The 56,170-nt window shown below is 62.6% G+C and carries 53 protein-coding genes, 1 tRNA gene and 1 pseudogene (2 of these 55 only partly in view); 22 read left to right on the top strand and 33 right to left on the bottom strand.

Annotated features, from left to right (window positions below; translation table 11 throughout):
* From JYG32_RS13305 to JYG32_RS13315, 3 genes are all read left to right on the top strand, one after another.
* Nucleotides 1-505 carry the final stretch of a DUF2957 domain-containing protein gene (locus JYG32_RS13305; RefSeq protein ID WP_174382537.1) on the top strand. Its footprint begins 917 nt before the window's first position, so 505 of the gene's 1,422 nt are visible here — the last part of the coding sequence; the start codon falls outside the window, past its left edge; its stop codon occupies nt 503-505.
* Between the two features lie 140 nt (nt 506-645).
* Entirely contained in the window at nt 646-1,887 is a 1,242-nt protein-coding gene (locus tag JYG32_RS13310; RefSeq protein WP_213263778.1) for a DUF2957 domain-containing protein, read from the top strand.
* A gap of 16 nt (nt 1,888-1,903) precedes the next feature.
* Nucleotides 1,904-2,737 carry an OmpW/AlkL family protein gene (locus JYG32_RS13315; protein ID WP_072443188.1) on the top strand — a complete coding sequence of 278 codons (834 nt, stop codon included), beginning with the start codon at nt 1,904-1,906 and terminating at the stop codon, nt 2,735-2,737.
* Nucleotides 2,738-2,921: 184 nt separating this feature from the next.
* On the opposite strand, the pseudogene JYG32_RS13320 reads toward JYG32_RS13315, so the two are convergent.
* Nucleotides 2,922-3,158 (bottom strand): annotated as a pseudogene (locus tag JYG32_RS13320) (LysR family transcriptional regulator); the annotation flags it as partial.
* On the opposite strand from JYG32_RS13320, the gene JYG32_RS13325 reads away from it, so the two are divergent.
* Nucleotides 3,099-3,350, top strand: coding sequence for a hypothetical protein (locus JYG32_RS13325; protein ID WP_283842718.1), 252 nt, complete (start codon nt 3,099-3,101; stop codon nt 3,348-3,350). The pseudogene JYG32_RS13320 and the gene JYG32_RS13325 sit on opposite strands and share 60 nt — an antisense overlap.
* Nucleotides 3,351-3,425: 75 nt before the next feature.
* On the opposite strand, the gene JYG32_RS13330 is transcribed toward JYG32_RS13325, so the two are convergent.
* Both JYG32_RS13330 and JYG32_RS13335 read right to left on the bottom strand, forming a co-directional pair.
* Nucleotides 3,426-4,067, bottom strand: coding sequence for a LysE family translocator (locus JYG32_RS13330; RefSeq protein WP_213263779.1), 642 nt, complete (start codon nt 4,065-4,067; stop codon nt 3,426-3,428).
* 79 nt (nt 4,068-4,146) lie between these two features.
* Nucleotides 4,147-5,016: an NAD(P)-dependent oxidoreductase gene (locus JYG32_RS13335; RefSeq protein WP_213263780.1), complete on the bottom strand. Its 870-nt coding sequence runs from the start codon at nt 5,014-5,016 to the stop codon at nt 4,147-4,149.
* Nucleotides 5,017-5,112: 96 nt separating this feature from the next.
* Between JYG32_RS13335 and JYG32_RS13340 the strand changes: the two genes are divergently transcribed.
* Nucleotides 5,113-5,871: a Mut7-C RNAse domain-containing protein gene (locus JYG32_RS13340; RefSeq protein WP_213263781.1), complete on the top strand. Its 759-nt coding sequence runs from the start codon at nt 5,113-5,115 to the stop codon at nt 5,869-5,871.
* Between the two features lie 78 nt (nt 5,872-5,949).
* Here JYG32_RS13340 and JYG32_RS13345 read toward each other — a convergent pair whose 3' ends face one another.
* On the bottom strand, nt 5,950-6,189 hold the full coding sequence (locus JYG32_RS13345) for a hypothetical protein (RefSeq protein ID WP_174384249.1): 240 nt from the start codon (nt 6,187-6,189) through the stop codon (nt 5,950-5,952).
* Between the two features lie 402 nt (nt 6,190-6,591).
* Here JYG32_RS13345 and JYG32_RS13350 point away from each other — a divergent pair, with 402 nt between their 5' ends.
* From JYG32_RS13350 to JYG32_RS13365, 4 genes are read left to right on the top strand one after another with little or no spacing between them, the layout of a single operon-like run.
* A complete protein-coding gene (locus tag JYG32_RS13350) occupies nt 6,592-7,797 on the top strand; it encodes an efflux RND transporter periplasmic adaptor subunit (protein ID WP_213263782.1) in 1,206 nt (401 codons plus the stop codon).
* 8 nt (nt 7,798-7,805) lie between these two features.
* On the top strand, nt 7,806-8,504 hold the full coding sequence (locus JYG32_RS13355) for an ABC transporter ATP-binding protein (protein ID WP_174384247.1): 699 nt from the start codon (nt 7,806-7,808) through the stop codon (nt 8,502-8,504).
* 21 nt (nt 8,505-8,525) lie between these two features.
* Complete coding sequence (locus JYG32_RS13360) at nt 8,526-9,680, top strand: ABC transporter permease (protein ID WP_213263783.1); 1,155 nt, start codon at nt 8,526-8,528, stop codon at nt 9,678-9,680.
* A gap of 4 nt (nt 9,681-9,684) precedes the next feature.
* Nucleotides 9,685-10,851 (top strand): ABC transporter permease, encoded by a 1,167-nt coding sequence (locus JYG32_RS13365; RefSeq protein ID WP_174384245.1) that lies wholly within the window; start codon nt 9,685-9,687, stop codon nt 10,849-10,851.
* 13 nt (nt 10,852-10,864) lie between these two features.
* On the opposite strand, the gene JYG32_RS13370 is transcribed toward JYG32_RS13365, so the two are convergent.
* The 3 genes from JYG32_RS13370 to JYG32_RS13380 all read right to left on the bottom strand — a co-directional run bounded on the left by JYG32_RS13370 (nt 10,865) and on the right by JYG32_RS13380 (nt 13,690).
* Entirely contained in the window at nt 10,865-12,196 is a 1,332-nt protein-coding gene (locus JYG32_RS13370) for a carotenoid oxygenase family protein (protein ID WP_174384244.1), read from the bottom strand.
* 16 nt (nt 12,197-12,212) lie between these two features.
* The gene (locus tag JYG32_RS13375; RefSeq protein WP_213263784.1) at nt 12,213-12,836 is read right to left on the bottom strand and encodes a DUF2239 family protein; all 624 of its coding nucleotides are present in this window, start codon (nt 12,834-12,836) and stop codon (nt 12,213-12,215) included.
* 122 nt (nt 12,837-12,958) lie between these two features.
* Complete coding sequence (locus JYG32_RS13380; RefSeq protein ID WP_213263785.1) at nt 12,959-13,690, bottom strand: glutathione S-transferase family protein; 732 nt, start codon at nt 13,688-13,690, stop codon at nt 12,959-12,961.
* Nucleotides 13,691-13,796: 106 nt separating this feature from the next.
* On the opposite strand from JYG32_RS13380, the gene JYG32_RS13385 reads away from it, so the two are divergent.
* The 3 genes from JYG32_RS13385 (at nt 13,797) to JYG32_RS13395 (ending at nt 17,719) form a co-directional block, all read left to right on the top strand.
* Nucleotides 13,797-14,717: a LysR family transcriptional regulator gene (locus tag JYG32_RS13385; protein ID WP_249744540.1), complete on the top strand. Its 921-nt coding sequence runs from the start codon at nt 13,797-13,799 to the stop codon at nt 14,715-14,717.
* 201 nt (nt 14,718-14,918) lie between these two features.
* Nucleotides 14,919-16,259: an MFS transporter gene (locus JYG32_RS13390; protein WP_213263786.1), complete on the top strand. Its 1,341-nt coding sequence runs from the start codon at nt 14,919-14,921 to the stop codon at nt 16,257-16,259.
* A gap of 62 nt (nt 16,260-16,321) precedes the next feature.
* Nucleotides 16,322-17,719, top strand: a complete 1,398-nt coding sequence (locus tag JYG32_RS13395; protein ID WP_213263787.1) for an enolase C-terminal domain-like protein — start codon at nt 16,322-16,324, stop codon at nt 17,717-17,719.
* Between the two features lie 134 nt (nt 17,720-17,853).
* On the opposite strand, the gene JYG32_RS13400 is transcribed toward JYG32_RS13395, so the two are convergent.
* The 6 genes from JYG32_RS13400 to JYG32_RS13425 all read right to left on the bottom strand — a co-directional run bounded on the left by JYG32_RS13400 (nt 17,854) and on the right by JYG32_RS13425 (nt 23,333).
* The gene (locus JYG32_RS13400; protein ID WP_174383402.1) at nt 17,854-18,195 is read right to left on the bottom strand and encodes a cytochrome C oxidase subunit IV family protein; all 342 of its coding nucleotides are present in this window, start codon (nt 18,193-18,195) and stop codon (nt 17,854-17,856) included.
* A gap of 8 nt (nt 18,196-18,203) precedes the next feature.
* The gene (locus tag JYG32_RS13405; RefSeq protein WP_213263788.1) at nt 18,204-18,911 is read right to left on the bottom strand and encodes a heme-copper oxidase subunit III family protein; all 708 of its coding nucleotides are present in this window, start codon (nt 18,909-18,911) and stop codon (nt 18,204-18,206) included.
* A complete protein-coding gene (locus JYG32_RS13410) occupies nt 18,908-19,519 on the bottom strand; it encodes a cytochrome c oxidase subunit 3 (RefSeq protein ID WP_213263789.1) in 612 nt (203 codons plus the stop codon). Before JYG32_RS13410 ends, JYG32_RS13405 begins: the two co-directional genes overlap by 4 nt.
* Entirely contained in the window at nt 19,516-21,270 is a 1,755-nt protein-coding gene (gene ctaD / locus JYG32_RS13415) for a cytochrome c oxidase subunit I (RefSeq protein ID WP_213263790.1), read from the bottom strand. Before ctaD ends, JYG32_RS13410 begins: the two co-directional genes overlap by 4 nt.
* A 13-nt stretch (nt 21,271-21,283) precedes the next feature.
* A complete protein-coding gene (locus JYG32_RS13420) occupies nt 21,284-22,438 on the bottom strand; it encodes a c-type cytochrome (RefSeq protein ID WP_213263791.1) in 1,155 nt (384 codons plus the stop codon).
* 379 nt (nt 22,439-22,817) lie between these two features.
* A complete protein-coding gene (locus tag JYG32_RS13425) occupies nt 22,818-23,333 on the bottom strand; it encodes a hypothetical protein (protein WP_174383407.1) in 516 nt (171 codons plus the stop codon).
* Between the two features lie 660 nt (nt 23,334-23,993).
* On the opposite strand from JYG32_RS13425, the gene JYG32_RS13430 reads away from it, so the two are divergent.
* Complete coding sequence (locus tag JYG32_RS13430; RefSeq protein ID WP_213263792.1) at nt 23,994-25,052, top strand: tyrosine-type recombinase/integrase; 1,059 nt, start codon at nt 23,994-23,996, stop codon at nt 25,050-25,052.
* Nucleotides 25,053-25,431: 379 nt separating this feature from the next.
* On the opposite strand, the gene JYG32_RS13435 is transcribed toward JYG32_RS13430, so the two are convergent.
* The 7 genes from JYG32_RS13435 to JYG32_RS13465 form a co-directional block, all read right to left on the bottom strand.
* The gene (locus JYG32_RS13435; RefSeq protein WP_006761785.1) at nt 25,432-25,713 is read right to left on the bottom strand and encodes a PAAR domain-containing protein; all 282 of its coding nucleotides are present in this window, start codon (nt 25,711-25,713) and stop codon (nt 25,432-25,434) included.
* Between the two features lie 10 nt (nt 25,714-25,723).
* Entirely contained in the window at nt 25,724-26,611 is an 888-nt protein-coding gene (locus JYG32_RS13440) for a DUF4123 domain-containing protein (protein WP_213263793.1), read from the bottom strand.
* Between the two features lie 32 nt (nt 26,612-26,643).
* Nucleotides 26,644-28,824 carry a T6SS phospholipase effector Tle1-like catalytic domain-containing protein gene (locus JYG32_RS13445; protein ID WP_213263794.1) on the bottom strand — a complete coding sequence of 727 codons (2,181 nt, stop codon included), beginning with the start codon at nt 28,822-28,824 and terminating at the stop codon, nt 26,644-26,646.
* Nucleotides 28,821-29,444: a DUF3304 domain-containing protein gene (locus JYG32_RS13450; RefSeq protein WP_213263795.1), complete on the bottom strand. Its 624-nt coding sequence runs from the start codon at nt 29,442-29,444 to the stop codon at nt 28,821-28,823. The genes JYG32_RS13445 and JYG32_RS13450 overlap by 4 nt, the downstream gene beginning before the upstream one ends.
* Before the next feature lie 18 nt (nt 29,445-29,462).
* On the bottom strand, nt 29,463-31,985 hold the full coding sequence (locus tag JYG32_RS13455; RefSeq protein ID WP_249744541.1) for a type VI secretion system Vgr family protein: 2,523 nt from the start codon (nt 31,983-31,985) through the stop codon (nt 29,463-29,465).
* A gap of 261 nt (nt 31,986-32,246) precedes the next feature.
* Nucleotides 32,247-33,212 (bottom strand): tyrosine-type recombinase/integrase, encoded by a 966-nt coding sequence (locus JYG32_RS13460; protein ID WP_213263797.1) that lies wholly within the window; start codon nt 33,210-33,212, stop codon nt 32,247-32,249.
* A complete protein-coding gene (locus JYG32_RS13465; RefSeq protein WP_213263798.1) occupies nt 33,209-33,790 on the bottom strand; it encodes a hypothetical protein in 582 nt (193 codons plus the stop codon). Before JYG32_RS13465 ends, JYG32_RS13460 begins: the two co-directional genes overlap by 4 nt.
* A 379-nt stretch (nt 33,791-34,169) precedes the next feature.
* On the opposite strand from JYG32_RS13465, the gene JYG32_RS13470 reads away from it, so the two are divergent.
* Nucleotides 34,170-34,517, top strand: a complete 348-nt coding sequence (locus JYG32_RS13470; RefSeq protein WP_213263799.1) for a hypothetical protein — start codon at nt 34,170-34,172, stop codon at nt 34,515-34,517.
* A gap of 114 nt (nt 34,518-34,631) precedes the next feature.
* The gene (locus JYG32_RS13475; RefSeq protein ID WP_213265434.1) at nt 34,632-34,814 is read left to right on the top strand and encodes a ribbon-helix-helix protein, CopG family; all 183 of its coding nucleotides are present in this window, start codon (nt 34,632-34,634) and stop codon (nt 34,812-34,814) included.
* 278 nt (nt 34,815-35,092) lie between these two features.
* Here JYG32_RS13475 and JYG32_RS13480 read toward each other — a convergent pair whose 3' ends face one another.
* From JYG32_RS13480 to JYG32_RS13490, 3 genes are all read right to left on the bottom strand, one after another.
* Nucleotides 35,093-36,268 carry a hypothetical protein gene (locus JYG32_RS13480; RefSeq protein WP_213263800.1) on the bottom strand — a complete coding sequence of 392 codons (1,176 nt, stop codon included), beginning with the start codon at nt 36,266-36,268 and terminating at the stop codon, nt 35,093-35,095.
* 70 nt (nt 36,269-36,338) lie between these two features.
* Nucleotides 36,339-36,866 (bottom strand): DUF4411 family protein, encoded by a 528-nt coding sequence (locus JYG32_RS13485; protein ID WP_213263801.1) that lies wholly within the window; start codon nt 36,864-36,866, stop codon nt 36,339-36,341.
* The gene (locus JYG32_RS13490) at nt 36,838-37,983 is read right to left on the bottom strand and encodes an ImmA/IrrE family metallo-endopeptidase (RefSeq protein WP_213263802.1); all 1,146 of its coding nucleotides are present in this window, start codon (nt 37,981-37,983) and stop codon (nt 36,838-36,840) included. Before JYG32_RS13490 ends, JYG32_RS13485 begins: the two co-directional genes overlap by 29 nt.
* 678 nt (nt 37,984-38,661) lie before the next feature.
* Here JYG32_RS13490 and JYG32_RS13495 point away from each other — a divergent pair.
* The 6 genes from JYG32_RS13495 (at nt 38,662) to JYG32_RS13520 (ending at nt 44,590) form a co-directional block, all read left to right on the top strand.
* A complete protein-coding gene (locus tag JYG32_RS13495; protein ID WP_249744542.1) occupies nt 38,662-39,621 on the top strand; it encodes a site-specific integrase in 960 nt (319 codons plus the stop codon).
* A gap of 357 nt (nt 39,622-39,978) precedes the next feature.
* The gene (locus tag JYG32_RS13500) at nt 39,979-40,191 is read left to right on the top strand and encodes a hypothetical protein (protein WP_213263803.1); all 213 of its coding nucleotides are present in this window, start codon (nt 39,979-39,981) and stop codon (nt 40,189-40,191) included.
* A gap of 55 nt (nt 40,192-40,246) precedes the next feature.
* A complete protein-coding gene (locus tag JYG32_RS13505; RefSeq protein WP_175794791.1) occupies nt 40,247-40,471 on the top strand; it encodes a hypothetical protein in 225 nt (74 codons plus the stop codon).
* 3 nt (nt 40,472-40,474) lie between these two features.
* A complete protein-coding gene (locus JYG32_RS13510) occupies nt 40,475-41,974 on the top strand; it encodes a hypothetical protein (protein ID WP_213263804.1) in 1,500 nt (499 codons plus the stop codon).
* A 10-nt stretch (nt 41,975-41,984) separates the two neighbouring features.
* Nucleotides 41,985-42,302 (top strand): hypothetical protein, encoded by a 318-nt coding sequence (locus JYG32_RS13515; protein ID WP_213263805.1) that lies wholly within the window; start codon nt 41,985-41,987, stop codon nt 42,300-42,302.
* On the top strand, nt 42,299-44,590 hold the full coding sequence (locus JYG32_RS13520) for a DotA/TraY family protein (protein WP_249744543.1): 2,292 nt from the start codon (nt 42,299-42,301) through the stop codon (nt 44,588-44,590). The genes JYG32_RS13515 and JYG32_RS13520 overlap by 4 nt, the downstream gene beginning before the upstream one ends.
* A gap of 35 nt (nt 44,591-44,625) precedes the next feature.
* Here JYG32_RS13520 and JYG32_RS13525 read toward each other — a convergent pair whose 3' ends face one another.
* The 4 genes from JYG32_RS13525 to JYG32_RS13540 form a co-directional block, all read right to left on the bottom strand.
* Nucleotides 44,626-44,889, bottom strand: coding sequence for a hypothetical protein (locus tag JYG32_RS13525; protein ID WP_213263807.1), 264 nt, complete (start codon nt 44,887-44,889; stop codon nt 44,626-44,628).
* The gene (locus JYG32_RS13530) at nt 44,886-45,125 is read right to left on the bottom strand and encodes a hypothetical protein (protein ID WP_213265451.1); all 240 of its coding nucleotides are present in this window, start codon (nt 45,123-45,125) and stop codon (nt 44,886-44,888) included. The genes JYG32_RS13525 and JYG32_RS13530 overlap by 4 nt, the downstream gene beginning before the upstream one ends.
* Before the next feature lie 616 nt (nt 45,126-45,741).
* The gene (locus tag JYG32_RS13535) at nt 45,742-49,083 is read right to left on the bottom strand and encodes a UvrD-helicase domain-containing protein (protein WP_213263808.1); all 3,342 of its coding nucleotides are present in this window, start codon (nt 49,081-49,083) and stop codon (nt 45,742-45,744) included.
* Between the two features lie 4 nt (nt 49,084-49,087).
* On the bottom strand, nt 49,088-50,128 hold the full coding sequence (locus JYG32_RS13540) for a hypothetical protein (RefSeq protein WP_213263809.1): 1,041 nt from the start codon (nt 50,126-50,128) through the stop codon (nt 49,088-49,090).
* A gap of 90 nt (nt 50,129-50,218) precedes the next feature.
* Between JYG32_RS13540 and JYG32_RS13545 the strand changes: the two genes are divergently transcribed.
* A complete protein-coding gene (locus JYG32_RS13545; protein ID WP_213263810.1) occupies nt 50,219-51,253 on the top strand; it encodes a TauD/TfdA family dioxygenase in 1,035 nt (344 codons plus the stop codon).
* Nucleotides 51,254-52,426: 1,173 nt separating this feature from the next.
* Here JYG32_RS13545 and JYG32_RS13550 read toward each other — a convergent pair.
* The 6 genes from JYG32_RS13550 to JYG32_RS13575 all read right to left on the bottom strand — a co-directional run.
* Nucleotides 52,427-53,464, bottom strand: a complete 1,038-nt coding sequence (locus tag JYG32_RS13550; RefSeq protein WP_249744544.1) for a replication initiator protein A — start codon at nt 53,462-53,464, stop codon at nt 52,427-52,429.
* Nucleotides 53,461-53,811 (bottom strand): DNA-binding protein, encoded by a 351-nt coding sequence (locus JYG32_RS13555; protein WP_213263811.1) that lies wholly within the window; start codon nt 53,809-53,811, stop codon nt 53,461-53,463. Before JYG32_RS13555 ends, JYG32_RS13550 begins: the two co-directional genes overlap by 4 nt.
* Before the next feature lie 477 nt (nt 53,812-54,288).
* Nucleotides 54,289-54,364, bottom strand: a tRNA-Ala gene (locus tag JYG32_RS13560).
* A gap of 66 nt (nt 54,365-54,430) precedes the next feature.
* Nucleotides 54,431-54,778, bottom strand: coding sequence for a c-type cytochrome (locus tag JYG32_RS13565; RefSeq protein ID WP_407062124.1), 348 nt, complete (start codon nt 54,776-54,778; stop codon nt 54,431-54,433).
* 11 nt (nt 54,779-54,789) lie between these two features.
* On the bottom strand, nt 54,790-55,590 hold the full coding sequence (locus JYG32_RS13570) for a BON domain-containing protein (protein ID WP_174383409.1): 801 nt from the start codon (nt 55,588-55,590) through the stop codon (nt 54,790-54,792).
* A 17-nt stretch (nt 55,591-55,607) separates the two neighbouring features.
* Nucleotides 55,608-56,170: the 3' portion of an SIS domain-containing protein gene (locus JYG32_RS13575; protein ID WP_174383410.1), read on the bottom strand. Its footprint extends 22 nt past the window's final position; the window shows 563 of its 585 coding nt (coding positions 23-585); the start codon falls outside the window, past its right edge — the gene reads right to left on this strand; the stop codon is at nt 55,608-55,610.

Genomic DNA, 56,170 nt, shown 5'->3' on the forward strand with positions numbered 1-56,170 from the left:
GGCGACCGCGCACATGGTGATCGGCCAGCTCAACGGCGCGACGGTGCCGGTGATCGTGCGCACGGGCAACGTGAACCTCGGTACGCCGCCGCTGCACACCGACGCGCAGGTCGACGACGAATCGGGCATCGCAGTGCTCGGCGCGGCGACGGCGATCACGTCGGGCGCGATCGACGGCGGCTACGCAGGCGCGGACTCGAACTTCAAGTACACGGCCGCCCTGATCCGCGGCAGCAACGCGTCGTTCATCAACCCGACCACGCAGGCCGAGGAAGACGGCTTCACGCTCGACTACGGCCAGGCGACGCCGGGCCTGCTGAACGCGAAGACGACGCCGCCGAGCGGCGCGACCTACCCGTCCGCTTCGGGCGTGGTGATCGCGACGGGCGGGCTGTACGCGGCGCTCGTGCAGGGCACGGTGAACGGCGGCGTCACGTCGACGTCGGCGAACTCGACGACTTCGTCGACACCGTACTTCGGCGTGGGCGCGCAGATCAGCAAGTAGCGATCCGGGACGCGGCGACGGCCCGCCCGCCGCCGCGTGACGCACGAAGCGCGCGGCACCGCGCACGCAGGACGAGCACAAGCAACAGAAGCGGCCGACAGGGAGCTGGCCGCCACACAAGACAAATCTGGAGGAGCAACATGAAGCGCAACCTCATTCTGGCGGCGGCCCTTGCCGCCCCCCTTCTTTCCGCCTGCGGCGGCGGCAGCGACAACCCGCCCCCGCTCGTCGAAGACCGGCTCTGTCCTGCGTCGCTCGACTACAGCACCGTGTTTACGGGCGGCGCGGGCAGCGGCGAACTCGCCAAGGTCCAGCTCGACACGACCAAGATGACCTGGCAGGTGACGTACGTCGAATCGCCGGTTCCGCAAACGACCGGCACCGTCGTGCCGACCCGCGCGGGCACCGTCGACAGCGGCACGCTCACGCAGGAAACGCTGCTGCCGACCAACAAGCTGAACCAGTGCGCGTTCCGCCTGAACGGCGCAAGCCTCGACGCGACGCGCCCGGCACGGATCTTCGTCGGCTTCGGCGTCGCCGGCGGCACGATTCCCGGCAAGGAAATCCAGTTCAACGGCGTGCTCGGCCAGGCCGCGGTGCCCGACACGAAATTCCCGTACTACCCGTTCATCGGCTTCTCGTCGATCGAGACCAACATCGCGAACGTTGCGGGCACATACAGCCATGTCGGCTTCGGCGAAGTACCGTCGCAGAACTTCGCGCCCGCGTCGATCGACGCGAAGGTGACGATCAACGCGGACGGCTCGTGGACCAAGTGCGACACGACCGGCCAGTTCGCCGGCGGCGCGTGCTTGCAGCAGGGCACGAACTTCGTGCAGTCCGCGGACGGCAGCGGCGCGTTCCAGTCGAACAACTACAGCAGCCAGTTGAAGCCGACGCTGTCGGCAACGCCGCAGGGCAAGGGCTTCATGATCGTCGGCAAGCTGCGCAACCAGCTCGTGCCGATCCTCGTGCGCACCGGCGTCGCGAACCCGAACCCGACGCCCGACAGCAACGGCGTGCCGGGCCTCACCGCCGACGACGAATCGAGCATCTCGATCCTCGCGCCGCAGACGGCGATCGCCGCCGGCTCGCAGAACGGCGAGTACATCGGCGTCGACAGCGAGTTCAACTACCGGACCACCGCGCTGATCAACACCCAGGCGACGCTGCTCGATCCGTTCCAGCCGTCTCAGGCGTCGCTCACGAGAGTGCTCGACCTCGACTACACGCAGAAGGTGCCGGGCACGGTCACGACGATCCACACAGGTTCGGGCAGCACGTCGCCGACCGGCAAGTTCATCTTCTCGGGTGGCGTGTTCGGTTTCCTCGATAACGCGGGATCGACGCCGTATTTCACGATCGGCGCGTTCGTCCAGTAAGCGGAGGGAAGCCGTGATGAAGAAAACCCTTCTCTGCGCGGCGGCGGGCGCCGCCGCACTGGCGCCGCTCGCGGCGCACGCGCAGAGCGCCGGCAGCAACGTCGTCACGCTGGGCTGGTTCCACGTGATGCCGCAGCAGAGCAGCACGCCGATGACGACCAACGTCGCGCCGACGCCGATCAACACGCCGCTGCGGCTGCCGCCGTCGTTCACGTCGCCGGGCACGGGGCTGCGCACGAGCGGCGCCGACACCGTCGGCCTGACGGTCAGCCACTTCCTGACCGACCACATCGCGGTCACGTCGGTGGCCGGCGTGCCGCCGGTGTTCAAGGTGTCGGGCCAGGGCACGATCAAGCCGCCCGGCCCGGCCGGCGCGCTCGGCACGCAGAACATCGGGCTCGCGTCGGTCAACCCGATCGTGAAGAGCGTACGGCAGTGGAGCCCGGCCGTGCTGCTGCAGTACTACTTCGGGCAGGCAACCGCGAAGTTCCGGCCGTTCCTCGGCCTCGGCGTGTCGTACAACTGGTTCAGCGACCTGCAGCTCAACACGAACTTCATCAAGCAGACGCAGGACAACCTCGGCGCGATTCTCGCGGCGGGCGCGGGCAAGCCGGGTACGACATCGGTGGAGGCGAAGGCGTCGTCGTCATGGCAGCCGGTGTTCAACGCGGGCCTGCAGTACAACATGACGGAGCATTTCGGGCTGATCGCGTCGGTGACGTACATCCCGCTGAAGACGACGTCGACGGTGACGATCAAGGCAGCCGATGGTTCGGTGCTCGCCGAGTCGAAATCGGACCTGAAAGCCGACCCGATCATCAGCTACGTCGGGATGACCTACAAGTTCTGAGCCCGGCGACGGACGACGAATGGAAAGCCGCGGCAAAATCGCAGGCAAAAAAAAGCCCGCCTAAGAGGCGGGCTGAATCCATATCAGAGGAGACATGGAGGAGACAGGTGCAACTATAGCGAATCGGTTTCCGCAATGCAACATTTCCGTAGAGAAAATAAGGATTTTCCCTCGAATGCTGCCTCTAGTTCGCTTCCACTTCATCTGACCCCTTCCCGTTCTCCCGGTCGAGCACCTCGCCCAGCACGTCGCGCAGCAGCGCGACAGGCCGCACCAGCCGGCCCGGCAGCGCGCCGTGCACGATCCACACGTTGATCCGCGTCTCCAGCCCCGCCGTTTCCACCACCCTCAGCGCATCGCGATGCGCACTGCGCGCCAGCGCGTTCGGCGGCGCAATGCCGATGCCGGCGCCGCGCGCGGCCGCCTGAACGGGCTGTTCGTCGGCGGCGGCGCGCTCGGCGCGGCGCTCGCGGGCAGCGCGTGGGCCTGGGGCGGATGGAGTGCCGTGTGTGGGGTCGGGGTCGGATTCGCGTTTGCCGGCGCGGCAGCCCTGTTCGAGCTCTCGGCCGGACGCCGGACCGGCGCGGCTGCGTCGATTCGCCCGCGCATGTGAAGCGGACGCGAAAAGACGAACGCCCCGCCCTCTTGCAAGGGACGGGGCGTTCGGCGTGCCTCGGTCAGCCCGGAATCAGTGACGGACCAGCGCCATCATCGCGCCGAAGCCGACGAACAACCCGCCCGTCAGCCGGTTGAAGACCTTCGCGACGCTCTGGCTCTTCAGCGTCGCGCCGATACGCGTGCCGAACGACGCGTAGACGAGATACCAGCTCACCTCGATCACCGCGAACGTGACGACGAGGATGCCGATCTGCGGCAGCGTCGGCTCGGCCGCGTTGATGAACTGCGGCAGCAGCGCAGCCGCGAACAGGATCGCCTTCGGGTTGCTGCCCGCAACCAGGAAGCCGTTGCGGAACAGCGTCCAGCGCGACGCCGGCGCAGCCTGGCGCGACACGGTTTCGACGTCGGCGGCCGACGGCGCGTCGTCCACGCGCGCGCGCCACGCCTTCACGCCGAGATAGACGAGGTAAGCCGCACCCGCGAAACGCAGCGTATTGAACATCGCCGGCCATGCCTCGAGCACCGCGCCGAGCCCCGCCGCCGACACCGACAGCATCAGCACCAGCGCGGTCAGGCAGCCGGCCATCGTCGCCGACGAGCGCCGCAGCCCGTGCCGCGCGCCGTGCGTCATCACGAGCAGCATGTTCGGGCCAGGAATCGCCGACACGACGAACACCGTCGCCACGAAAAGCCACCACGTATGCAGGTTCATGACCGCCTCAGCCTGAAAGAAAGAAGAAAGAAGAAACGCTGATTATGCCGTGCGCACCGCGCTTCTGTCGCGCCCGGGATCAGCGGCCCGCGCGGCGCAGCGCGACTTCGCCGAGCACCGCGAAATCCTGCTCGCCGCCGCCGTGCGCGAGCGCGTCGAGCAGGCTGTCGCGCACGACGCTCGCCACCGGCAGCGGCACCGACGTGGCGTCGCCGGCCTCCAGCGCGAGCCGCACATCCTTCAGCCCGAGGCGCGCCTTGAAGCGCGCGGGCTCGTAGCGCCGCTCGGCGATCATCGAACCGTAGCCTTCGTAGACGGGCCCCGGAAACACGCTGTTCGTGATCACGTCGAGGAAGTCGCGCATCGCGACGCCATGCGCGCCGAGCAGCGCGGACGCCTCGCCGAGCGTCTCGATCGCCGACGCTAGCGTGAAGTTCGCGGCGATCTTCGCGACGTTCGCATGCTGCGGCAACGAACCGAAGCGCCAGGTTTTCTGGCCGATCGCGTCGAACAGCGGCTGCACGCGGTCGATCGCCTCGGCGGGACCGCCCGCCATGATCGTCAGGCGCGCGGCGGCCGCGACGTCGGGCCGGCCCATCACCGGCGCGGCGACGTAGTCGAGGCCGCGCGACGCGTGTGCATGCGCGAGCGATTCGGCCAGCGCGACCGACACCGTCGCCATGTTCACGTGGATCAGGCCGCGCGGCGCCTGCGCGAGCAGCGCGTCGTCGAACACGGCGCGCACGGCCGCGTCGTCGCCGAGCATCGAGAACACCGCGTCGCCGCGAAACGCATCGGCCGGCGTGTCGACGATCTGCGCGCCGAATGCCGCGAGCGGCTCGGCACGCTCGCGCGAACGGTTCCAGACCCGCACCGTGTGGCCCGCCTTCAGCAGGTTCGTCGCGATCGCCTGCCCCATTTCGCCCAGCCCGATAAACCCGAGATCCATTGCCCGCTCCTTCGCTCCGTGAAGCGGGGAGTTAAACACAGATGCCGGCCGTCTGCAGCGCCTGCCTTCGGCCATGCGCGGTGCGATACTGCACGGATGGCGACCGCGACCTTCCGCTTCCATGGCGAACTGAACGCCTTTCTCCCGCGCGCACAGCGCGACCGCGCGTTCGGGCACGCGTGCGCACGCGATGCGACGGTGAAGCACGCGATCGAGGCGCTCGGCGTACCGCATACCGAAATCGGCCGGCTCCGCGTGAACGACACGCCGGCCGCGCTCGACCGCCCGCTCGACGACGGCGACCGTGTCGAAGCCTTTCCGGAGCGCGCGCAGCCGGCGGCGAACGGTGCAACCGCGCCGCAACCGGAACAATGGCGCTTCGTCGCCGACGCGCATCTCGGCGGCCTCGCGCAACTGCTGCGCCTCGCCGGCTTCGACACCTGCTACGACAACCACTACCGCGACGACGAGCTCGCGGCGCTCGCCGGCCGCGAGGGCCGGATCGTGCTGACCCGCGACCGCGAGCTGCTCAAGCGGCGCGCGGTCGCACGCGGCTGCTACCTGCACGCGCTGCAGCCGGCCGACCAGCTACGCGAGCTGTTCGAGCGGCTCGACCTCGCGCCGCACATGCGGCCGTTCCGGCTGTGCCTGCGCTGCAATGCTCCGCTGCATCCGCTCGACGCGGCCGCTGCCGCGCCGCGCGTGCCGGACGGCGTCCGGCAGCGGCACCGGCGCTTCGCCGCGTGCGACGTGTGCCGGCGCGTGTTCTGGGAAGGCTCGCACTGGCGGCGCATGCGTTCGGTGGTCGACGCGATGCGCGCGCCGGCGCCTCTGTCCGGCCGTGGCGACGCCTGAAAAAACAAAACCCCGCATGCCGAAGCATGCGGGGTTTTTCGACGGACGGCCGGCAATGCCGGCCCCGGGGCGAAGCGCTTAGTTTGCCGCGCCCTTGTCGTTCGTGCCAGCAGCCGAAGCAGCAGCGGCCTTCGCCTTGCCCTTCGCCGAACCGTGGGTCTTCAGTTGGTGTTTCGGCTTGCTGTGATCCTTCTTCATCGGTGCCGAAGCGGGAGCCATCGCGTCGCCTACCGGCGCCGATGCCGTCTCCTGTGCGAATGCCGAAACCGATGCGAGTGCGAATGCTGCGGTCATGATCGAAGCGAGCGTCTTCTTCATTGTTCTTCCTTTAGCGGAGAAATAGTCAAACGTACCGGTAAGAGATGCGAGGCATTCGCATCGGAACGCCAGTCGCGCCGGGGTTTCCGGCCGCCGCCGGGCGGCCGGCTTGCGCCGTTTCGCCGCGACAAAGACTGACGTACTGGCTCCATAACGCGCCGCCGTCGCGGCGAGTTGACACGCGGCTCGCGCGTCTCGGGTTTTCCCCGACGACGCCGGCTTCCGGCCACCCCGGCAGGCGTATCCGCCATCGCGGGGCCCGTCCGCCGGCGGCCGCGGCGGCCCGGCAAACCGGCTCTCGCGCGCTGCCCCGCGACGCTATACTGGGCGTCCATCCGTCCCTTTCCCCGGAAACCGGATCGCGGCCGGTCGCCAGACCGCCGCCGTCGCGAGGCGCTCAAATTGCCCGATCACAATCTGGACAAACTGAAAATCGACCGGCGTCCGATCGCACCGGCGCCACGCCGGCGCCGGTGGGTCCGCTATGCGGTCGCCGCCGCACTCGCCGTCGTCGCGATCGTCGCCGGCGTCGCGCTCACGGGCCGGCCGACGGTCGAAACCACGTCCGTCACGTCCGCGTACCCGTACCAGAACGACACGCAACTCAATGCGACCGGCTACGTCGTGCCGCAGCGCAAGGCCGCGGTCGCGTCGAAGGGCCAGGGGCGCGTCGAATGGCTCGGCGTGCTCGAAGGCACGCGCGTGAAGAAGGACGAGATCATCGCGCGCCTCGAAAGCCGTGACGTCGAGGCGTCGCGGGCACAGGCGCTGGCGCAGGCGAAGGTCGCCCGTGCGAACCTCGGCGTGCAGCAGGCCGAGCTGAAGGACGCCGAAATCGCGTTGCGCCGCACTGCGGCGCTCGCGCCGAGGGGCGCCGTGCCGGCCGCGCAGCTCGACATCGATACGGCCCGCGTGAACAAGGCGCGTGCGTCGCTCAGCAGCGGCGAGGCCACGATCGTGTCCGCCGACGCCAACGCGCAGGCCGCGCAGGTCGCAGTCGACCAGACGGTGATCCGCGCGCCGTTCGACGGGATCGTGCTCGCGAAGCACGCGAACGTCGGCGACAACATCACACCGTTCTCGTCCGCGTCGGACAGCAAGGGCGCGGTCGTGACGATCGCCGACATGGACACGCTCGAGGTCGAAGCCGACGTCGCCGAATCGAACATCGCGAAAATCCGCGCCGAGCAGCCCTGCGAGATCCTGCTCGACGCGCTGCCCGACCTGCGCTTCGCGGGCCGCGTGTCGCGCATCGTGCCGACCGTCGACCGCTCGAAGGCCACCGTGCTCGTGAAGGTGCGCTTCGTCGACCGCGACGACCGCGCGCTGCCCGACATGAGCGCGAAGATCGCGTTTCTGTCGAAGCCCGTGTCGGCGCAGGACCGGCAGCCCGTGACGGCCGTACAGGCAAGCGCGGTCGTCGAGCGCGACGGCCGGCCGGTCGTGTTCGTCGTGAAGGACGACACCGTGCACGCGGCGGCCGTCACGGCCGGCATGCGGATCGGCGAGCTCGTCGCGATCCGCGGCGTGAAACCCGGCGACACGATCGTGCTCGCGCCGGGCGCGAAGCTGAAGGACGGCGCGAAAGTGACCGTCGCGAAGAAGTAGCCGCCAGCGTGAACGACGCGCCGCCGCCCCTCGTCGAGATCAGCCACGTCGCGAAGTCGTACCGGCGCGGCAACCAGATCGTGCCCGTGCTGACCGACATCACGCTCGACATCGGCGAAGGCGACTTCGTCGCGCTGATGGGGCCGTCGGGTTCCGGCAAGAGCACGCTGCTGAACCTGGTGGCCGGCATCGACCGGCCCGACAGCGGCGAGCTGCACGTGGGCGGCCTCGATATCTCGCAGCTCGCGGAGGCGCAACTGGCCGAATGGCGCGCGGCGAACGTCGGCTTCATCTTCCAGTTCTACAACCTGATGCCCGTGCTCACCGCGTTCGAGAACGTCGAGCTGCCGCTGATGCTCACGCACCTGTCGCGCCGCGAGCGGCGCGAGCGCGTCGAGCTGGTGCTCGACATGGTGAACCTCGGCGACCGGACCAGCCACTACCCGTCCGAGCTGTCGGGCGGCCAGCAGCAGCGTGTCGCGATCGCTCGCGCGCTGATCACCGATCCCGTGCTGATCGTCGCCGACGAGCCGACCGGCGACCTCGACCGCGCGTCGGCCACCGACGTGCTCGCGATGCTGCAGCGGATGAACGCCGAGCTCGGCAAGACGATCATCATGGTGACCCACGACGCGCATGCGGCCGGCGCCGCGCGGTCGCTCGTGCATCTGGAAAAAGGGGAGCTGATCGATGGGCACGCCGGCTGACCGGCTGCGGGAGCGCGCGCGATGTACGTGCTGAAACTGATCGCGCGCAACACGCTGCGGCACCGGCTGCGCACGCTGCTGACCGTGCTCGGGCTCACGATCGCGGTGCTGGCGTTCGGGCTGCTGCACACGGTCGTCGACGCGTGGTACGCGGGCGCGGCCGCCGCGTCCAGCGGACGGCTCGTCACGCGCAATGCGATCTCGCTGGTGTTTCCGCTGCCCGTCAGCTACGAGAACCGGATACGCGGCGTCGAAGGCGTGACGGCCGTGGTCCGCTCGAACTGGTTCGGCGGCATCTACCGCGACCCGAAGAACTTCTTCGCGAGTTTCGCGGTGTCGGAGAACTATCTCGACCTGTATCCGGAATTCATCCTGCCCGCGCAGCAGCGCGCCGACTATGACCGCGACCGCCGCGGCTGCCTGGTCGGACGCCAGCTCGCGACGCAGTTCGGCTTCAAGATCGGCGACGTGATCCCGCTCAAGGGCACGATCTATCCCGGCACGTGGGACTTCGTCGTGCGCGGGATCCTCGACGGCCGCGACGATTCGACGATCACGCGCCAGCTGGTGTTCCACTGGGACTACCTGAACGAGACGGTGCGCCAGCGCACGCCGAAGCAGGCCGACCAGGTCGGCGTATTCGTGCTCGGCGTCGCGAATCCCGACGACGGCGCGACGATCGCGCGCAACGTCGACGCGGTGTTCAAGAACTCGCTCGCGGAGACGCTGACCGAGACCGAGCAGGCGTTCCAGCTCGGCTTCGTCGCGATGTCGAACCAGATCATCGCGGCGATCCGCCTGGTGTCGTACGTGGTGATCCTGATCATCATGGCCGTGATGGCCAACGCGATGGCGATGAGCGCCCGCGAACGTACGGCCGAATACGCGACGCTGAAGGCGCTCGGCTTCGGCCCCGGTTTTCTCGCGCTGATCGTATTCGGCGAATCGGTCGTGATCGCGGTGGCCGGCGGCGGGCTCGGGATACTCGCGACGCCGCCCGCCGCGAGCCTGTTCAAGCAGGCGGCCGGCGGCATCTTCCCGGTATTCAGGGTGTCGACCGAGACGGTCGTGCTGCAGGCCGCGTGCTCGGTCGCGGTTGGCGTCGCGGCGGCGATCGTGCCGGCGTGGCAGGCGGCGCGCGTGCGCGTCGTCGAAGGCCTGCGGGCGATCGGGTAGAAGCATGGCGATCCCGCTCACCTACATCGCGCGCAACCTGTGGACCCGGCGGCTCACCACCGCGCTCACCGCGGGCGGGATGGCGCTCGTGATCTTCGTGTTCGCGACGGTCCAGATGCTCGACGCGGGGCTCACGCAGACGCTCGTGTCGACCGGCGAACCCGACAACGCCGTGGTGATCCGCAAGGGCGCCGAAACCGAGATCCAGAGTTCGATCGACCACCAGCAGGCCAACGCGCTCGAGATGCACCCGGCCGTCGCGCTCGGCCGCGACGGCCGGCCGCTCGTGTCGAAGGAAGCGGTCGTGCTGATCTCGCTCGTGAAGACGTCGAGCGGCAAGCCGTCGAACGTCGTGATCCGCGGCGTGTCGCCGTCCGGCCTCGCGCTGCGCCCGCACGTGAAGCTGGTGGCCGGCCGCATGTTCGTGCCCGGCTCGTCGGAAATCATCGTCGGCAGCGCGATCGCGAAAGGCTTCAGCGGTACGCAGCTCGGCGACAGCCTGCATTTCGCGCAGCGCGACTGGACCATCGTCGGCATCTTCGACGCGGGCGGCAGCGGCTTCGATTCGGAAATCTGGGGCGACGTCGACCAGCTGATGCAGTCGTTCCGGCGCACGAGCTATTCGTCGATGGTGCTGCGCATCCCGGACGCCGACGGCTTCGCGCGCTTCAAGGCCGACATCGACGTCGACCCGCGGCTGACCGACGAGGCGAAACGCGAGCAGACCTTCTACGGCGACCAGTCGAAGGCGCTGTCGACGTTCATCAACATCCTCGGCATCACGCTGTCGACGATCTTCTCGATCGCCGCGATGATCGGCGCGATGATCACGATGTATGCGTCGGTCGCGAACCGCGTCGCCGAGATCGGCACGCTGCGCGCGCTCGGCTTCAAGCGCATGAACGTGCTCGCCGCGTTCCTGCTGGAAGCGCTGCTGCTCGGCTTCGTCGGCGGCGTCGCGGGGCTCGCGTGTGCGTCGCTGATGCAGTTCGCGTCGTTCTCGACGACCAACTTCCAGACCTTCTCGGACCTGTCGTTCCGTTTCGTGCTGACGCCCGCGATCGTCGTGAAGACGCTGCTGTTCTCGCTCGTGATGGGGCTCGTCGGCGGGTTCCTGCCGGCGATGCGCGCCGCGCGGCTGAAGATCGTCGACGCGCTGCGCGCGCAGTGACGCGCGCGGCCGCTCAGCGCTCGCGCGGCACCCACGCGCCGTGGAACCCGGCCGGCACGCGGCGCGGCAGGTGTACGGTCGCGACCGGCCCCGCATCGATCGCGCGCGCATCGAGGATCACGACGTCGCTCGTATCCGTCGCCGCGCGGTACACCATCACCAGCAGCCAGCCGTCGTCCTCGTCGATGCCGCCCGGGCGCGGCACGAACACGGGCTCGCCGTTCTGGTCGCCTGCCGGCACCGCGTAGCGTGTCGTCGTGCCGCGCGCGTGGTCGAAGCGCATCACGCCGCGCATTTCCGCATTGTTCGGCTGTTCGGCCGCATACAAATAGCGGTAGCGCCGCCCCGTCCGGCTTTCGTTGATGCGCGGCAGCTCGATGCCGCCGTCGGCGAGCGGCCCTTCGTCGATCAGCCCGTGCGCCGTATCGATCACGTAGCGCCACAACTCGCCGACCGGGTTGTCGGCAAAGCGGCCCGTGCGCGCGTCGAGCCGCAGGTACCACGGATAGCGCACCGCATCGAGCACGATGCACGATTCGTCGCAGTCGTACGCGTTCACGACGTGCAGGATGAAGCACGGCTCGACGCCGAACCAGCGCACGTCGCCGCCGTGGCGCGCGATCACGCCGATGCGCGCCGCCCGGTCGTCGTGCCAGCGCAGCGGCATCCGGTGGCCCTGCTTCAGCATCGAGAAGTCGTAGCCGACGTTCAGGTCGAGCAGCAGGCTGCGGGTTGCCGTGATCGCGAGGTCGTGCATCATCGACGGCGCGGGCACCTCGATCGCGAGGTCGACGCGCTGCCCGCCCTGCGCGTCGACGACGCCGTAGCGCAGCCACGGCGCGCGCCAGTCCGCGCGAAACGCGATCAGTTCGCCCGTTTCCGGGTCGACCTTCGGATGCGCGGTCATCCCGCCGTCGAAGCCCGCGTGCCGCGCCGACACGCCGAGCGAATCGAGCGCGGCGGTGATCGCGAACGGCGCGCCGCCCTCCGCCAGCGCGAGCAATTCGCCGGCGTGCCGCAGCACGTTCACGTTCGGATTGGTGTCGGGCAGATGCGGCGCCTGCGCCGGCGCATGCACGGCGGCCCAGCGGCGCGTGCGCGCCCAGCGGTTCCGGTAGCCGGCCGCGCGGCCGGCTTCGAACGCGATCGCGTGCAGCATCGCGGCCTCCGGCCACCACGACAGCACGTCGTTCCCTTCGAAGCGCCCGCCCGGCGGATTCGGGCCGTTGCGCAGCAGCGTGCCGTCGAGTTCGCGCGGGATGGCGCCGGTCACGCGCAGGTCGACGACGTCGACTTCATCGGCAACCGGCGCGATCGCGCCGCGGTTCAGGTCAAATGTGGTCATCGCATCGAGCGTTCCGTCAGCAGTCTTCGGTGGACGGCGGCAGGTCGCCGCGCGCCAGCGCAAGTGCATGGTCGCGCACGTCGTCCGGCCAGCCGGCGATCAGCTCGGCCAGCCGTGCCGGGTCGTTCGCATACAGCGCCCGCGCGGCCTCTTCGAAACCGGGCAGGTCGCCCGCCATCGCCGACATGAAGTGGTACGCGCGCGCCTGCGCGTCGCGGCGTCGGTCGGCCGCAGCATGCGTGCGCCGCGCGTCCTCGACGAGCTTGCGCAGCGCGACCGACGCGCCGCCTGGCTGCGCGCAGAGCCATTCCCAGTGACGCGGCAGCAGCGTGACCTCGCGCGACACGACGCCAAGCTTCGGCCGGCCGCGGCCGCGCTGCTCGCCCGTGCCGGCCGGCTCGCCGGCGGCACCGGGCGCGTCGCCCGGCGGCGGTGCATAGCGCGCGCGGATATCGTCCGCCGTGCCGCGCAGGTCGAGGTCGATCGAGCGGCCCGTCGCGTCGTCGAAGATCAGGATCGTGCCGGACATTGCGTCGCCGGCTTGCCTGACCGCGAGCGCAACCGTCGCGAGCGGGCCCGACGCGAGTCGCCGATGGCCGTCGAAGGCCGTGTACGAAGGAAGAAGCGTGGAGGTTGTCATCGTGGTCGCCCGCAGGCAGGAATCGGAATGGCGTTATTTTTATCCGGGTATAAATAGGCTGTCAATATCATCCGGGTAAAAATATGGCCACCGCCCGCCCTTTGGGCGACCGCATTGCGCGGTCAGATCGTCCGGGCCGGAATCGCCAGGCCACGCGCGCTTGCGAGTACGTCGTCGAGCGTGACATGTCCTTCGAACGCCGACGACGCCGGCAGCGGCAGGTTTTCCTCGACTGCATGCGCGAAGTGCACGCCTGCGTCGTCGGCGAGCCGCGCACGCAGCGCGGCGATGCGCGGGAACGCATCGTGCTCGAACACCGCGTGATAGTCAGCCCAGCGGGCGATCCCGGCGAAGTACGCGTCGGCCAGCGTGCGCCGCGCGCCCAGCAGCCATGGGCCCTCGCCTCGCGCGAGCAGCGCTTCGAGATGCCGGTGCGCCTTCAGCACCTTGCCGCGACCGTATGCCTGCAAGGCCGCTTTCTCGGCGCCTTCGCTGCCGTGTTCGTACACATGCCAGAGCGCACCGAACGCGCTGAAGAACGTCGTGTTCAACCAGGCCAGCATCCGGTTCAGCCGGTCGAAATCCGTGCTGCCCTGGCGGAACGCGAGGCCGCTGTCGAGCGCTAGCGCGCCGACGTGGCCCAGGATCGCGAGGCTTTCGGTCAGCACGTCGCCGTTCGCGGTCACGAACGCCGGCGTCTCGGCGGCGGGATTCAGCACGAGGAACGCGTCGCTCGTCACAAGGCCCGGCATCGTGATGCGCGACAGCCGGTACGGGTGGCCGGCCCATTCGAGCGCGACGATCGAGCCGAACGAGCAGCCGGCGGGAATGCCGTAGAGAAGGATCGGGGACATCGGGGTATTCCGCAGAAGTTGAACGAGCGGTCATGCTCCCACGGCGAACGATGACGCAGTAGCCACTAGAATCGAAACCTGTCGTTTCTTCTGGTGGACGCTGACAGTGAATCTGAACGATCTCTATCTGTTCGTGCAAGCGGTCGACGCAGGCAGCATGTCGGCGGCAGCGCGCCGGCTCGACCTGCCGAAATCGACGGTGAGCAAGCGCGTTGCCGAGCTCGAGCGCACGCTCGGCGCGCGGCTGGTGCATCGCACGTCGCGCAGTTTCCGGCTGACGCCGGTGGGCGCCGAATTCTTCGAGCATGCGCGCGCGGCCGTGATCGAGGCCGAAAGCGCGCGCGACGCGGTACTGCGGCAGGCCGCCGAACCGGCCGGCATCGTGCGGATCACGAGTTCGGTGCCGGTGGCGCAGCACATCCTCGCGCCCTGCCTGCCGGCGCTGGCCATCGCGCACCCGAAGCTGCTGCTGCAGATTCATGCGAGCGACCGCCTCGTCGACATCGCGCAGGAAGGCTTCGACATCGCGGTGCGCAGCCATTTCGCCCCGCTCCCCGATTCCGCGCTCGTGCAACGGCCGCTCGCGACGTCGCCGATCATCGTCGTTGCATCGCCGGGCTATCTCGCGCGTGCCGGCGCACCGGACGAGCCGGCCGACCTCGCACGGCACGACGGGCTCCACCCGGGCCAGCAGGCGTGGCGGCTGCAGCGCGGCGGCGACACCGTCGACGTGGCGCCGCGCATCCGCCTGCAGGCCGACGAATCGACGCTGCTGCTGCAGGCTGCGATGGCCGGTCTCGGCATGGCCTGCCTGCCCGACTGGATCGCGGGCGATGCACTTGCGTCCGGCGCGCTCGCGCGCGTGCTGCCCGGCTGGCGGGCGGGCACCGTCACGACGACGCTGCTGATGCCGCACCGGCGCGGCCAGTTGCCCGGCGTGCGCGCCGCCGTCGAGTTTCTCGCGCGCCACGTGGAGCGCCATCATGGCGCCGGGGTGGACGGCATGCGCGCCGGGGCGTTCGACTGACTTGATCGATTCAAATGCTGAATCGATCAAGTCAGTAATTGGCATGAAAGCGCAGATATCGACATGACAGAATGGCCCGGACGCCCTGCCTGCATCGGCGTCCGGCGCCCGGCCTCCGGCCGGCCGAACCTGCACAAATAACGCGCGCACCCGACGCGCCTGCCGCACGACGGCACCTTCCGCCTTTCGGAGGAGACAGTCATGAATCCGCTTCAAGCGCTGCCGGCGTCTGCGTCGGCAACGGTCCGGCGCACACGCGTGCGCTGGCTCGTGCTGGCCGTCCTGTTCGCGGTCACGACGATCAACTACGCGGATCGCGCGGCGATCGCGATCGCGGGCCCGAGCCTCGCCCGCGCGCTGCACCTGAGCCACGTGCAGATCGGCTTCATCTTCTCCGCGTTCGGCTGGTCGTACGTGGTCGCGCAACTGCCGGGCGGCTGGCTGCTCGACCGCTACGGGTCGCGCATCGTCTATGCGTTCAGCATTTTCTTCTGGTCGCTGTTCACGCTGTTGCAGGGTGGAATCGGCTTCTTCGGCGGCGCGGCCGCGTTCGCGTTGCTGTTCGGGCTGCGCTTCCTGGTCGGCGCGGCCGAGGCGCCGTCGTTCCCGGCCAACAGCCGGATCGTGTCCGCGTGGTTCCCGGCTGCCGAGCGCGGCACCGCGTCGGCGATCTTCAACGCCGCGCAGTACGCGGCGACCGTCGTGTTCGCGCCGCTGATGGGCTGGCTCGTGCATGCGTTCGGCTGGCAGTCGGTGTTCGCAGTGATGGGCGTGCTCGGGTTCGCGTTCGTCGCGGTGTGGAACCGCACGATGTACGACCCGAAGGACCATCCGAGCATCAACCGCGCGGAACTCGACTACCTCGCCGAAGGCGGCGCGCTCGTCAACATCGACCAGGCGACGGGCGCGCACGGCGGCGGCCCGTCGATGCGTCACGTGAAGGCGCTGCTGAAGAGCCGGATGCTGATCGGCGTGTACGTCGCGCAGTACTGCATCAACGCGCTCACCTATTTCTTCATCACGTGGTTTCCCGTCTATCTCGTGCAGGCGCGCGGGATGTCGATCCTCAATGCGGGGCTCGTCGCGTCGATCCCGGCCGTGTGCGGGTTCCTCGGCGGGATTCTCGGCGGCGTCGTGTCCGACGCGCTGCTCAAGCAGGGCCGGTCGCTGTCGGTCGCGCGCAAGGTGCCGATCGTGTTCGGCATGCTGCTGTCGATGTCGATGATCGTCTGCAACTACACCGATTCGCACGTGCTCGTCGTGCTGTTCATGGCGCTGTCGTTCTTCGGCAAGGGGCTCGGCGCGCTCGGCTGGGCCGTCAACGCGGACACCGCGCCGCGCCAGATCGCGGGGCTCAGCGGCGCGCTGCTCAACACGTGCGGCAATCTGTCGAGCATCACGACCCCGATCGCGATCGGCTACATCGTCGACCGCAGCGGCTCGTTCAACGGCGCGCTCGTCTATGTCGTCGCGCACGCGCTCGTCGCCGTGATCTGCTACCTGTTCGTCGTCGGCGAGATCCGCCGCGTCGAGCTTCATTGAACGGCGCGGGCCGCGCCGGCGCGTCCGGCGGCCCGCGCACCACCGGAACCAGGAGCGAACCGATGTCCGAACCCAGCCGCGCCGGCACGCCGCGCGTCACGCGCATGCAGGTGATTCCCGTCGCCGGCCGCGACAGCATGCTGCTCAACCTGTGCGGCGCGCACGCGCCCTACTTCACGCGCAACCTCGTGATCCTCGACGACGGCAGCGGGCACACGGGCGTCGGCGAAGTGCCCGGCGGCGAAGGGATCCGCCACGCGCTCGAGCGCATGACGGATCTCGTGGTCGGCCAGTCGATCGGACGCTACCAGGCGACGCTCAACGCGGTGCGCGCGGCGCTGTCCGGCGCGGGTGCAGGCGCGGGCCGCACGATCCGGCACGAGGTGACGTCGGCCGGCGAAGCGGCCGTACTGCGCCAGCCGCACGAGATCAACCTGCGGCTCGACAACGTGATCACCGCGATCGAGGCCGCGCTGCTCGACCTGCTCGGCCAGCATCTCGACGTGCCGGTCGCGGCGCTGCTCGGCGAAGGCCAGCAGCGCGACGCGGTGCCGATGCTCGCGTACCTGTTCTACATCGGCGACCGGCGCCGCACCGACCTGCCGTATCGCGACGAGACGCACGCGGCGGACGCGTGGTTCCGGCTGCGCAACGAAGCGGCGCTGACGCCGGCCGCGATCGCGCGGCAGGCCGAAGCCGCGGTCGAGCGCTACGGCTTCGCCGATTTCAAGCTGAAGGGCGGCGTGATGGCCGGCGCCGACGAGATGGAAGCGATCGCGGCGATCAAGGCGCGTTTCCCGGACTCGCGCACGACGCTCGACCCGAACGGCGCGTGGTCGCTCGACGAAGCCGTCGCGCTGTGCCGCGGCCAGGGCCACCTGCTCGCGTACGCGGAGGATCCGTGCGGACCGGAAGGCGGCTATTCGGGCCGCGAGGTGATGGCCGAATTCCGCCGCGCGACGGGCATCCCGACCGCGACCAACATGATCGCGACCGACTGGCGGCAGATGGATCACGCGGTGCGGCTGCAGGCGGTCGACATTCCGCTTGCCGATCCGCACTTCTGGACGATGCAGGGCTCGGTGCGGCTCGCGCAGTTGTGCCGCGACTGGGGGCTCACGTGGGGCTCGCACTCGAACAACCATTTCGACGTGTCGCTCGCGATGTTCACGCATGCGGCAGCGGCCGCGCCCGGCACGATCACCGCGATCGACACGCACTGGATCTGGCAGGAAGGCGACGCGCGGCTCACGCGCGAGCCGCTCGCGATCGTCGGCGGCAAGGTCGCCGTGCCGGAACGGCCGGGGCTCGGGATCGAGCTCGACATGGCGCAGGTCGAGGCCGCGCATGCGCTGTACAACGAGGTGGGCGGCACTGCGCGCGACGACGCGGTCGCGATGCGCTACCTCGTGCCGGGGTGGACGTACGATCCGAAGCGGCCGAGTATCGGGCGGGGGTGAAGGGAGCGGGGCTGGCGCATTTGGCCGGCTCGAACCCGACTGCAGGCCGCGCCGCCCGGGACGGTTACCCGACCGCGCGAACGGCCGCATCCTGCGGGCTGCCCGAATCCGCCAGAAACGGCCGGCGAACGGGGTCAATGGAAGAAGAGTTCCCGCATGCCGAAGGTGTGATGCGCTTCGGCAGCCATCAGCACCAGCAGCACCAGCAGGCACAGCGGCGGTATCAGGATCGCGTACACCAGCGCCAGCCGTTCCCACATCATGTGCATGAAAATCGACACGATCAGCCCGGCCTTGGCGATCATGAGCACGACGATCAGCACCCAGCGCAGCAGGCCCTGCACGCGGAAGTAGTCCACCAGGTACGACATCGTGCTCAGGACGAACAGCAGGGCCCAGATCTTCAGGTAGATGCCGATCGGATGCTGCTGGCCGTGCGCGGCGTCGGGTCGATGGGCGGGATCGGTATGGTCCATGGCCTGCCTCACCACAAATAGAACAGCGCAAAGATGAACACCCACACCAGGTCGACGAAGTGCCAGTACAAGCCGGCAATCTCGACGATCTGGAAGTTGCCGTGCTCGATGAACCCCGGGCGCAGGATCTTGCGTGCGATCAGCAGCAGGTAGATCACGCCGCAGGTCACGTGAAAGCCGTGGAACCCGGTGATCATGAAGAAGGACGCGCCAAACTGCGCCGCGCCCAGCGGGTTGCCCCAGGGGCGGATACCTTCATGGACGATCAGCTTGGTCCATTCGAGGGCCTGCATCGACACGAAGCTCGCGCCCAGCAGCGCGGTCGCCAGCAGCAGTGCGGCGGCGCGCTTTGCGTTGCGCCGGTAGCCGAAGTTGACGGCCATCGCCATGGTGCCGCTGCTGGTGATCAGGATGAACGTCATGATGGCGATCAGCAGCAACGGCACATCCACGCCGCCCACCGTGAGCCCGAACACCTTGGACGTGTCGGGCCACGGCGCCGTGGTCGACATGCGCACCGTCATGTAGCCGATCAGGAAGCTGCTGAAGATGAAGGTGTCCGACAGCAGGAAGATCCACATCATCGCCTTGCCCCACGGCACCTTGAAGGCTTCGCGGTCGGCCGACCAGTCCGTGACGATGCCGCGCCAGCCGTCGGGCCCGGCGTCGGTTGGGGCGGCGGCGGCGGATTCGGCGGGGCCGGTGGGTGCAGTCATGGCGCGGCTCCATACAGCGGCCCGCAGATGGCGGCGACGATCCCGGGGGTGAGCCACCACATCGCCGCCAGCAGCACGAGCCAGACAGCCAGCAGGAAATGCCAGTAGAGGGCGCACAGTGCGATGGCGCGCTGGGCCCGGAACGGGTCCGCGCGCCGCAGACGCGCGATCGTCATGACCCAGGCCACCAGCCCGCCCAGCACATGCAACCCGTGCAGGCCGGTGAGCAGGTAGAGGAAGCTATTGGACGGATTGACGGCGACGGTCTGCCCGGCCGCCGACAGCATGCGCCAGGCGGTCAGTTGCCCGAGCACGAACACGGCCGCCAGCACGCCGCCGGATACCAGCCACGCCGCGCGGTGCAAGGTCAACTGCCGGGCACGCTGCATCGCAATGCTCGCCAGCACCAGCACGCCGGTGTTCCACCACAGCAGCGCCGGATGCGGGATCGGCTGCCAGTCGGGTTCGCGCATGCGCATGCCATAGGCGAGCAGCAGCAGTGAAAACAAGGTCGTTGCCACCGCCATGAAGACGATCAGGCCGGTGCGGCTCGCATTCGGCAACACCGGCGGCGGTTCGGGAACGAAGGTGCGTGGCAGTGCGGTCATTCGTGTGCCTCGCCGGGTTGAAGCGTCGGGTGGGCCGGTTCAGGCGGCGTCGCAGGCGGCCGGTTTTGCGGGACGAAGTCTTCCTCGTGCCCCGGCGGGCTGTATTCGTACGCCCAGCGGTAGACGACGGGCGGCGCGGCGCCCCAGTTGCCGTGCGCTGGCGGCGTTTGTGGCGTCTGCCATTCCAGCGTGGTGGCCCGCCACGGGTTGCCGTCGGCACGCTTGCCGCGCGCAAGGCTCCACGCCAGGTTGTACAGGAACAGCAACTGCGCCGCCGCAACGATCAGCGCAACGACGGTGATGAACGTGTTGAGCGTCTGCGCCGAGTGTGGAATGAAGCTGTAGCCCTCATACGCGTAATACCGCCGCGGCATGCCCAGGATGCCGAGATAGTGCATCGGGAAGTAGATCGCATAGGTGCCGAGGAAGGTGATCCAGAAGTGCGCGCGCCCGAGCGTGTCGTCGAGCATGCGGCCCGTCACCTTCGGATACCAGTGGTAGATGCCGCCAAATACCACCAGGATCGGCGACACGGCCATCACCATATGGAAGTGCGCGACCACGAAATACGTGTTCGACAGCGGTATGTCCACGCTCACGTTGCCGAGGTAGAGCCCGGTCAGCCCGCCCAGGACGAAGGTGCTGACGAAGCCGATGGCAAACAGCATCGGCACGGTCAGGTGGATATCGCCGCGCCACAGCGTCAGCACCCAGTTGTAGACCTTGAGGGCGGTCGGGACGGCGATGACGAGCGTGGTCGTGGCGAAGAAGAAGCCGAAGTACGGATTCATGCCGGCGACGAACATGTGGTGCGCCCAGACCACGAAGCTCAGCACGCCGATGATGATGATGGCCCACACCATCATCCTGTAGCCGAAGATGCTCTTGCGCGCGTGCGTGCTGATGAGGTCGGACGCGATGCCGAAGGCCGGCAGCGCGACGATGTAGACCTCCGGATGCCCGAAGAACCAGAACAGGTGCTGGAACAGCAGCGGGCTGCCGCCGGCATGCTGGAGCGTCTGCCCCATCGACACCACGGCCGGGATGAAGAAGCTGGTGCCGAGCGTCCGGTCGAGCAGCATCATCACCGCCGATACGAACAGCGCCGGAAACGCCAGCAGCGCCATGATGGTCGCGACGAAGATGCCCCACACCGTGAGCGGCATGCGCATCAGCGTCATGCCGCGGGTGCGCGCCTGCAGCGTGGTGGTGACGTAATTCAGGCCGCCCATCGTTGCCGCGACGATGAAGATCGCCAGCGACACGAGCATCAGCACGATGCCCCATTCCACGCCCGGCGTGCCGGGCAGGATGGCCTGGGGTGGATACAGCGTCCAGCCCGCGCCGGTCGGCCCGCCCGGCACGAAAAAGCTCGCCGTCAGCACCAGCACCGCCAGCAGGTAGACCCAGTAGCTCAGCATGTTGAGGAACGGGAACACCATGTCGCGCGCACCCAGCATCAGCGGGATCAGGTAATTGCCGAAGCCGCCCAGAAACAGCGCCGTCAGCAGGTAGATCACCATGATCATTCCGTGCATGGTGACGAACTGGTAGTAGTGGTTGGCGTCGATGAAACTGAACTTGCCCGGAAAGCCGAGCTGCAACCGCATCAGGTCCGACAACACGAGGCCGACCAGGCCGATGGCGATGGCCGTCAGCGAATACTGCACGGCGATGACCTTGTGGTCCTGGCTCCAGACATAGCGGGTCCAGAAGCTCTGCGGGACGTGGTCGGTGTGCGCGTAGGTCATTGCGTCTGCTCCGCTAGGGCGAGGGGTTGGCTGCGCTGCCGGCGGCCGGGCCGCCTTGCGATTCGATGTAGGCCACCAGCGCGGTCAGCTCCTGCTCGCTCAGGTCGAAATGCGGCATGATGGGTGCGAAGCCCTTCACGACGCGAGCCGTCGGGTTGCGGATGAAGGCGCGCAGATAGGCTTCGTCCACCTTCGCGGTGCTGCCGTCGGCCATCGTTTCGGTCTTGCCGTACAGGCCCTTCCAGGTGGGGCCCACGCGCGGACTGCCGTCCACGGTATGGCAGGCGATGCAGCCCTTGGCCGCCGCGAGCGTCTTGCCCTGGTCGGCAAGCGCCTGGGCGCCGCCGCCTGCAACGGCGGCCGCGGCCTGCACCCTGGCCTGCTGCCGCTGCGCGAACGTGCCCTGCTGCGCCAGCCAGCGCGAGAACGTTGCTTCGTCTTCCACCACCACCACGCCGCGCATGTTGGAATGCCCGATACCGCAAAGCTGCGCGCACAGGATGTCGTAACGACCTGCCTTGGTCGGCGTGAACCAGAAGGTGGTCACCATGCCGGGCACCATGTTCATGCGCGCACGGAACGGCGGGACGTAGAAGTCGTGCAGCACGTCGCGCGACCGTGTCAGGACCTGGATCGGCCGGTTCAGCGGCAAGTGCACCTCGGGCGTCTCGATCAGGTAGTTGTCACGGCCGTTGGGGTCGCCGGGGTTCAGGCCGAAGGGGTTGTCGTTGCTGATGTAGCGCACGTCCGTCGTGCCCAGCTTGCCGCCGGGGCCGGCAAAGCGGAAGCGCCATTGCCATTGCTGGCCGAGCACCTCCATCTGCAGCACGTTGCGCGGCGGCCGTATGTAGTCCGCGTAGACGAAGAGCCCCGGTGCCAGCAACGCCGCCACGCCGACAGCGGTGAGGCCGATCAGCCACCATTCCAGCCGCTTGTTGTGCGGCTCGTAAGCAGCGCGATGACCGCTGCGGTGGCGGTAGCGCACCAGTGCGATCACGATGAACAGGTTGATCGCGATGAAGAACGCGCCGGTAATGACGATCGTGATCGTCAGCATGTCGTCCATGCGCACCCAGTTCGACGCGATCGGCGTGATCCACCACGGACTGGCAAAGTGAAACCCCACCGCCAATACGATGATCAGGATCAGGGCAATCGCAAGCGCCATAGCCCACCTCGCTGCGCGTCACTCGCTGGAGCCGCTGACACAACGCGCCTGGCGGCGTTGTGGTGCCGCCATGCCGCACTTCGGTACTGTCTGCGCCGGCACGTCCGGCCGGGACCGATTCGCCAGCGTTGTAAGCGGCTCTGGAACAAAGGTAGTCCTCTCCCCTGCGTCGTGCAAGGCAGCGCAACGGGGCGCGCGCCCCATGCGGATCGCGCGAATGCAGGGGTCACTAGCCGCGACGCAGTGCAAAACGACCGCCTCCGGCATGGGTTGCCAAGACGGCTGTTTCCCGAGGGCGTCGGGTGTTCAGGTTTGTTCACGTGTGCGACGTGCGCACACGTGAACAGACCCTATCGGCGCGGCGGGAATCAACGACGCGTCACTGCATCGCGTTCTGCGCGCGCCGTCGCGCCAGCGCGCCGTAGACGATGGCGGTGACCACACCGAACAGCAGGTTTGCCAACAAGGGGCCGGATCCGCGCTCCGAGACGAACCATGGGAACACGGCCGTCATGACATAGAAGTTCCACACATACGCGACGATCCCGAAGGCCACGCCGACGACAGCCTCCATGCCCATACTCGAATCGAAGTGGAAAGGCGCGATGATCGCTCCGAGCATCATCCCCATGATGGCGCCGAGCACGTAGTGCAGGAGCAGCGCCATCGCCACGATGCCAAGACTGAAGTCCGCCATCTGATTGAGCGCACTCGTGCCCATCACCATCGCCGCGATCTTGTGGGTCGGTTGCCACGGGCTTTCATCGAGCACCATGGTCGACCAGAAGAATTCCAGCACGATCACCAACGCACCGCCCGCAAGACCGGCCACGGCCGCAGCGAGCCAGTCGGGCACGCGCCGTTCCCAATGGTGTGATTGAATGTGCAGTTCCATACGACCTCCTCGCCGACAGTCCAACTTCAGCACTCAGGTACCGAAAGCGCCACTCGTCTGGCTTTAGCGCCACTCACGTCGAAAGTGCGTCCCTTGTGCGATTCAGCATGGCAGATATGAGGGCCAACGCAAGGTGCAAAAACCCTGCGCGTTGCATGGGGCAACATGCGTAGGGCGTCGACGCGATCGTTCCGGCAGCGTCCGTGCTCGACCAGTGCGCGAAGCGCGCATTCCGCGCGGAAAGGGTTCGAGGCCGCACGGCGAGCGTTTTCGGAGGCACTCGCAACAGCTTGCAGGAACGCGGTATGAGGAAGGAGCGGGAGTGGCTCCCGCGGTTTTGGATCGGATCCGGGGATGGCTCGGACTAGACTCAACCGCCACCAACGCGACCAAACAAAAAGCCGGCTCAAGGCCGGCTTTTTGTTTGCGAAGCATAAGGCTGCACTTTGTAAACGGAAGCATAACCCTGCACCCGGTGCAAAATTATCCTTCCTGTCTCACATGCGATCGAGCCCTTCGAAATCCGTTGGTGGAGCGGAGGAGGATCGAACTCCCGACCTTCGCATTGCGAATCAGAAGGACATGATCCAAAACAAAGGCTAATTGACCGATATTTGAGTTTTTGGGACACTGCCGGGACAATCACGTCCTAAACAGACCATGGCAACGTTCACCAAGCGCGGCGATCTTCAGTGGCAAGCCAAGATACGCCGGAAGGGCTACCCACAACAGTCGAAAACATTTGACACCCGGGCCGATGCTGAAAAATGGGCACGTGCGATCGAAAGTGAGATGGACCGGGGTCGCTTCGTCAGCAGCGCGGAGGCCGAAAGTACGACGTTCACGGAGGCGCTCAACCGCTACGAGCGCGAAATTGCGTCGAACAAGCGAGGCGCCACACAGGAGAAATCAATCATCCGCATGCTGCGAGATTCATGGCTGGCCAAGCGATCGCTCGCCGGTGTAAGGCGTGCCGACATCGCAAAGCTGCGCGATGAATGGTGCGAGACGCATAGCCCTGCAACCGTTGTCCGTCGCCTCGCGGTCATTTCACACCTCTTCACGATCGCGCGCAAGGAATGGGGACTCGAGAGTCTTTCCAACCCGGTCGAACTGGTTCGCAAACCTACGGTCAAGAATGAGCGCACCCGACGCATTTCCAACATCGAACCGGCCCCCCACAGAGGTACGTCGACCGACGAACTTGCTTACGTAAAGGCTGCGTCCGCGTCTGCTTTCTTGCCAGCCCTGATCGACATTGCAGTCGAAACGGCAATGCGAAGAAGCGAGTTGATTTCGCTCGGTCCGGCCCAAGTTGATCTAACAAAGCGCGTTGCGCGGCTCGCCATAACGAAGAATGGGACTGCGCGAGACGTCCCGCTTTCGAGCAAAGCGATTGCCGTCTTTGAAGAGCTAAGCAAGGATGAACGTGAACTGTTCTTCCCCCTCCGTGCCGACGCAGTGACCCGAGCCTTCGAAAGAGCAGTCGCACGAGCACGGAAAACGTACGAGGAGGATTGTGCTAGCAATGGCGCGCCCCCTGACCCGAAATTTCTCATCGACCTCTGTTTTCACGACTTGCGACATGAGGCCACGTCGAGGCTTGCCGAGAAGTTTCCTCTCCATGAGCTAGCGAAAATTACAGGCCATCGCGACACGAAGATGCTAATGCGGTACTACCACCCGAAGGCCGAAGACCTCGCCAAAAAGCTCGATTAGGATCAGGTGAAGGCGATCTCGCCCCTAACGGCGGACGTTCCGGGTTGGCTGCCCCGGAACGCCCGCGCCGGCGGCGCTCCGGTCAAACTCGCCCGCCCGCCTAACGACCGGCGAGTGGGTAAACCCCGGACAAATCGCGCCATGCGGCCGCTGGCCGCTCGCCGCATAGCCGGGTGCGTTTACGGTAACAGGACGAAGCCGTCCGGAGGGCTGCCCGCGCCCTATGGTTTGCAGGAAGAGCGTTAGTCGGGGCGCCCGGACTGGGTGGTCACGGCTACGCGGCGGTGCGTTGCTCGCCGGGAGTGCTCTTCGTCAGCCTTGCCGGTTAACGAAGAAATCAAATCTGTGCCATACGAGGTCCGCTTCGGACGTCGTTGGTTCAGTCGCCGACGCGGGCAGTCATGCTGCCAATCAAGGTGCACCCGCACTCGGTATGATGGCCGTGCAACGCGACGCGCTGGCCATCGATCGTCACCGTCGGATGCGCCTCGATAATTTTGTTGATGCCGTGCGGTCGACCGTCCGGATATTTTTCTGGACAGTCCACGAGGTCATGCAGGCGTGCAATCTTTTTGCCGTCGATGCTGTGGGTTTCCGAACCGGTGATCACTCGCCCGCCGTGCGAGGTTTCATCACCGACTACGATCATCTGTAATGCCATCTTGCTCCCCTTATAGCGTGACTGACTGCGACGCAGGCTCCGTGTCGTGCGCCGTCAGTATCTCAACCTCTGCCCAGACATTCATCGGGACCCGGGCGATGGCGACGCCGAACAATTCGTGCGACTGCTGACGCCGAGTTAGTAGATCATGGATAAACTGATGCCGATCAAAATCGATGCCGTACAGGTAGGTGTACTGGCAGAAAACCAGGCGATCCCCCGGCTCAGTGATTCCCCACTGCACCGCGCGGTGGTATCGGGGAATGAAGTCCTCAAACCGGTCAAAATAGGGGCGATCGCCGTTGGCATCACCGGACTCGATCAGTGCAGCAAGAATCTCGTCCGGCTCCGTATGTGCCGTGAGGACGTCAATATCAGCCTGCTCGAACTGGACCATGACGGAGCGGCATATCCGCGCGTTGGAGGTCGAATCGTTTTGGATGCGCTGCCACGCCTTGTGGCGCCCCCGATACATCCACTGCTCGATCGGGCTCATGAACATGGCGCGAACCTGCTCGCCCCATGCGTCAAAGACCACCCCGGTGTTACGCGGGTCAAAGAACCGGACCATAGCGGTCATGTTGTCGCCAATGTCCGCAAACAGGAACGCTTGCAGGTGCGTGACGAGCGCATCCATTTCGACCCGGCTCCAGATCAACGACAGACATGGACTTTGAATGTCGAGCTGATCGAGCTCCGCAAACCAGTCCGCATCCGTATCGCTCACTGGCACCAAGAACAGCGAAGCGGGTCCGAGCTCTTCTTCGGGCAGCCCGGCGAAAACGGAGCGGAACGGTACGCCGGAGCGTTCAAGTAAAGGCACGACCTTCGGCGGACATACCGCCGCGTCGATCAACCCCATCAGGCGCGCTGGCGGGGACGTAGTCTGTAGTTCCATCGAAGATCCAGATTAGCGGCTTCCAGCCCACTTCACGCCCAGCCGGCTTGGGTTTGGCCAGTGCCGAGGTCCAGTTGCGAAGCGTTTGATGCGAGGCCGAGATAGGCCTTGCGATTGTCCCCGCCTGCAAATATGACTCGCGGGAAACCATATCCCCCGGGTGCATATTCATGGAAATACGGTATCCGGAACCAGCAGCGGCTGTCGTGCACGTAGTCGTCAAACAGGGTAATGGCGGCCGCGGGCAACTTGTTCACGGCGTCGGGCGACGTATGTTGGCGCAGGAATGATTCCACGCCAGGCAATGGCGCAGCCATCACGTCGTCCTGCACTCGATAATGTTGCACAATCGTCGACCAGGTCGAGTTGAGCAATATTCCGCTATACGCAAGTGTGACGCAGGGAGAGTCGCTCCCCGGTTGATCGTGCGCGACAACAAGAGTTGGCGGCACCTTGATCATTTCGCCGCCGGGGATCACCACCGGACGATGTTCCGTGCGCTTCACATGCCACCGTTCGCACTGGTCCGGATACAGGTGCCCCAGAAGCAGCCGCATTTCTTCCGCGCCCTGCCGCAGGTCGGTCTGATCATTGGTCACAACATCCAGCGGTCCTTCCCCCGGACGCGCAGGCTTGGGCTTATTGACCCCGGGATGAGCGACCGCGCCGGCCAGTTGTTCGTTGCGCCGGTCCATTGCATCGCGAACCACCTTCACCTGTGGTGTCGAGCTCATGTACGACGCGTATCCGCCGATCGACGATGTCATAGCATTTGCCCGAAGGAGATCGTATTGCGACTGCAGTTTCTTCATCGTCGCATCGTTCTCTGCCGCCTTCGGGAGCGCCTGCTGAACCTTATGCGGCGTCATCTGGTCTTCGTGGGCGCGCTTGAAGAATGGCTGTCCGGTGACATAGCGCTGTGGATTTCCGATATCCGCACGCAGCGTTCGCCATGCCAACATCTGACCCAGTCCGACCTTCAGCGCGTCTTCTACGCTACTGACATTCTCCACGGTCTTGCGCCACGCATTGAACGCATCAATCAATGACGGGGCAAGCGCGAAGTCGGCAACCAAATCTGCGCGTTTGCTTATCGAATCACTATCCACCAGCGGCACACCATACGAGACCGCCTTCAGGTACATATCGTGCAGCGGGATCTGACTAAGCTTGTGGCTGTCGTCATTCGCTTTCGACGTGGCTCCTCCTTTGCCCTGTTCGTTGGGGGCGTAACCGCCACCCACGTCTGAATGGACGCCTGGATAGGCCACCTCTTCACGAATGCCGCCATCGTAGCTGTCCCCGTTGCGGATCGAGTCAAGCGGGAAACTCATTCGTTGCTCATGTACCGAGAACGCGTGATAACAAAATCGCACATCCTTCGGGATATTAAGCCTGCCGTCGTCAGCGAATGCGAAGTGTCCGTCGAACGCGCCGAAGTCCACGGTTGCGCGCGTCGAGTCGGGTGGTCCGACAGAGGCAACCGTATCAAAAAGACCGACGAAGTTGACCTTGTAGTTCAGTGCATACTTGCCAGTCTGGTAGCCAATCCGCCCATTCCGCGCCCATTCATTCATCAGCTTGTTCACGAACACGCGCGCGGATGCCGCCCCGCGGGAGAAGCCGATCACGTTGATCCAGATCTGCTTGACCGTCTGCGGATATCGTCCCTCATCGACGGCCTGCTTGTGGGCGAGACCCAGTCGATCGGTGCAGCCGACCAGCGGGAGTTTGTGGCCATCGGCTACGGCTGCGCAAATGTCGTTGGCTTTGTCATCCGGAATCAGGATCCGGGTTTTGTCCGTAGCAATGGCCTTGTAAATGGCATTCAGTACCCTTGTATAGCCCCACACGCAACGACTGCCGAAACCCTTTGCCATCGACTTACCATCAGTCGAGTACGCCAGCTCGCCAATCTCTTTAAACGGAGTACCGACGCCGGGAATGTAGAACGCGAAAATCCCCTCTTCGTTCTTATCCTGCGCTGCGTTGTAGAGTCGAGCAACGTTGCTATGTGTACGAACGAGCGAATCCCGCAACGGATTGGTCTGTACGTCGTTGTTGTTCGTGCCGTCAAAGAACAGTGTGATGTGGAGCGTCTGGGGGCAGGACATCAAAGCATCGCACACCAGCGCGCGCCCTTTTCTCAACGCCGTGACACTGCCCGCCACACGCCCTCCCTGAGGCATAGGGTCGGCCCATTTGAGGCTCATTGCGCGTTTCCTCCGTCACGGTATAACCGATTCCATTCCTGATCCACCGCCCCATGTGCGATGTACGGATCATTGTCCGGGGGGCGTATGCCCGGATCGTTGGCATCGCCTCTCTGGCCATCGGCCACCATGATGCGGACGCGGTCACCCGGCAGGAACACGGCCCACAAGCCGCCCATGACTCGCCCATATTTCGGTATCCGAACGTTTTCAGCCTTGTACCAATACCCCGGTGTCTTACCGTCTTGCTTCTTGTCAACCAGCCAGCGCACCGTCAGCCTCAAATCCGGCTGCCATGCTGTAGGGATGTCACTGCAGCAAGTTTCCTTACCACCGCCGGACGGCTTGCCGTCCGCTCCCGCCGGCCATACATTGGGGCCACCACCAGTCACCCCTGACCCATCGGGTCCCTCGATCCCCCATTGATGGATGTACCAAGGGGTATAGTTCAGCGTCAAGGAACTCGCGCCAAGCGTGTCGTAGTGCTTCGGCAGGTTCGACAAGTCGAGTTGTTGCGCCACGGCGCCGGGATGCTTGTCGCATGCGCCGAGGCCAAACAGCGCAACGAGGGCGACGGTCTGGATCGTACGTCGCGCGTAACGGGGAAATCGGTCTGTCATCGTGAATAGGTCTACGGTTTAACGGGGCACCAGGGCTGCTCCGCCCCGGGCCGCCTTAAGCATGCATTCGACACAGATCTTCTTCGGCGACAGATCAACCATCTGGTCCTTCGGACCCGGCAGGTCGTGGGTCGCCGCAAACGCAGTAAATTTGCCCGTCGTGCCGCTCACCACGCCGCTCGCGTCCATGTTCAAGAAACTGCCGTTGACCTCGACGCGAAACTTGTGCGCACGCAGCAGGATCTCCTCGCTTTCCAGCAGGATCTGCTTCTGCGCTCGCGCCACAATGGACTTCGTCAGCGCGTTCAATACGATGTCGCCTGCCGCCGACACCAAGTGCATCGGACCGGTCTGCGCGAACAGGCGAAGGGTGTCGCGCACCGTCGCGAAGAAGCTGCGGCCACTGGCAATACCAATATGACCTTCCGTCGTGATCGCAGCCTGTTGGGACGCCACATGCACGGTCGCTGGCGTTGTGATCTCGACACCGGCCTTGCCGTCGATCACCAAGTGCGGCTCCGACAACTCCGGAAACGTGTTGCTGCCGCTCGCGCCTGAGCCTCGGATCTGTTCGTTCTGTGCCGCAATGGTGTTGACGAGGTCGGCCTGATGGCCGTCAGCGTCCTGTGCCTCGCTCTGCTGCGCGATCTTCGTCAGCGCATCATGCAGTTGCTGCGCTTTCCCGAGTCGATCGACAGTCTCGCTCATGTCTTTCGCCGCTGCGGTCGCGCCCGCGCGCGTCTCGGTCGTCACCAGCATGCCGCGATTGGCGCGCAACACGCCCCAGGAATCCGTTGCCAGTTCCCAGCCGGTACCGCGCGCTTCGGCCCGCCCCGCATTGCCGTCAATGCGAGTGTTGTACCCGACGACAAGGCGTGACTGCTCGTGGTCGCTCGAAACTTGTACCTGCAGTTTCCCCGGTGTGTCGTCGGCCACAACCTGATTTGCCGCCGTGCCCTCGAGGTCACGAGAGCGCAGACCTGATAGCGTCTGGTTATCCGGGAGCTTCCACTGCACAAAGTTGATGCCGTTTGGCACGCGCCCTGTAATGATCGGGCGATCCGGCGCGCCATCCAGGAATGACACGACAACTTCGTCACCGATGCGAGGGACATGGATCATCCCAAATCCCTCGCCCGCCCATGGATGGCTCACGCGGACCCAACAGGAGCTCCGCTCATCGCGTTGCCCGATCCGATCCCAGTGAAACTGCACCTTGACGCGGCCGAGTTCGTCGGTATAAATGCGTCGACCTTGCGGACCCACCACGGTCGCCGTCTGCATCTGCATAACGGGCTTACGGTGTTCGCACGGGCTGCGGAAAGGCACGGATTTGCGCTGCGCTTCGATCTCGACGAGGAAGAAGCCCTCTGAGCCATCGAAATGCGTGGGGCCGGAGGCAGGTTGCCCTCCGAAGTTTGCTTTCGCCTCAGCCAATCTCCCAGTCAGACTATGCGGTAGATCGCCGTGATGGCTCGATCCCGGCAGGTTGTTCTCGATCAACCAGGCCACTTCGATGACGGCAAATTCGCTGCGCTCACCAGGCTCGCGGTCGTGTTCCGGGTGCCCGGTCAGCTCAAACCACCGCCCGGCGTCGACGCCACGCAACCCGCCCGCGCCATAAAACCGCTTTGCGCGTGATTCCCATTCCTCCATGCGCACCTTGGAGAGGTGATCGCCACGTTCCTGCTCGAGATAAGTATAGGGGCCGGTGTACTCATACATCTCCAACTGTTCCGGCAACTCCTGCGACACCGTCGGAATATTGGTGCCCTTCGGATTGGCGAGCGGCGACGGATACTTATAGTCGAATGTGCGCGTGGTCAGGATGGCGCTATGGAGGGTTCGCAAGCCGGACCAGTGAACCAACGCATCGACCTCGCTGTTCGTGCCGTATCTCGAGAATTGAACTGATCGCGCGGCGAGCGGCTCGCACGTATCCAGGTGATCCGTGATGGTCAGGGTATGGGATTTGCCGTCGTCGGCCTGTTTCCAGATGCTGAACAGGCCTTCTTCTTCCATCAATCGGTGGACGAAATTCCAATCGTCCTCATACTGCGTACAGTACGATCTCGGCGGAAGCGGTTTTGAGAGTGCAAAATCGAATCGGCCTTTCGCAGGCGGATGCGCGTTGAACACGTCCCGGAGGATTTCATCGACGGGTTTGTCCTGCCAGATGCGCTGATCACGGCGAAACTTCAGGAAATGCATCCATGACGCAAAACAGATCTGGTAACTGGTCAACCCGCCTTCCGATCCCAGTCTTCGCACGGCATAGACGTAACCGTTTCGGGGGAGATAGGACTGATCTGCCTGCTGAATCCACAGCGTAACGGGTTGCCCGATCAGTTTTTTCAGCTTGAGGTCGCTGCGCGTTGACAGGACATCGAGTGTGAAGTCGAAATGCCGGCCGATTCGGGACCAGCCGACAGTGCGTTGGGGGAGCAATACACTGTCCCCGAGCGGGGTATCGAGTTTCAGCAGACGGTCTTGCTGAAGTAGCCCCCCTTGAATCGCCCTCACGATGTCTTGCGCATCCATTTCCATCCCTTTATTACTTTTCGCTACTCATTTATTGTCACTAATATGACACGGGCTCTCTTGCGCGATTTTACAGTCAAAAGCACCCTTGGCAAGGTGAACCAAGGTCAAATACGAATCTGAGGCGGTAAAAAAGCGCTTAGCCACGCGAGAAGTATGAACCGCACCGAATTTGGTGGAGGCAGCCAGTTCAATTCATCAAGGGCCTTCTGCACGCACGGCTCGGTTGCTTGGTGGAAGGGGAATCGAACACCGCCTTAGCTACACATTAATCCGCTCCACCTCGTCCAAGCTGATGTCGTCGTGACACCGGTCATATAGCTGCGTGGTGCGCGTCGACGCGTGATTGGCCATCACCGCCGCATTCTCGAGCGTGCCGCCGCTCTTCAGATACGCAGTGATGCCGGTCGCCCGGAACGTGTGGTTGCCGATCTTCGTTGCTAGGCCCGCCGCCGCCGCACGCCGGCGCACCATCGCGTAGGCGTTGGCCTGCGGCAAGGGCGTGGTGCTCAGTCGCCCGGTGCCGCGCGTGATCGTGCGGAACAGTGGCCCCTTTGGCTCGGCGGCGATCCCGGTGCCGTCTAGGTACGCATGCAGATACGCTTCGAGCGCGTGATGACAGGGCATCGCATGTGCCTTGCCGCCTTTCTCACGCAGGCGCACCCACAGCCGCCTCTGCTGCACGTAGACGTCGCCGACGCACATCGCCAGCGCTGCGCCGATCCGGGCGAACGAAAACACCATCAGCGCGATCAGCGCGCGATCGCGCAATCCAGCCGGCGTACTCACATCGATGGCGTCGAGTAGCTGCCGTGCCTCGGTGGCCTCGAGCACCGGCGTCTTGCCGGTGCGGACCGTGTGGCTGGGACCGCGCACCGACGCGGCCGGATTCACCTGCACGACCTGGCCGGTCACCAGCCAGTCGAACAGATGCCGGATTGCCGCGAGACGCTGCTTGACGGTCGACGCCGCATGCGTGCGGGTCTGCTGTTCGATCCAACTCGCGACGTGCGACGGCTGCACGTCGGAAATCGACGTGACGCCGACACTGGCGCACCACGCGAGGAACTCCCCAGCCGCGCGCGCATACGCGCGCCGGGTGTGCGGGTTGCGGATCGCCGACGCGAAGAATTCGAGAAAGCGCACACCCGCGCGTTCGCCGGCGACCGTGACCAACACCGGCAGCGCAGGCGTGACAGCAGGGACTACTTCGGCCCTGTCAGTCATTGCTGTGCAGGCCTCACAATGAGATCGTGCAGCTCAATCAAGTTTGCGTTTAGTCGGTCGATCGAACGCAAGATCCGTTGCGCCAGAAATTGCAGGTCCTCTTGAGAAGATTGTTCATCCTTCGAGGCTTCGACCAGCTCAAACAAAGAGTGTCGCAACGGCATCTTGCCGCCGACACCACGAATAACATCTCTCAGTTTATTCGATGCTGCGAGACCATATTCTTCACGCAACTTGTCTCGGTACCTTTCCAGACGGTCGACACTTTCCTTGACAGTTCCCGCCGACTCGCCCAGCCGAGTGGCGATCATTTCGTAGTCTTCCGGCGTTCCCTGCCCAGCGGCGATGCGCTCGAGCGGTTGCCGGGACAAGTCCGGACCGAAGGTCAGCTTGTCCACGCTTTTTGCTGCGCGTCGTCGCCGTCCTTTGTCCAGGGCATCAATGCCCCATCCGGCAAACTCTCGCAGATCCTTCACGAGCCCCAGGATCTCTCGCACCCCCTTGATGAGATCCGTCACCGTCCCAGGCAATACTATGTCTCGCCCGCCCCCTTCGGATTCGTTCGATTCCGACACCATGATCTCCCCTTATATATGTGATAAAGGACATTATCACATATAGATAACAAACATCGCTCCCTCAAACTTGCAGATCTTGCATGACCCGCAATCTATGTGTATATTAACTTCACGCCGCAAGGTGGCATTAAGCGATAACGTGCAAAACTAATCACGTCGGATCAAGCATCTGGATCTGACTGCAGTAGCACCCAGACCATACACCGGGCGTCATGCGTCCTCCCGATGTGAGGCAGGAATTAGGGTGTCGGAAGTACCGACAAGAAATCGGTCGGCTGTTGTGCCTGCTTTACCTGCCCGTTTTCTCCATTCCTGACCGGGAGCCACCCATTAAGGGCGCTTCTCCGAGGACGCAACTGGGGACGCGGAGCGCAAGCCCGTGAGCCCGATGATCCGCATCGGGTGTCTCCACGTGCGCCCGCGCTCCGTGTTCTCCGAGGCAGTTTTTACTGTCTCGGAGAAGACGAAGATGACCCCCGAAGAAAAACTGCAACAGCATTACGACCGGTTCGACGGTCTCGTTGAGGCCCCGGCGCCGGTAACCTCATGGAAGGCAGCAGCGATCCATTGTGTGACGCGCCTGAAATGCGCGAACCTGGCCATCGTTTCGACCGTCGCCGTCAGCGCGCTGGCAGCCTATAAAAACCTGCCGCCCACCACCACCGCGCAAGCCTTTATCGCGATTGCGGTCGTCGGTATCTTGGGGGCGCTCTGCGAGCGCGCGTGACGGGTAGCAGCGCACCGCTGCGGCCCGCCTGACACCGCCGCGGTGTGCCCATCCGTTATTGGAAGTGAAATGCGCCCAGCCCGAAAGCAGCCGAAGGTCCGACTCAATCTGGACATGCCGGTGGAGGTCAAGGAACAGCTCGAACGGCTGCGTGACCACGTTCATGCCGACAGCATGGGCGAGGTCATCCGGCGTGCGCTCGCTGTGTACGACTATCTATACAGCGAACAGGCGGATGGATCACATCTGCTGATCCGCACCAAAGACGGCACCGAAAAAGGTTTGCCGCTTTTTTAGGCGCTTCGCCAACCTCATTTTCCCGTCGAGGGTTAGCGACCAGCCCATGCGTGATAAAGCCAGCAAAAAGCGCCCCTAGTCTACAGCGACGAGGGGCGGGCTATACCTCGTTGGTATCAGTTGGTGGTATGAACGCCGCTCGCTCTCAACAGGGATTCCGTGGCGGGCGCAGCTCGGCGAAGTATGTAGTCACCAGTAGTTGCCATGGTCTTCCCCCCGAACCTCACCCTGCACCACTTCCAGATTTGCGAGCCTCATGCCTTCCTGAAGGCGCAGACTTACCCCCGAGAGCGTGCCGTGCCCGCCCCCCGCTTTTCTTGCCGCCCGAAAGCAGCCGTTAGAGAAGATGCAGTTTCTTTTATAATGGAATTTATTTTATCGCTTTCCATTCTTATTTTCTCAAGCTCCACCGTTGTCTCCCCCTTCTTTAAAAGATGATTACGATCTGTATTTGAGAGATTTCTTACAACATCAGCCAAAAGTGATTTATCTTCCGCGAAGAAAACAGCTTGCAGCGCCACGTGTTTGGCCTCAATATTGGTTAATTCATTCTGAAAATACTTGACATCATCCAAGTTTGATTTGTATAGCCGAAGAAAGAAATAAGCAAACAGTTCTATCAATACAACCAGCGTCAACCGAGGGAAGTAGTGGGAGAAAAAATCCCATGCACTGGCCACCCCTGTGGGAGAGGAAGTTAAGGTCAGAACTAAAGTTGTCACCCCAGCGCCAGTTATCAAGATGCCAAGGAATAAATTGGTATTTCCTCGGCGCTTCAAAGCATCAATTTCTGCCGAAAGTCGCTGCCTCGTGGTAGAGAACTGCAAACGTATTGTTCGATCTCTTATCCGCACTGAAAAATTTTCTTTCGCACGAGCCTCCAACGCTGAAATGGCATACCCGATACTTTGGTCGGCAAGTTTTTCGGACGCGACCGCATAAAGGTTTTGGCGATCCGCGTCGGTTATATTGAAAGTTTGATTACGGAGATTTTCCAGTTGATCGTCTATCTTCTGAAATCTATTTTCTATTTTCTCAGCTAGACTTAAGATCCGCGATTGCTCGGGTGGTTGCGGCTCCGCATCAAGATAGGCAAACAACCTTCTTCCAGAATAGGAAACCATCGCCGCAACCAGCAGAACAATTGAGACAATTGACTTTATGTAACCAACATCGAGATTTATTTTGAAAATTTGAAGCACTGAGACCAGAGGGGATAGAAAACTATTTGGCGTGACCCAAATTGCAGCAATAAACAGGATCGGAATTCCGAGATTGGGCAAAAAATCAACGGCCCAGATAATCAAGCGATCCGCAACTGAATTTATTGCTTTATTTTCATTTTTCTTTGGCATAGTAATATCCGAATCCGGCATGTAGGAAGTCGTGATGGCAACGGCCGTGACGTTTAAATTCTGCATCTTCGCTGAGAGCATACGCGAGTGGAAACGCATCGCCCGCCGCGTTTTTCCTTTCCTGAAAGTCAAAGTCGGCACCCTGTCCACACTGGTAGGTGTTGATACGCTACATCTGGAACAAGAACGTCCCATGCGCGTGGAGCTGAAGGAGCTCAAACAGCGTAATAGTTTTTACACCTAAGGCGATGGCCGCATCAGGCAACTTGATCGATCTCTTGCTGGCAGGTTCGGCTTTCTCGTTGGTGACTACCGTGACATCGGTCTGCGTGGAAGCATATGCGATCAACCATGCGTCAGCCGACTTTACGTCCAGAAACTTGTCTTGGGCTGCTTGGAGATATGTGGGTGTGCGAGTAGTTGCCCACGCAGCTAATTTTCCCCATTGCGATGTTGCCGCCTTGCTCGACACGAAAAAGTCGGACAACTCGGGACGTTGTGACCAAGCATGTAACAGGTCCTCCTCTTTGCCGACCTGAAGCTCGTCTCGCACCTTATCGATGCTAAGAACCTTTCCGACCTGATGCGCTTGCAATATCCAATCCCAAAACGCTCCGCAATATTTTGGGTTGTAGTGGAGATTTTTCGCGCTGATCAAAACGTCGGAGTCAAGCAGAAAGCGCTCGTTGCTTGGCATGGAAGACCGCTACGTTATTTGGATTCGTATTCAGCAGTTGACCTGCGTCCCGGAAGCTAATTCCGCCGGAAGTCGCCAACGCTGCAACCTTCCGCGAAAACGACTTGCTATTGCGAACAGCCAGCGTCAAATAAAAATCGCCTCCGCCCTCCCCATCTTTGCGTGTCGAGCGCTTGCGCGCATCCTGGTAAAACGCATCGTAAACTTCATACGGCACAAGCCGAAGATCAAGCGCTCTCCGCGCAACAACGAGACTGCTTACTCGGAATTGCTGCCGCAGCAGCGTGACCTTTTCAGTTGCGGTTCCTCGGGCGGCCGACCATGCGCTCGCAAATTGCTCCTGGGGTACGAGTACTTCGGCCGCTATTGCATTGCACAGTATCTCATGCTTGTTATGACTCGCTGGCGAGCTGTCCGAGATACCAGATTCACCCAGCCAGATATGGGCCAGCTCGTGCATCAGCGTAAACGGCCAAGCGGCTGGCGCGTCCGCCCCATTGATGAAAACCACAGGCGCAAATTCGTCGTTGATCACGAAGCCACGAAATTCAGATACGGAAAGGGGGCGATGTGTGTTGTTGCCAACAATGCCGTTCTTGAAGATGAGTACCCCTGCCGCTTCTGCTTTCGTGACGAGAAACGAATATAGATCGTCGGCGTTGCGAGCTGTGGCTCCGCCGGCTTCGAGCTTCAGTGTGGAGCGAATATCATCGGCAATCGTGCGAGCCTTGACCCGTTGCCCCTTGAAGCGACCGACGAACGGGAGTGGTGCCACTCCCTCGCGCAACAGGTACTCACGATACCAAGCCTGCTTGAACTCCATGTCGTCAAAGACGTCGTAGAAGTCTCTGCTCAGAGGTTGCTTATCTGGTAGCGTCCGGAAATCCGCAATGGGTAACGGCTCGCGTTTAGCGGGTGGTTCCGGCAAAAACAGGTATCCGAACGGGACGCCGGCTTCCTTCGCGAACTTCATTGCTTGCGAGGGCGTAAGCTCGCCGCGCTCGATGCTCTCTGCAGCTCGCGTAGAGACGCGCTCCGCCAGCTCACGTAAGGAGCTGCCCGCTTGATTGGCGGCCCAATCGAGCACAGTTGGCGATAGATGGAGGGCGTCGGTCATTTCGGCGGAAGGCGGTTTTCACGAATTCTAGCATCGGGGCCAGTCCCGCTCTCGAAGGCCTCGCGACGCCAGCTCTCGTCGAGGCACGGCGCGATTGCGCCCCACCGTGAGGATGAGTGCCGGCCTGCGCGGTGCGCCGGCCCGCGGGACGGCCGTTTAACGAGTCACCTCGTTTCTCGGAAACGACGCAAATTCGACGTCTTTAGTATATGACCTCAATCGCCGATAGTGTGCACCGCGCCCAAACGACGCAATTTTGCGTCGTTCCGCCAGTCTTGAGTTCCAAACGAATAAGCAAACGACGCAATTTTGACGCACGTAAGGCTCAGCGCTTACCCTTCGCGCCGCCCAAAATCGACACGGTAACCACCATAAGCCGGCGACCGTCATACCGCGCGAGCCCTATCAACGAAGGGATTCCAGCCAACACGGTATCTGATGCTCTCTCGACACCTGATGGTTCGTTACAGCTCACTACAAGTGAAGCTGTAACGCGGCTATATGAAATATAGCCGCTACGTGATACCTCACCGTGTAACGAATCCCGAAACACGCAGAATACGATTGAGTGGAACGCAAAATCCATTCGAAAGCTGATAGTCTTGAAACCGCAACTTCTCGACCACGCCAAGCAGATCACCCACCAATTGCCCCCAAAAGGGAAGCCGGATCGACATCATGAAGGACCCACGTCAAACGGCCAGAAGCCAAACCCGGACGAAGCCGACCATCGCTGCCTACCTGTCGCGCGCCCATGGCCTCTTGTGTCGGATCGCGGAAGAATTGGAGTTACCTGAGGATGCCTATCCGGCACCAAGCGATGTCGTTGCCTACATGAAGCGGCGCGCCAAAGACTGGAAGTGGGCAACTTTTCGGCAGTACCAAGCCAGCCTTGTTTGCCGATACGAGATCGAATTCGAGCGAAACCGAGATCCGCTGTTCAAGCAGACGGCAGAGGAGATCCGCAGCCTTCCGTCTGCCGATTGTCGGTCGAACCGCGAACCCGGTCACACGTCGTCGCGCAAACGAAAAGGCATTCCCAGGCGCGACTACGATCTGCTGGTAGCAAACCTCGCCAGTCCGGCCCGCGCTAGCGATTATTCGAAACGCGCCGCACTGTGGCTAATGGCTGGACTTGCGACGGGGTTGCGTCCGTGCGAATGGGAAAACGCACGGCTGTCTGAAGACAGCAGGGCTCTCAACGTACTAAACGCGAAAGCTACCAACGGCCGGGCGACGGGTATAAGCAGAGTGGTCCCCGTTGGCGCCGACGACTTGCCAGTGGTCCGCGCTCACCTCGAGTCACTCCGAGAGCTTCTCGCTCGCGGGCTTGAGTTCTCCGTGATTCAGAGGGGATGCACACAAGCAATTCGCAGAACGTGCGCCGCTCTGTGGCCTGGCGACGACAAGCGAACGTACGCGCTCTATTCCGCTCGTCATCAATTTTCGGCGAACGCGAAGGCCATCGCGTCTGCCGAGGAGGTTGCAGCTCTCCTCGGCCACCGCTCGACCCGCACTGCGCGCCGACACTATGCACCGCGCCGCAGCGCCTGGTCTGAATTCCGGCAAATGCAAACCGCAAAACCGACTGCGCCAATGCAAGCGCCGGTCCGGCGATCAATGCCCCAGAACGGATAGTTGACGAAGCGCACTCGCTGCGCGTTCGTCAATTCCCATTTCACTGATATCAAGCATTTTGGCTGCGCGCAGACGTCAGCCAACTTTGCCTCGCCCTAAGTTTTACGGTGACTGCCAGGAAGCTTCTCGTCGGTCGACCTTATATCTAACGACACATGCGCTTCGGCAATTTCGCAACGAATATAAAAAAACTTTGCCGACATTGAACTATAGCGCAACCCGCCTATTGCTCGATTATCTGCAAGGGTGATAATTGATTATCTTTAATTAGAAAACCATAACAGAAAGCGGTGCGACGGTCGGCTGGAACCGGCCGTCTCACCTAACCACCACGTCACCTGTACGAGAGGCTACGCAATGGCTAATAAGCATTTTAGCAGTCACCCCCTTTCCTCCATTCCGAGCGACAGCGAATTATCAATAGCGTTCGAGTTGAACGATCCGTTCCATATGCCGCTCGATCAGCTCGAAAGCCTCATCGAGAGCACAGAGCCTGGCACGGAAATGCGTGGGTATTTGTTTGGCCTGTATGACCTGCGCTGTGCTGTCGTCTACGCACGAGGGCACTGACATGCACAACGCAAAACGTCACTTCACCGGATCAGAGATGCTACGGGAGGCATGCATGAAAGCCGCCGCGGCGCTGCTCGCAGTGTCGCCGCTGGCAGTCGCCCAGACCTCGTTGCCCGACCCGCTCGGCGTCGAGCCGCCCGGCACGTCCCCGGACATCGTGGCGATCTGGGAGGACTACTACAACCAGCAAACCATGGAGGTGCAGGTGGTGAACGGCATCTGCGTGGAAATTCCTATGACGCGGCGGCAATGGCTGACGCTGCATCGTGCGAGGTAACCAATGAGCTTTAACCACATGCTGGATGTAACCGCACGATTTGGCCCCGACACGCACCAAACTTACCATGCACCGGAGAAAGGCCTGCTCACCAAGATGCTGATCGGCTCTCCTGCTCGGCAGCGCGGTTTCTATGATCTGATGTCGCTCGGCATTGCAGCGAGCATAGCAATCGCGTTCGCGACCGTTGGCCTGTGGCAGAAGCGTGAAGAGATGCTGTCACAGCAAATGGCCGCACAAGGCAATCTACTTGCCGACATCGGCAACAGCATCAACGGCAAATACCTGTCCATCTACTACTCGAATCTGGTCAATGGCACAGCCATTCCAGGCGTTGCGAACGAGTACGCGCCGACGATGGCAGAGCTCGAGGCAATCGATGTCGTCCCCGCCGGCTATTCAACGACAAGCGTGTATGGGGCACCGTACGTCATATCCGTTGCGAAAACGCCCGTCGGGTGCGTCGCCCCCCGTTGTGACATCGCAGGTATGGTGTATATCGACGGCGCCATTACTGACCCGTCGACCGGCCGCCCATTGACTCTCGATGACGGAGCGGCCGCGATCGGAGGTGATGGGGGTTATTCCGATATCGTGACGCCCGACATCATAGCGGGCCCAGATGGCGGCTGGTCACTGCCAAATCCGAAAGGCAACGTCGCAGGTGTGCTTGCGATGCGTGTCGGTTACGGGTCGAGCGGATGGTCGGCGTTTGTTCGTCGCGATGGCTCGCTTCCGATGGAAGGCGACCTGAACTTCAAAGGCACGACCGGAACGCTGCACAACATCACCAACGGGAACTCGATTACGTCCCAGAGCCTGCAGACTCTCGCGGACGGTGCATTCGGTGCGCCGTCCGTGTCGTTGGCCAATGGCAAAGTGATCGCCTTCAACCAAGTTCCGGAGGGCGGAGTGCTCGGCCTCGTAGGTGCCAATGACCAAGCTGTTTATTTGCAGAGTTCGAACGGCAGATTCCGTCTAGTAAACGGCGCGTGGAACGGAGAACTGTTTTCCGTTGATCAGGCAGGCAACGTGATTGCCAACGGGAACGTACAGATCAACGGCAACACCACGATGGGCGCCAACACCCAAATCTATAACCCCGGCACTCAGTACATTGAGACAGGCGGCGGCAACCTTTACCTGAAGCCATGGAACAGCTCGGGAGCGACAATTGTCGGCGGCGGTGGCGGAAGCGGCCAACTGATCACGACGGGGCGGTTTACCTCGAACGAATATATCCAGCCGAACGGATGGGCGGCACCGGGCGGAGCCTGCTCTCCCAACGGGTTGATAGCCAATTCTGGAACTGGCCCACTGTTTTGCCAATCCGGTGTCTGGATAACGGCGGGCGACGGCGTGGCCTGGAGATGCGTTCAATACGATTCGTTCTGGGCCTCAGGCATCTTACAAAACCACTACTTCAACGTTTTCAACTCCCCTTCCGATGTTTCGGGCGGCAGCGAGGGCAATGGGTGGGTCACCGTTTGCCGACAAAGCTAGAAGCGACGCCATGAAACGCAACCTCCGTCGTTTGACACATGTGATCGCGGCCATTCCCCGTGTGATCCGCCGTCGCCGGGCACGGGGCCGCCTGACCCGCGAGCAATTCAAAGACGCATGCCTGATCGTCCAGATCTGCGTGCTCGTGCATTGCTTCGCGCTCGCCTCTTTATGGTGGGCGCGCAGCCACGACGGTGAGGCCGGAAGCTGGATGAATTGGGTCGGTGTCGCAATGGCCATCGCGTGGATCGTCTTTTTCTGGGGGTTCTTCTTGAAACAGGCATACACAACGGCCGAGAACGCAGTCAAGCAAGAGATCCAACGATGAGCACTACATCGCAGAAAATGTTGAACGGTCGCCGCTTGGCTCAGAGCGGAACGTGCTGCGGCGACGCCAGTTCGCGGAGCCGAAGCAAGCAAACCGCCATCGCGCTGGCGATCTTGCTTGCATCAGCAACGTCGTTTGCGCAGTCGACCGTGTCCATGGGCGACATTCAAAACGCGGCGAACCGCGGCGGCGACAAGTCCATGTCGTTGCTGGAACTGGTCTACGGGTCCGTGGTACACAACCCGCTCGCAGCCGGCGGTGGATCGGGCGGCATGATCGCGCAACTGTTCCTGGTAGTGAACGCGTGCATGCTCGCTGTCGGTGCGATATGGGCCATGTATCACTTTGGCTCTGCAATGATCGCAACCGGGCAGGATGGCGAGTTCATGGGACAGAAAAAGTCCTCGCCGTGGTTCATCATACGCATGAGTGTCGGCTTTGCCGGTCTCGTTCCGGTCTTCGGCGGTTACTGTGGCGCGCAGATGGCGATGCTCTGGGGAACGATGCTCGGCGTGGGAATTGCGAACCTGTCGCTCGACGCTGCGGTGTCCGTGCTCAACAGCGGCGGATCGATGATCGCGACGCCAGCCTCGCCGCAGGCGACCACACTCGCGAAGGCTCTCTTTGAAGCGAACCTCTGCGCGCAAGCGGCTAACACGGCGATAGCCAACATGCCGAACGAAAGCGGCGTGTCTGTCGATGCAGGCGAAAATTTCAACGCGATCACGACGAGCAACAAGGTCGTGCTCATGAACCAGCGAGGACTTTCGTGCGGCGGAGCGGAGATCAACATTACGCAACCGCCGACACTACCGTCGTATGACGGTATGGCCGTCTATTCGCTCGACCCCGGATCGATCTACTCGCAGATGCTTGGCGCGCACCAGAGCGCGCTGACCACGCTTCAGTCCACGTTGTCGTCCGCTGCGCAGGCTTACGTGTCGTCCGTGAATGGGCAGGCTCAGCCGGCAGATCCTCAGAACACGATTAATCGGGCCGCGCTCCAGTACGAGAAGACCGTTTCAGATGCGATCTCGAATTCCTCGAACGCGATCAACGGATTGGCAAGCGTAATACAGTCGAACCTGCAACGCGACGGCTGGATCATGATGGGGGCGTGGTATCAAACTTTTGCTCAGGCGAACTCGCAGGTAACGAGCCTCGCCAACGCGACGGCCGCCGCGGTACCAGGTACCGATCCCGACTACATGCCCTACCCGCAGCTATACCGAAGAGTAAGTGCGGCGTATTTGCAGCAAAACCAGCAGGACGCGTCGGTGTCCACTGCACAAAATGCCAGCGGTATGTTCGGAAGCGGCGTTAGCGGCCTGACGGATGCGAAGAGCATTCTTGGGAAGATCTTCAACGGCCAGGGCTTAATGAAATGGGCGGTCAGCCTCAACTCCGGCCAAGGCCCTGGAGGCACGACTAATCCACTGATCGGCATGAAGAATCTGGGCGACTATATCCTTGACGCCGGTTGGGTCGGTCTCGCCGGGTATGCAGCGTTGGAAGGGATAGCTGAGGCGAAGGAGACCACCGCAGGCAAGATCGCGTCGGCCGCTGCTGATGTCGCCACCTTGGGCATGTCCGATGTCATTGCAGGTGCAGCGAAAGGGATTCTAAAAGCGCTCGCGCCGTTCGTGGTTATCACGATCATCTCGCTATTCTTCTTCGGCGCGATGCTGTCGATCTACATCCCGATGCTTCCGTTCATCATTTGGTTCAGCGGCGTCGTGTCCTGGTACGCCGTCATCGGGGAGTCGATGGTCGCTTCGCCGTTATGGGCGATGACACACCTTGATGGCGAAGGCGAAGGGTTGGGACAAAGACCTACACATGGCTACATCTTTCTGCTGAACGTCATGTTCCGACCAGTCTTCATGGAAATCGGCTTCGTCCTAGCGGGCGCGGGTATTGTCGTGCTCGGGACGCTGCTCAACTCGATGTTCGGCGTTGCCATGCAGAACGCTCAATACGACTCCACGACAGGCCTCGTGAGCATCATTGGCTACATCGTTCTCTACGTCGGTATGTGCCAAACGCTATGTAACAACACGTTCAGCTTGATACACATCGTGCCTGACCAGGTGTTCTCATGGGTAGGCGGTCAGATGGCGTCGCGCATGCCGGAATTAGAGGATCGTGTGAATCGCCTGTTCGGTGCGGGTATCGGGCATGGCGGCAACATCGGTCGGAGCCAAGTTCCTTCTGTACTCGGGCGTGGGGATGGAGACCCGCCGAGGTCTATCGGTCCATCAGGGGGTGTAGGCCGAGACTTGGGCTGATTGAGAGCCAGTTTGAAAGCGCTTTTTCGTATGCGCTACGCGGCACGACGATTGCCGGAGATCACAGCATCGAACTGCTCATCAAACAGCCGTTGTCGGTTATGTTGAGTAGTCAAAAAATGGGAGGGGTCAGCCTTTGCCAGTTCACGAATTGCGATTTCCTTGAGCACTTTGTGACCGGCAAGGTTGGCCTGGGCAACCAAAAGTTGCTGTTCAAGTTTCTTCGCATACGACTTCCAGTCTGCCGCATTCCGCTCAGCCGTAAACGCTCTGCCAAGCGCGGCCCCGTTGTCGCTCATTCTCCGCCCTCCTTTGGATTTGCTTCGCGCTTCAATATATCGATAACGCATCGTCCCTCGCAAGAGCTGTTTTTGTGCGATGCGTCTGCACCCACAATACGACCCGCGTCTCGATTGGCGTATACGGGCTGGATACCTTTCATTTCCAGTTCGCGCACGGCCTTGGCGATAGCAGCGTTCGCGCGCGCAAGGAACTCGGGGCTCGTCATAAAACGGCCTAACTTGTCAGCTGACATCGCGCGTTCTCCTTTGCTGTGAGCATACGCCCACTGGCGGCCCCTCGAAAGGGCACTTTCGCCGCATGGATCACACAAGCGCGACCAAATAACCCCGCCTAGCAAGCCGCCGTACCGTGCGCTCGACACGGCCGGCCTAACACGGTTTGCCGCAGTGGTCCAATTCACGACTACGTACAACGTCATTTCTATGACGATCAAGCTATGAAATCTGACATAAGCGCTGTTATGTCACTGTTGAAATGCGGGCTTGCCGCCAAACCCTTTCCAACCGTGAAACATTTCCCCTCAAAACAGCCCAGAGCGTTGCGGTGCAAGGGGCCAGTTAAGTCTCTTAATCTTCCGTGAAACACTCGACGACTGAATGCCGTCTCTTTTTTCAGCCCGGCCGCCGAGGTTATTTGGTCGCGCCTCGACTTGGAACCCACCGTCACCAGCACATGGGATTCGCGGCTAACTGCTTAGACGCGGTGGCAGGTCGAGCGTGAAGAGCCTTTAGTCGGTCCATCCGTTGAAGCTGGTCGTAAGGTAAGTGCGCTCAGTCATGGCACTGCGGCGTCTGCCGCCGTGTGAGAGGCGTCGGGGCGAACGACCGGTGGACCTCTCCTCAGCATTGCTACAAGCTTGGTGCCGATGGGCAGATGGTCATGTAGGAGCAGCGGCCGCAGTGCCTACCCTTCGTAGGTCGGTTGTCGCCCGCGAGCATTCGGACCGCCGCCTTGAACGACTTGGTTGCCTCGAGGCGCTTGCCGCCTGGCACGTCGTCGACTTTGTCGGAGAGGACGTGGTTGAGAGTTAGCTTCTTCGTTCCAGGGAGGTCGAGACCGGGAACCATAGGCTTCAACACCGTCGAAATATCCGACACCCTACGGCGGGCGAAGCGCATCATCGCGAACTCAGTGGAGTACGGCCCTTTGATGACGAAGCCCCATGGCATCTGGACGGTTACTCCACCGACGAGGGAGGTGGGTTCAGCAAATCGGCCGCCTTCTTTAAGAATCAATCGCATGAGGTCAAGGCCTCGCGAGAACGCGAAGTTCGCATCTCGCCATAGAGATGGGTCCTCAAGGTCGGATGGAAGTTTTTGCTCCGTCCATGCCGAAAGCAGGTGCGCATCCGGCGCACCCGGCACGCCCGAGGCCACCGCCTTCAAAGCGCTCATGACTGCCCAACGCGCTCGCAGAGAAATGTCGATATCTGCTTCGCTCCTGAGCTCTACGACCTGAGAGTACCAGTACTGAAGGGAACACATCACATAGGTGTCGAAATGCTCAAAGTTCACGACGCTCGGCGGCGTAAATGCCCGGTGTGGTGCCGCGGCAGCCACCCTAATGGCCGAGCCGCTATAGCGAACAGGGGTGAACTTGCGAGGAAAGTGCTGGAGCTGCGGAGCGAGCGTGTCGTCACCGAACTCGTTCTCCTGATAGATATGGAGGTGGCGCTTGGCACGTGAGACCGCGACGTACAGCAGATTGTTTCGCTCGACCGCCGCTTCAACGTCGTATTCGGCCTGGCTGCTACCAAGAACTTCCGGAGGCACGATGTCCAACACGTTCTCGGGTGGCACCCACGTGGGCATCTGCGCGCCATAGCTTCCTGCATTGACATAGGCCACGTGAACCGCTTCGAACTCAAGCCCCTTGCTTCCGTGCACAGTCAGCAGTCGCACGCCATCGAGAGCACCGGCTTCGGGGGGCAGCTCGCGGTCGACGTAACTTTCACCGATGCGCTGTCGCAAGCGCTGACGCATCAGGAAGCGCGAGAGGCGTGCCTCCTTCATTTCGCCATCTCCGTTGCGAACAGCATACGCAAATTGCCATAGTGCGATCCGCTGCACCCACGCACTGACGGATTGGTCTGCGTGAGGCGGCAGACCGAAGTGATGCTCCAGCAGGATGTCGCAAACGAAGGCCCAGGGGTTGGAACTATGGCGATGGCCACGCAGCAATTGGCTCAGCTTTGCAATGACAGCCATGCCCGGAGCGGAAAGGCCTGTCGGCGGGTCCTCCAGCCACCGGCCTCGCTGGTACACCATGTCAGCATTAGCCGCCTCCAGCAGTCGGTGGATGTCGGCCACGGGCATTGCCAATCCGGCAACATCCACGAGGCCCAATAGTGCTCGCGGTTGTCTCTCCACGAGCAGCTGCATCAGGCAGAGTAGCCGCTTGATCTCTGGTCGCTGCGCCAATTCGCCGATGTAGATTACCGGAATCCCTCGGGAGGCGAGTACTTCAGCAGCCTGCTGAACATCGCTGCCGTTTCGGCACAATACTGCCTGGCGACCGAAGGGAACTGCAGCCCTTTGTAGAGCCACCACGTTATCGACAACCGCACTTAGGACTTCCTCCCGCTTGGCGCAAGTGATGACCTTGGGCATTTCCCCACAAGCGCCCTTTGCCGCCGACATCGGGTCGAGCGGCATGCTGGTCTCAAGCTTGTGCTGACGCCCAACCTCCTGCACCAGATCGAGAATTTCGCGGGCACTGCGACGGTTGGTATCAAGGGGATAGCGCTGGATCTTTGTGCCGCCAGCGTGCGCCTTGAACTCTGCGTCGAACTTCAACAAGCTCTTAAGCGAGGCGCCGCGCCAGTGATGGATGGCTTGCCGAACGTCGCCAACAACCCAGATTGACTTCGCTTTCTGCGCCAACTGGCGCAGCAGCTCGACCATTGCGTGTGTAACGTCCTGGTACTCGTCGACGAGGATGTACTGAAACCTGTCGGCGAGCTCGGTGAATGGCGTTCGGTCTGCCTTAAGAGCTAGAGCCGGCTTTGCAATGAGGTCGACGAAGTCGACCGTCCGGCCCTGCGCCAGCAGCCCTTCATGCGCTTCAAAGAGCGTCGCCACATCTTCCCGACGGCGCTGAAGTTCTGCGTCTTCCGCTGGATTCTCGGTGATGTACTCGCGGTACTCTTCAGGAGAAACGAGTTCCTCTTTGAGGCGCTTGATTCCCTCGATGACTGTGCTGAGCCAATCATATGGGTCTTCCACCCTCAGGTAGTAGCTCAAGCTCAACTGCGGCAGCCCCGCCACGAGCATCGTCATCGACGTGAGACGGTCAGCGACGTGCAGGTCGGGTTCCAGCCTGAACCGTTGATGGAATTTGCGCAGGAACTCGAGCCCAAATGCGTGGAAAGTACCTGCCCAAATGTCAGCTGCTCGGTCAATGCCGGCGCCGCGCAAACGCTCGACAAGTTCAAATGCAGCCTTGTTCGTGAACGTCAGAACGAGGATTTGGCTTGGGTCCACCTTCTTCTCTTCAACGAGATACTTGACCCGGTGGATGAGCGTCGACGTCTTGCCTGTTCCAGGCCCGGCAACGACGTTTGCTGCACGCTCTTCGGCTCGTGCAGCAGCGAGCTGGTCGGGACTCGGGGGATTCAGCGCACTTGCAGCGGATTCGGCATCCGGCAGAAGCAGCGCGTCAAGCATCTGCTGGCGAGCGAACTCCAGTGGAATGCCAAGGTCCCTGGCGACACTGCTTGGGCCCACACCACTAAGCGCAAGTTTGCGCGCCAAGTCCCGAGGCAACAACAGCTCTCTAGCGTATACGTTGGCTTGAAGTTCCTGTCGCTCTCTGGCTCCATAGGCCTCCACCTTCATGACGGCGGGCGAACCATCACTCCCAAATAGAGTCTTCAGGTGAGCAACCGTTATCGGTGCTTTGGTTGCATCAAGAAACCAGTGGCCGAGCTCATGGGCAACGAGTCCGCAGAATACATCGCTCCACAACGGGACTTCGTTGCTGACATAGATGAACAACTGCTCGCGCTGCAGTACTGCGCTTCCCTCGCCAAGGTCAGGATATGACGGTTCGACGGGTTCGATGGCTAGGCCGAGCTCGTCCTCGATAGCTCCGAGAAGGTCCTTTGCCGGAATAGCAGTGTCAGCCTGTCCAGGGGCAAGCCTTTCTCTTGTGGCTCTGGCTTCGTTCCGTGCACGCTGAAATGGGTTCATGGCTCTATTCGTCGAGCTGAAGAAGTTCCTTCGCTTGGTCCGCTGGCAAGTTCAACGACTTGACAGCATCCTCCCAAGACGTCGCAGAAGGAGAGACTTGAGGCTTTCCATTCTCTGCCTTGAACGCTGGAACAGTGCGATTCTCAAAGGAGCGCTTGAAGAACTCTGTCAAAGCAAGCTCTGTCGCATCGAAGACCTCACTGAGACGCCTCAGCACCTTCTTTGGTGCACGGATGGAACCTGCGAGCACTCCCGAGAGCAGAGCTGCCTGAGCTCCGAGACCGACCTGTGGAGCAAGTTTGCGAACAGCCGCACCGCGAAATGCTGCGACCTTCTGCTCGAGCTCAACTAGCTGAGTCTGCAGAACAAGTCCATGTGCCAAGCACATCACTCCAAACTCGGATGCTGACCTTCGGTACTCCTTTGCACTAGAACGAAGACGTACTGCCAAGGGTCGATCGAGCCTAAGCATTACCTGCTCAGTGTCTGCGGGAAACCATTTGCCAACGTCGGAAGCAAACTTGGAGAGCAGTCCCGCCGACCCTTCCGAGAACGACCTATCGTCGAAGTCGTCATACCCCACCGCTACCAATTGACGAGCAACACCCGCAAAGCTTGTTCCTTGCTGTTCCGCAAGGCCGTTCAACGCCTTCTTCAATGTCACGGGCAGTGTGACCCCGATGGTGAACTGGCGATCCTTTGACTGAAATCGCTCGGCGCTCTCGCTTTCCAACGACAATGTACTTCCCATCGAAGGTGCAATAGGCAAGGCATGCTTGTCCGCATCCTTTGGCCAATCGTGAAATGGCATCCGGGTCATCAAAACATCAGAAAGCTCTATAAGGACAGCGTGGATAGCTTCCCTTGCAGTAGGCGCTGTCTTTGTTCGCTTGCCTAAGGTGGGGAGTTCAAATGAGCAGCGCACTCCGCCCCCAACTGGATACTCTAGTTGGGTACTCTTCAAGGCGGCAAGGTAAAGGTTTGGCAGTTGGGCCAGCAGTGCTCGTCCCTCTGCAAGGCCTACAGGGTCATGAGCGGGATTCATTAACGCCCTCCATGGCATAGCAGGCGAACGTTCGCCCCTTGACATCAGTTTATGCGCGTATCAATAATATATCAACCTCAGGAGGAGCCTATGACGGAGACGGACCTCGCCACGGCCGTCAGGGCGGCTGTGGACCACTGGATGCAGACGACCGCACTGGCCCAACGGCACGCCGAGATGGCAAATCCGGCTGCCCTGAGTGCGACACTGGGCGCTGCCGTGGAACGCAATTTGATGCTCGGCGGCCATACGCCGGCCGCCGCTCGAGGATTCGTGAGTCTGGCCGCGCATTGCCATCTGCAGAACGTCTTCGACCCTGTCGAGCTGATCGACACGCCCCAAGGGTTCTTTCCCGTTCCCGATACGGGTGCCACGATGGCGGGCAGGGCGGCAGTGCTCGCCGTGCATGGCGCGCTGAATCTGGAAACGATCTCCTACGCCACCGAGAACGACGGCAACCTGTTCGTGAACCTTGTGGCGATGCCAGGGGACGGTGCCTTCGCCGAGAAATCGAGGAAGAGTATGCGCGGCCATACGGATGGCGTGAGCTTCCCGTTCAATGGTGAAGATGACGCCGAAGATGTGCGCATCGCCCCTTCGCCTGACCTTGTGACTCTCGTGGGGCTGCGTAACCCTATGAACGTTCCGACGAATCTGATGCCGCTGGCTGACGTGCTTGCTACCATGCTGCCCGACGACATCGATGAGCTCAAGAAGCCGCAATACTCGATTCGCTCCCAGAAGACTTTCGTTCAGGGCATGAAGCGCATCTTGGGAAAGGAGCTTGTTGTCGTCGACGAGCCCGTTTTGAAGGACGTTGTCGGTGGCACCTACGTGCGCTATAGCCATAGCGCCGTCGTTCCGTCCGAAATGGGCGGGCCGGCAGAACAAGCTGCCAACAATCTCGAGGCGGTTTGCAACCGGGTTGCCGTGCCGGTCGTGGTGCAGCCGGGCGACATCCTCATAATCAACAACCGGTTGAGCCTGCACGGCCGGGGAGAAGTCGGAGAGGACGTCGGAGGCCAGTCACGATGGCTTCTGCGTGCATACGCCCTCGATACCTCGAACCTTGCGACCTACAAGCGTCATCTTGGTGATCGCCCCCCGCATGTTCTGTACCCTTAGCACCACCAGCAGATGGGCCCCTTCAACCGGACTTGATAACGGCCTTCCAGGCGCAGTCGCTAGGATGGCCAACGTCCGTTAGGCCCGCCGAAAGGCGGCAATGCCGTGGCCGGCCGCGCACGATCGGAATCGCTTCGTAGCTGACCTTTAGCTTGACTGCTCGAAGGACCACAATGGTTCTCTAGATGCTGCCGCTGACGTCGTGTCAATTCGCGCCGACCGTTCTGGGTCGAAATAAGTTCACCGACCGAAGTACGGTTAGCGTGCCCGATTTTTTTGCAATGCAATAGAGAACGCCCGCATCAACCAGTCAATACGAATACTGGACACATCCCTCGATGGATGCCACGCTCGTTCATAAGCCTGTTGACGATTTATCGCTCTCCCTCGCTCCCTTCTACAAGCCCTCTTGGGCCTTCGCGCCCCACCGCGGCTTACAGCCGCGCGCACACGCGCCCCGGTTGAGCGCTGGCCACGGCGCAGACGTGGCCAGCGTGATTTATCCGGGTCTTAGCGCCCGTCAGGGTGGCCCGCTTGCGGGCCAGGTCAGGATGGCCGCTTGCGGCGGTCCTGAGCCGCTTAGACGGCTGCTGCTATGACGGTTACCTACAGCCCGCCTGGCGCAGCCGGGCCTGTAACGATCCTCGCGCCGAGGGCGCGCACGACTTGCAGGGTAAGGCCGAAGGCCAAGGGGCGCCGCGCCTTGGAGGAGAGGGGGCGAAGTCCTTTGAGATGTGTCGCGTTAAAGGCGTTAAAAGAAAAAGCGTTAAGACGCGCACGCGTGTTAAGGGTGTGGAAAGCCGTCGCAAGCCGATGATTTAAAATAGATATTCCGGACCTCACATCGGCGAAAGACGAATTTGAGGTCCGGCGATAGACGAGTCAGAGTCACGGCGATAGACGACAAATGCGACGGCGATAGACGACGATGACGGAAAATCTGTGGACAAGTGGCCAAGGTTACGGCGATAGACGAGTAGTTTTCAGCCGTCAGGCTGACTGCAGTTCGGTCGCGTTCCGGCCCCAGTGTGCTCAAGACCCGCTTCCGGCGCGGCTTTTCGCGCAAAACGACCATCGGCGAAAGACGAGTAAAGTCACCGCGATAGACGAATCGACCGATTGAGGCGCGCAATCGGTTTTGTCGGCGATAGACGACTTGCGGCGACAGGCAAGTCATCGGGTGACAGGCTTGGACAACAGCATCGGCTGCTGGAGTAGGTCCGAAAGCCAGCTCAGTTTACCGGCGCGGTTGGCTTCTGTTACGAGACGCTTACTGTCGCGGGTTAGGTAGACAAGCTGATTGGGTTTGGTCGATTCGTCCAGGGCCAGCCGGTAGTCCGGCAGTCGGTTGAGCTTGATAATGTCCTTCAGCTCTTGGCGAAAATGGCTCGCACTCTGCGAGCTGCCAGCCTTCTCTTTGAGCAACGGCAAACCGATGGAGAACCAGGGCTGATAACCACAGTGCTTGCGGCCCAGCTCGTACAGACGGCGCTCAAGCGCTTGGCCAAGCGAAAAGTAGTCTGGGTGCAGCGTCAGGATGTCGGAGGCAAGGGCGGCCCTGTAGAGCCAGTTGGCGATCGTCAGCTCTAGTTCCAACGCGCCCTTACCATTCTTGGTGTACTGCACCACCTTATAGTCTTCGATCAGACCGAACCCTTCGACTTGCTCGCGCTCGTTAGTTTTGACGTTGGTCTCAATCGTGGTGCCCTTAAGGCGGCGGCACGTATCGAGCACGCGCATGTAGGACGCACCACCCGTGCTTCGCCGCGTGCCGATCAGGAACGGATGCACTGCGATCTTGAGACGGGGGCTCACCTTGATGCCGGCGCCGTGGGCTTTGACGATCTGGCTGATGCAGTACAGCAAGATGTCCTTGTCGAACAACGTAGCGGCCCCGAGGGCAGAGGGGATCACCTTCACCGTCTTCCCGCCTCGAGAATAAACACGGATGCGGGTGTCTTTGTTCTTGCTCAATGAGAAGATGGGGTATTCCATCGAAGACAAGTCACCCTTTACCGACCAGTCATGTGCAACGACAAGCACCTCGAACACATCCATATGCGCCGGGGAAATGCCCTGCTCGTCATGGGTCGGCTCTTTCGGGCGACATGCGGTCGACGACACGAAATACGAGGACGAACTCATGTCCGACCGCGCATCCTCGACACCCTCGGCAATTGGCGGCAAGTTCTGCTCAACTAGGGAGTTCATCTGCCCTCCCGCATTGCCGCCAGACGTTCAAGCTGTTCGCGTTTCGTCGGCCGCCCGCTTCGACGTGATTGCCGGGACTCGGCTACCCCCTCGGCCTTTTGCACCGCTTTGCGGGACCTGAGCTTAACAACGGTGGCAGCCACTGCTGGTTGGACGTGCCGATCAATCCAGTCGAAGACGTCCTGCTTGCGCCAGAACAACTTCCGTTGGCCGGGCAATCGAACGATCGGCGGCAAGCGATCGAAACGCTTCCCTGCAATGTCTGCGTAGACTGTCGCGGGCTTTCTATGAAGAAGAAGACATAGCTGACCGAGCGTCAGCAACTCGACGGGATAATCTTTTGGCATGGGCGAACTCCGGCGACCCACAAGCAATATGTGCATGTGAGCTACCGAACGTGCGCACCAGCCGATGGCCCAGACGCCGCAGCGTTGTACCAAGAGGCGGGCCGAATGGCCCTCAGTGGCTCCTTCGCCATGCCCTGCTGCGCTCTGTCTTGCGCTGCGCCGACGCCGTTCGTATTCGGTCGGTTGGCATGTCGTTAACCGCGCGCGGAGGGTGCTTATCCACACGGGCCTTGATCGGCTCGTCCGATCAAGTCAAAGGTCAATCGAGTTGGATTGTCTATGGTCTGCTTAAATCAGTCAACAGAGGACACGCGTGCGGACGGAACTGTAGTGGCCGCATCGGCCGATCCGACACGGGTCTCACGCGGGACAAATCTGGGACACTAATAGACTGGAAAGGACCGAAAAAGACTGGGACTGATATAGAAGAAAAACAAGAAAAAACCGGCCTAAGCGGCCGGTTTTAAAGGAAATTCTTGGTGGAGCGGAGGAGGATCGAACTCCCGACCTTCGCATTGCGAACGCGACGCTCTCCCAGCTGAGCTACCGCCCCATCAGTCGATCATCATACACACGCATTTCCGCGCTTGGCAATAGGGGTTACGTCACCCCGAACGCGTCACTTTGACGGCGCGCCGGCCAGCACCCATTCGACCACCGAACGGACGTCGGCGTCGTTCATGCGCGGGTGCGCAGGCATCGGAATTGCACCCCAGACACCGGAGCCGCCTTCCTTCACTTTCTTCGACAGCTTCGCCACGGCCTGCGGATCGGACTTGTAGCGGGTGGCGATATCCTTGAACGACGGGCCGACGAGCTTGCGGTCGACCGCGTGGCAGCCCATGCACGCATTGCCGCGCGCCACTTTCAGGCCGTCGCCGACGTCCGCGTGCGCGGCGCCCAGCGTGCCGGCCACGAGCGCCGCGGCCGCGGCACCCTGCACCATCCACTGTTTCATCTGCTTCATCCGCGCGATCTTCATTGCGACGGCGCCTTCGGGTTGCCCGGATGCACGCTCGACGAATTCGAGATCGGTGCGGGCGGCTGCAGCGGCGTGGACTGCACCGACGCGTCGGGCACCGCACCGACCGTCGCGGCGTCCGCGGGCGCGGCGGCAGCCTGCGTGCCGGACGCACCGCTCGCGGGCGACGCGGCCTGCAGCGCCTGCGCATCCTGCGGCTTCACGTACTGGAACACCTTCACGACCTTCTCGACGCCCGGCACCTGGCTCGCGGCTTCGGCGCCGCGATTGCCTTCGTCGACCGTCACGAGGCCCATCAGGTAAAGGTTGCCACGCTCGCTGACAACCTTGTAGTAGTTCGCCGAAATGCCCTTCGTCGCGATCAGCTCGGACTTCACGCGCCCTTCGAGGTATGAGTCGTTCGCGCGCGACGATAACGACGCCGCCGGCTCGACCGACAGTTCGTTGACGATGCCGTTCACGTTGTTGATGCCGCGCACGATTTCCTCGGCGCGCTGCTTCGACGCATCGTTCGGCACTTCACCCGTCAGCAGCACGCGGCGGTTGAACACCGTCACGTTCACGTGCGACTGGTCGGGCAGCCCGTTGTTGATCTGCGAAAGCGCCTTGACCTGGATCTCGCGATCTTCCGTCTGCGCGCCGAGCGTACGGCGATCGGTCGCGATCAACGCGCCGCCGCCGGCCGCTGCGCCCACGATCCCGAGCACACAACCCTGCAGCGACACGGCGAGGCCCGCCGTCAGCGCGGCGAGCAACGTGGTTCTGACGAGCGTCTGTTTGACGCGGCTTTGATTCATCGACGGCTCTCCTTCGTTCAATCCTCACCCAGCAGCATCGCGTCGATGCCGTCGCACAGGCAGTGGATGGTCAGCAGATGGACTTCGTGGATGCGCGCCGCACGAACGGCGGGCACACTGATCGGAATATCGGTGTCGGACAGCGCGGCCGCGACCGTGTGGCCGTTGCCGCCCGTCAGCGCGACGACGGTCATCTCGCGCTCGTGCGCTTCGTCGATGGCCGCCAGCACACGCGGCGACGCGCCGGTCGGGTCGAGCAGCAGCAGGATGTCGCCGGTCTGGCCGAGCACGCGCACCTGTTGCGCGAACAGTTGCTCGGCGGCCGCCGCGCCCGCGAGGCCGGCCTGCGACGCATCGGTGGACAGCGCGATCGCGGGCAGGCCCGGACGCTCGCGCTCGAAGCCGCCGACGAGCGACACCGCGAGATAGTGCGCGGCGGCCGCCGACGGGCCGTCACCGCACGCGACGATCTTGTTGCCGTTCGCCAGCGCGGCGAACATCGCGTCGACCGCGGCTGCGATCGGCAACGACAGCGCGTCGGCCGCTTCGGCGTGAAGCGCGGCGCTGTCGCGAAATTGTT

Origin of the sequence: Burkholderia pyrrocinia, assembly GCF_018417535.1 — a bacterium.
GTDB classification, from domain to species: Bacteria; Pseudomonadota; Gammaproteobacteria; order Burkholderiales; family Burkholderiaceae; genus Burkholderia; species Burkholderia pyrrocinia_E.

Excerpts from the sequence above, each read along its gene's own strand:
- JYG32_RS13310 (WP_213263778.1), top strand. The coding sequence starts at position 646 with ATGAAGCGCAACCTCATTCTGGCGGCGGCCCTTGCCGCCCCCCTTCTT.
- JYG32_RS13315 (WP_072443188.1), top strand. The coding sequence starts at position 1,904 with ATGAAGAAAACCCTTCTCTGCGCGGCGGCGGGCGCCGCCGCACTGGCG.
- JYG32_RS13325 (WP_283842718.1), top strand. The coding sequence starts at position 3,099 with ATGCGCACTGCGCGCCAGCGCGTTCGGCGGCGCAATGCCGATGCCGGC.
- JYG32_RS13330 (WP_213263779.1), bottom strand. The coding sequence starts at position 4,067 with ATGAACCTGCATACGTGGTGGCTTTTCGTGGCGACGGTGTTCGTCGTG.
- JYG32_RS13335 (WP_213263780.1), bottom strand. The coding sequence starts at position 5,016 with ATGGATCTCGGGTTTATCGGGCTGGGCGAAATGGGGCAGGCGATCGCG.
- JYG32_RS13340 (WP_213263781.1), top strand. The coding sequence starts at position 5,113 with ATGGCGACCGCGACCTTCCGCTTCCATGGCGAACTGAACGCCTTTCTC.
- JYG32_RS13345 (WP_174384249.1), bottom strand. The coding sequence starts at position 6,189 with ATGAAGAAGACGCTCGCTTCGATCATGACCGCAGCATTCGCACTCGCA.
- JYG32_RS13360 (WP_213263783.1), top strand. The coding sequence starts at position 8,526 with ATGTACGTGCTGAAACTGATCGCGCGCAACACGCTGCGGCACCGGCTG.
- JYG32_RS13365 (WP_174384245.1), top strand. The coding sequence starts at position 9,685 with ATGGCGATCCCGCTCACCTACATCGCGCGCAACCTGTGGACCCGGCGG.
- JYG32_RS13370 (WP_174384244.1), bottom strand. The coding sequence starts at position 12,196 with ATGACCACATTTGACCTGAACCGCGGCGCGATCGCGCCGGTTGCCGAT.
- JYG32_RS13375 (WP_213263784.1), bottom strand. The coding sequence starts at position 12,836 with ATGACAACCTCCACGCTTCTTCCTTCGTACACGGCCTTCGACGGCCAT.
- JYG32_RS13380 (WP_213263785.1), bottom strand. The coding sequence starts at position 13,690 with ATGTCCCCGATCCTTCTCTACGGCATTCCCGCCGGCTGCTCGTTCGGC.
- JYG32_RS13390 (WP_213263786.1), top strand. The coding sequence starts at position 14,919 with ATGAATCCGCTTCAAGCGCTGCCGGCGTCTGCGTCGGCAACGGTCCGG.
- JYG32_RS13395 (WP_213263787.1), top strand. The coding sequence starts at position 16,322 with ATGTCCGAACCCAGCCGCGCCGGCACGCCGCGCGTCACGCGCATGCAG.
- JYG32_RS13400 (WP_174383402.1), bottom strand. The coding sequence starts at position 18,195 with ATGGACCATACCGATCCCGCCCATCGACCCGACGCCGCGCACGGCCAG.
- JYG32_RS13405 (WP_213263788.1), bottom strand. The coding sequence starts at position 18,911 with ATGACTGCACCCACCGGCCCCGCCGAATCCGCCGCCGCCGCCCCAACC.
- JYG32_RS13410 (WP_213263789.1), bottom strand. The coding sequence starts at position 19,519 with ATGACCGCACTGCCACGCACCTTCGTTCCCGAACCGCCGCCGGTGTTG.
- ctaD (WP_213263790.1), bottom strand. The coding sequence starts at position 21,270 with ATGACCTACGCGCACACCGACCACGTCCCGCAGAGCTTCTGGACCCGC.
- JYG32_RS13420 (WP_213263791.1), bottom strand. The coding sequence starts at position 22,438 with ATGGCGCTTGCGATTGCCCTGATCCTGATCATCGTATTGGCGGTGGGG.
- JYG32_RS13425 (WP_174383407.1), bottom strand. The coding sequence starts at position 23,333 with ATGGAACTGCACATTCAATCACACCATTGGGAACGGCGCGTGCCCGAC.
- JYG32_RS13430 (WP_213263792.1), top strand. The coding sequence starts at position 23,994 with ATGGCAACGTTCACCAAGCGCGGCGATCTTCAGTGGCAAGCCAAGATA.
- JYG32_RS13435 (WP_006761785.1), bottom strand. The coding sequence starts at position 25,713 with ATGGCATTACAGATGATCGTAGTCGGTGATGAAACCTCGCACGGCGGG.
- JYG32_RS13440 (WP_213263793.1), bottom strand. The coding sequence starts at position 26,611 with ATGGAACTACAGACTACGTCCCCGCCAGCGCGCCTGATGGGGTTGATC.
- JYG32_RS13445 (WP_213263794.1), bottom strand. The coding sequence starts at position 28,824 with ATGAGCCTCAAATGGGCCGACCCTATGCCTCAGGGAGGGCGTGTGGCG.
- JYG32_RS13450 (WP_213263795.1), bottom strand. The coding sequence starts at position 29,444 with ATGACAGACCGATTTCCCCGTTACGCGCGACGTACGATCCAGACCGTC.
- JYG32_RS13455 (WP_249744541.1), bottom strand. The coding sequence starts at position 31,985 with ATGGATGCGCAAGACATCGTGAGGGCGATTCAAGGGGGGCTACTTCAG.
- JYG32_RS13460 (WP_213263797.1), bottom strand. The coding sequence starts at position 33,212 with ATGACTGACAGGGCCGAAGTAGTCCCTGCTGTCACGCCTGCGCTGCCG.
- JYG32_RS13465 (WP_213263798.1), bottom strand. The coding sequence starts at position 33,790 with ATGGTGTCGGAATCGAACGAATCCGAAGGGGGCGGGCGAGACATAGTA.
- JYG32_RS13475 (WP_213265434.1), top strand. The coding sequence starts at position 34,632 with ATGCCGGTGGAGGTCAAGGAACAGCTCGAACGGCTGCGTGACCACGTT.
- JYG32_RS13480 (WP_213263800.1), bottom strand. The coding sequence starts at position 36,268 with ATGCGTTTCCACTCGCGTATGCTCTCAGCGAAGATGCAGAATTTAAAC.
- JYG32_RS13485 (WP_213263801.1), bottom strand. The coding sequence starts at position 36,866 with ATGCCAAGCAACGAGCGCTTTCTGCTTGACTCCGACGTTTTGATCAGC.
- JYG32_RS13490 (WP_213263802.1), bottom strand. The coding sequence starts at position 37,983 with ATGACCGACGCCCTCCATCTATCGCCAACTGTGCTCGATTGGGCCGCC.
- JYG32_RS13495 (WP_249744542.1), top strand. The coding sequence starts at position 38,662 with ATGAAGGACCCACGTCAAACGGCCAGAAGCCAAACCCGGACGAAGCCG.
- JYG32_RS13500 (WP_213263803.1), top strand. The coding sequence starts at position 39,979 with ATGGCTAATAAGCATTTTAGCAGTCACCCCCTTTCCTCCATTCCGAGC.
- JYG32_RS13505 (WP_175794791.1), top strand. The coding sequence starts at position 40,247 with ATGAAAGCCGCCGCGGCGCTGCTCGCAGTGTCGCCGCTGGCAGTCGCC.
- JYG32_RS13510 (WP_213263804.1), top strand. The coding sequence starts at position 40,475 with ATGAGCTTTAACCACATGCTGGATGTAACCGCACGATTTGGCCCCGAC.
- JYG32_RS13515 (WP_213263805.1), top strand. The coding sequence starts at position 41,985 with ATGAAACGCAACCTCCGTCGTTTGACACATGTGATCGCGGCCATTCCC.
- JYG32_RS13520 (WP_249744543.1), top strand. The coding sequence starts at position 42,299 with ATGAGCACTACATCGCAGAAAATGTTGAACGGTCGCCGCTTGGCTCAG.
- JYG32_RS13525 (WP_213263807.1), bottom strand. The coding sequence starts at position 44,889 with ATGAGCGACAACGGGGCCGCGCTTGGCAGAGCGTTTACGGCTGAGCGG.
- JYG32_RS13530 (WP_213265451.1), bottom strand. The coding sequence starts at position 45,125 with ATGTCAGCTGACAAGTTAGGCCGTTTTATGACGAGCCCCGAGTTCCTT.
- JYG32_RS13535 (WP_213263808.1), bottom strand. The coding sequence starts at position 49,083 with ATGAACCCATTTCAGCGTGCACGGAACGAAGCCAGAGCCACAAGAGAA.
- JYG32_RS13540 (WP_213263809.1), bottom strand. The coding sequence starts at position 50,128 with ATGAATCCCGCTCATGACCCTGTAGGCCTTGCAGAGGGACGAGCACTG.
- JYG32_RS13545 (WP_213263810.1), top strand. The coding sequence starts at position 50,219 with ATGACGGAGACGGACCTCGCCACGGCCGTCAGGGCGGCTGTGGACCAC.
- JYG32_RS13550 (WP_249744544.1), bottom strand. The coding sequence starts at position 53,464 with ATGAACTCCCTAGTTGAGCAGAACTTGCCGCCAATTGCCGAGGGTGTC.
- JYG32_RS13555 (WP_213263811.1), bottom strand. The coding sequence starts at position 53,811 with ATGCCAAAAGATTATCCCGTCGAGTTGCTGACGCTCGGTCAGCTATGT.
- JYG32_RS13565 (WP_407062124.1), bottom strand. The coding sequence starts at position 54,778 with ATGAAGCAGATGAAACAGTGGATGGTGCAGGGTGCCGCGGCCGCGGCG.
- JYG32_RS13570 (WP_174383409.1), bottom strand. The coding sequence starts at position 55,590 with ATGAATCAAAGCCGCGTCAAACAGACGCTCGTCAGAACCACGTTGCTC.